Source organism: Nostoc sp. NMS7 (assembly GCF_017115085.1).
Classification (GTDB): Bacteria; Cyanobacteriota; Cyanobacteriia; order Cyanobacteriales; family Nostocaceae; genus Nostoc.
Window position 1 is genome coordinate 1 of record NZ_JABXKJ010000270.1, and the last position, 57671, is coordinate 57671.

Below are 57671 nucleotides of genomic sequence, written 5' to 3' on the forward strand. Positions count from 1 at the left end.
TACTTAAGGAACCCAACGTACAGGTGTTAGCCGAAACATTGAGAAATTGCTTAACGCAGGCGCAGTCTCCAAAAAATTAACGGTACGAGCGTCAGCCGAAGCTTATCAACTCAGCACTACTGGGTAGTTTTGCCATTTTTTAGCCTAACAGGACTTACGCAAATCAATAGCCGAAACCGTGATTTTCTTCTTAGGGGCAATAGCCTGCGGTCAGCTAAAGCCACATGAATTGCCCTTACAGCGTGTCATTTTGCGTAAGTCCTATCTAAAAACCAATTGGGAGAATAAGGGAAAAATGCTTGCTTGTGGTAACTAGGATGAGATAATTACTCTGTGGAACAGGAATACTGATGTAGCGATTCTCTCTTGAGTCAGGTACAAGAACCCCACCCCCAACCCCTCCCCGCTAGCGAGGAGGGGCTATGATCTAGATCATCTGATAGTTGAATAATCAAAAGACCTGACCGATTTAATAATGCGATGAATCTTGCTAGTGTTACAGATTGAACAGAGGTAATTAATGTGGTACTAGAAAGCTCGAATAACTGTCGTTTTTAGATTTTAAATTGGTAAGTAATCCCCAATCCACTGATGCTATATAGACGATTTGGACGCACAGAATTACAGATGCCAGTATTTTCCTGTGGTGGCATGAGATATCAGTTCAAATGGCAGGATGTTCCCAATCATGAAATTCCTGCTGATAACCAGGCGAATCTGGAAGCCACTATTAGAAGGGCTGTTGAGGTTGGAATTAATCATATTGAAACTGCTCGTGGTTATGGCACTTCCGAAATGCAATTAGGGAGAATATTGCCCAAGTTTGCCCGCGAAAAGTTGATTGTTCAGACCAAAATAAACCCAGAGGCAGATGCGAAAGAATTCCGGGAAAAATTTGAACAATCATTGAAAAATCTCCAACTAGATTATGTTGATCTTTTAGGGTTGCACGGTATCAATCATGATGAGTCATTAGATTACAGTATCCGTCCTGGGGGCTGTTTGGAAGTAGCCCAGCAGTTGCAAGCTGAGGGAAAAGTTAGATTTATTGGCTTTTCTACACACGGCTCAACAGATATGATTGTGCAGACAATTAATACCAATCAATTTGATTACGTGAACCTGCACTGGTACTACATTAATCAATGGAATTGGGCGGCAATTGAAGCAGCTAAACGCCACGATATGGGGGTGTTTATCATTAGCCCATCTAATAAAGGGGGTTTATTGTATGAACCTCCACAAAAATTAGTAAATCTTTGCGCTCCTTTGAGTCCAATGGTGTTTAATGATTTGTTTTGTTTGAGTCATCAAGAGGTGCATACCCTGAGTTTGGGAGCAGCAAAACCAGAAGATTTTGATGAACATTTGAAGACTTTAGAATTAGTAGATCAGGCATCGTCAATTTTGCCACCAATTTTAGCAAGGTTGGAATCAGAAGCGATCGCTACTTTGGGAGAAGATTGGGTAAAATCTTGGCAGACAAATCTACCAACCTTTGACCAAACCCCTGGTGAGGTAAATATTCGGGTGATTTTGTGGCTGCGGAATCTAGCGATCGCCTACGATCTGGTAGACTATGGCAAAATGCGCTACAACCTGCTTGGTAATGCTGACCACTGGTTCCCCGGTAACAAAGCTGATCGGTTAAATGAATTAAACTTGCGGCAATGTCTCGCCGGCAATCCCTACGCTGATAAAATCCCCCAACTTCTGGAACAAGCCCATCAGATGTTGGCGGGTGCAGAAGTGAAGCGATTGTCTCAGAGTTGAGGATTAGAAACTTAGTATATTTGATGATATACTAAGTGACTACATATCAATAGTTAGTTAATCAAGTTGGCTAACAAAAATGAAATCTCTATTTTCGCAACATTCAAAACAAATAGAATTACCTCTACAGTTAGTAACTTATCAAAATAAATTCGCTTTCATCGATCTATTTGCTGGTATTGGTGGATTTAGAATTGCTTTACAAAAACTAGGTGGTCAATGCTTAGGCTATTCTGAAATAGACAAACAAGCTATAAAAGTTTATCAACAAAATTTTATCAGCTACTTAAACAAAGATGAAATTGAATTAGGAGATATAACAAAAATTAGTGAACTTCCTAATCATGTTGATATAGTAGTTGGTGGTGTTCCGTGTCAACCTTGGTCAGTCGCAGGTCGTTTAAAGGGATTTGAAGATCCAAGAGGAAAGTTATGGTTTGATGTAATTAGACTAGTCAATAAAAATAAACCTAAAGGCTTTATATTTGAAAATGTCAGTGGATTGGCAAGCCCGAAAAATATAGATAACTTGGAACTGATTGTACATGAATTGGAAAGCATAGGATATTGTGTTAAATGGAAAGTCCTCAATGCTTATGATTTTGGTTTACCTCAAAATAGAGAGAGAGTTTTTATTGTTGGAATTAGAAATGATCTAGAAAAATGCCAAGAGTATAAATTTCCTATTCCTTTGAACATTCATCCAAAAGTTTTCGATATATTAGATGATATTAAATCTGCAAAACTTATTGAAAAAGTCAAGCTAGATCGACATACCTTATTTAAAGGTATGATTCCACCATCAAGAACTCGATTTCAAAAAGATGATGAATTAAATGATTTCTTCATTTTTTCTGATTTAAGAAATGGACACACAACAATTCATTCTTGGGATATTATAGAAACCAGTGATAGAGAAAAAATGATCTGCTTAAGTCTTCTAAAAAATAGAAGAAGTAAAAAATATGGAGATAAAGATGGTAATCCCTTATCTTTTGATAATTTTAAACAGATAATATCTGATCTAGAGATAAATGAATTAAATGAATTAGTCGAAAAAGGAATATTCCGATTAACTGCTGATCATAAGTATGAATTTGTTAATTCTAAGAATATGACAGGTATTAATGATATTTATAGAATTATTTTACCTACTGCTGATATTGTGCCAACTTTAACTGCTACTGGTGCTAAAGACTATATAGCTACAGTATCAATTCATGCTAGCGATCCACAGAAATATAAAAATATTTTCTTAGAAAAAATTTATAAACAGAAAAGATTTATACCAATTCTGGCAAAACACGCTTGTAAATTACAAGGTTTTCCTAGAAATTTTGAATATCACGAAAAAGATGATATTGCCAGAAAACAGTTTGGGAATGCTGTTCCTGTACCTGTTGTTGAGTATGTAGCTAAAGAATTGATAAGTATTCTTGATATTTAAACTAATTTTGGTAAAAAATATCACTAAATTCGGCAGCAAAGTTTTCTTGTCCTAACTCAACAAAAAGTGCTTTTAATTGCTCAAATGTATTTTCAGTTCCAGAACAAAAATCCCAAAATTCATTTTCAACCCATATATCTTGGGCAATATCTAGAGGGCAGCTAGATAATTTACTTTTTTGGTGTTCATACCAAGATTTTTTAAAAGGATTAAAAGGAATAACAATACGAGCTTGTAACTTAGCATTTGTATCTTTAGCAAGTCTATAGGCGTACCACTGTAGCATTTGTTTGTTAAATCTAGATTGAAAATCGCCTAGATTTGACTGTGCAGTTTTTATATCAAAAAGATATTCAATTCCATCTTTAGATAAATGAATATCAACTCCAGTTCCGGATGGAGGAGATTTATAGGTGTAGGCGGCAATGTCTTGGGGACTGATTTTTGCGGCAGCGTTTGTCAGCCTCTCTATACATTCTTTCGTTGAAATTTTCGTGTTTTTAGGCTTATTTTCACGTTCCTTAACCAATTTATCCAATTCATTCTGTAAAGCTTCAGGAAACTCAGTTGGAATTAATATCTGCTTTGTGATGATTTGAAATCCATTGCTCTGAGCTAATATTTTAGCTATAGGTTCCCAAAAAGTTGTTCCTAGACTTGTTTCTAATCCACCTATTAGAGAACGTATTCGTCTTTCCTTAGGAAAAATTTCATCTAATATTTGGTAATTTTTGACTGCTTTATTCTTAAAAAATTTTCTAATTGAAATCTTAATATTTTCCTTTATTTTTTCTTTAAGATAGTCATCCATAATTCAATTGTTTGGTCTTGATTAGGGCGGACAAGATAAGATGCGCAACCGACAAGCTGGTAGGGTAGATTACGGGTTTAAGCTAGCACACCATCTAACATTGGGCAAAGTTCATGGAAAATATTAACAATAATTATCAATTACCAATGCCCAATGCCCCATTCCCAATACTAGTCAGATTTTTTCGTATCTGCTGATTTACTTGCCTTGGGTATGACTAGCACTTTATCAACGCGATTACCATCCATATCCATAACCTCAATTCGCATACTTTGCCATTCAAAATAATCTGCTGCGGCGGGAATACGTCCTAAATTGGTGATCACAAAACCGCCTAAAGTTTGATAACTACCGCGTTCATCGGGTTGCCACTCTTCCATACCGAAAAGTTCCAAAAACTCCTCTACAGGCAACATCCCATCCAAAAGCCAGGAACCATCTTCGCGTTGCACAGCTTGTGGTTGATCTTGCCCATCTGTGGAAGGAACGTCACCCACGATTTCGCTCATGATGTCGTTGAGAGTGACTAATCCTTGAATCACGCCGTATTCATCGACTACTAGCGCCATGTGAGTGATGGTTTGCTTGAACAATTCCAAAACTTTTAAGCCACGGGTGCTTTCTGGCACAAATACGGGCTGTCGCAATCCGATCGTCAAGTCTAGCGGTTCTCCTCGGAAACTCCTAGCTAATAAGTCGGTGACAGGGATAACACCCAGCACATTGTCAAGTCCTCCCTGACAAATTGGGTACCGAGAATAGGCACTATCAACCATTTTTTGGCGATTTTCTTCGGCAGAGTCGTCTAAGTCTAGCCAGACAATATCCGGGCGGGGTGTCATTAAGTAGCTGACAGGGCGATCGCCCAAACGAAAGACTCGCTCTACCATATCCTGTTCGGCTTCCTCAAAGGTTCCCGCCTCAGTGCCTTGCTCAATTAAGATTTTAATTTCTTCTTCAGTGACTTGCGGCTCGGTAGAAGCTGTAATTCCTAGTAATCGCAGAATCAAATCTGTAGAAGCGCTTAAGAGAAAGACTACTGGAGAAGCGATCGCCGCCAAAGCTTGCATTGGAATAGCTACAATTGATGCAATCTTTTCTGGGTTGTTTAATGCCAGACGCTTCGGTACCAATTCGCCAACTATCAGTGAAAAATAGGTAATCAGCAAAACCACTATTCCGAAAGATAGCGGTTCACTATAAGGTGCTAACAAGGGGACACGTTTTACATCGATTGCCAGTCGGTTGGCAATTGTTGCTCCTCCAAAAGCACCAGTCAGGATACCGATCAGCGAAATACCCACTTGAACGGTTGACAGAAAATGATTTGGAGACTCAGCTAGTTTCAATGCTACCTTTGCCTTGGCATCTCCTTGATTGGCAAGCTGCTGTAGCCTAACTTTCCGTGCTGAGACGATCGCCATCTCAGACATAGAAAATACACCATTGGCAATAATTAGCACCAAAATGATTAAAATTTCAAAAGTGATGGAGGACATGTTTAAAATTGCGGCTTATCAGAGCGAACGTAGCTCAATTCCTAGTATCTAGTATTAAAGGTGTTTCGATAAATGCTTTAAGTGTACACAAAGTAATAGTTATAGTTCTTAAGTTTATTAATTGCTGTGCATTATTCTTTAACCAAAGGAGCAAGAAAGCTGTTAACACTTTTAAAATGGTTGACATAAACTGCCCCTAGATTTCCTCACCTACAAAGCTCCCATCCCTAGTAGTACTTATGTCATTTTCTTCTATTGTGCGTGCCTTAGGGCGATCGCCGCTAACCACTGAATTTATTTCTAAGCTAAACCGACAACAAGAATTGCGGTTAAATGGCATTCCCCGGCTGCCCAAGGCTCTGGTGGCTTCGGCATTAGCGCAGGCTATGGGCAAGGATTTGTTCGTGGTTTGCGCCACTCTGGAGGAAGCTGGACGCGTTTACGCACAACTGGAGGCAATGGGATGGCAAACAGTACATTTTTACCCCACATCCGAGGCTTCTCCCTACGAACCTTTTGACCCGGAAACTGAGATGAGTTGGGGGCAAATGCAGGTATTGGCGGATTTGAGCATGGGGCATGGGGAATGGGGCATGGGGCATGGGGAAGAAAACCAGATCCGAAATCCCAATTCTCAATTATCCACGATGGCAATTGTGGCTACTCAAGGGGCGCTGCAACCCCATTTGCCTCCACCAGCAGCTTTTGGGCAATTCTGTCTTACCCTGAAGCGGGGCATGGAATTAGACTTGAATGCCTTCAGTGAGAAAATAACTATTTTGGGGTACGAACGGGTACCTTTGGTGGAAACAGAAGGACAGTGGAGCCGGCGGGGCGATATTGTTGATGTGTTCCCGGTTTCATCTGAGTTCCCAGTCCGGTTGGAATGGTTTGGCGATGAAATCGAGCAAATGCGGGAATTTGATCCCGCAACCCAACGTTCCGCCCTCGACAAAGTTAACCAGTTAGTTCTTACCCCCACTAGCTTTGCTCCCGTAGTGATGGCGGCACTGAAGAATAGTTCTGAGTTAGGAGTTAGGAGCGATGCCCTGAGCTTGCCGTACCACTTCGTGGAAGCAGGCTACGCGCAGCGTCTCGTAGAGAAGGGTCTCGTAGAGAAGGGTTATGAGTTAAATTCTGACTTAGAACTCAAAACTCAGAACTCATCACTCTTGGAGGGTAGTCGTCGCTTTTTGGGGTTAGCGTTCGAGCAACCAGCATCTCTGCTAAACTACTTAGCAGAAAACACCCTAATTGCTATTGACGAGCCAGAACAGTGTCATGCTCATAGCGATCGCTGGGTAGAAAATGCCGAAGAACAATGGGGCATTGGGCATGGGGAAGAATCTAATCCCTTAACATTGCCGAAGATTCACCGGTCTTTTGATGAGTGTCTGGCTGACGTTGCCAAATTTAAAACATTATACTTATCAGAACTGTCAGAGGAAAATGCTGGGATCAATCTGGCCAGCCGACCTGTTCCAGTCATGCCACACCAGTTTGCTAAACTAGCTGAGACTATCCGCCAACAACGCGATCGCAATTTCTCGATCTGGCTGCTTTCTGCTCAACCTTCGCGTTCCGTCTCGCTTTTGCAAGAACATGATTGTCCGGCTCAGTTTATCCCGAATCCCCGCGACTACCAAGCGATCGATAAGCTGCAAATCAACCATACTCCCATAGCTCTAAAATATTCGGGTCTTGCGGAACTAGAAGGTTTTATCCTGCCTACCTACCGTTTGGTAATCGTTACAGATCGGGAATTTTTTGGGCAGCATTCCTTGGCGACTCCCGGCTATATCCGCAAGCGTCACAAAGCTACTTCTAAACAAGTTGACCCCAATAAACTGCGTCCAGGCGATTATGTAGTTCACAGAAATCATGGTGTTGGCAAATTTGTCAAGCTGGAAAGTTTGACGATTAATCACGAAACCCGTGATTATTTAGCGGTGCAGTATGCTGACGGGTTACTCAGAGTTGCAGCCGATCAAGTCGGGGCTTTATCGCGGTTTCGCGCCGCAGGTGATAAAGCACCGGAACTTAACAGAATGACCGGTAAAGCTTGGGAAAATACCAAGAATAAAGTCCGCAAAGCAATCAAAAAATTGGCGGTGGACTTGTTGAAACTGTATGCAGCGCGATCGCAACAACAAGGTTTTAGCTTTCCAAATGATATGCCTTGGCAGGAAGAATTGGAAGATTCTTTCCCCTACCAACCCACAACGGATCAACTCAAAGCTGTCCAAGATGTGAAACGAGACATGGAAAGCGATCGCCCAATGGATCGCTTAGTTTGTGGCGATGTCGGTTTCGGAAAAACGGAAGTGGCGATTCGTGCTATTTTCAAAGCAGTCACCGCCGGTAAACAAGTGGCACTCCTTGCGCCGACGACTATTTTAACACAGCAGCATTACCATACACTCAAAGAACGTTTTGCTCCTTACCCGCTAAATGTCGGTTTACTCAACCGTTTTCGTTCGGCTGAAGAACGCCGCGATATTCAAAAGCGATTGGCAACGGGTGAATTAGATGTAGTGATTGGTACACATCAACTTTTAGGTAAAGGCGTAACATTCCGGGATTTAGGACTGTTGGTGGTGGATGAAGAACAACGATTTGGGGTAAACCAAAAAGAGAAAATTAAAAGCCTGAAAACTCAGGTAGATGTGCTTACCCTCTCCGCCACTCCCATTCCCCGGACTTTGTATATGTCCTTGTCGGGAATTCGAGAAATGAGTTTGATTACCACGCCACCCCCAACCAGACGCCCAATTAAAACCCATCTTTCACCGATTAATTCCGAAAGTATCCGCACTGCAATTCGTCAAGAATTAGACAGAGGCGGACAGGTGTTTTATGTAGTTCCACGGGTGGACGGAATTGAAGAGACAACAGCGAATTTACGAGAAGTGATTCCGGGAGCGAGGTTTGCGATCGCTCACGGTCAAATGGATGAAAGCGAGTTAGAATCAACTATGCTCACCTTCAGTAATGGCGACGCAGACATCCTCGTTTGTACGACAATTATTGAATCTGGTTTAGATATTCCGCGAGTCAACACCATTTTGATTGAAGATGCTCATCGCTTTGGATTGGCACAGCTATATCAATTACGCGGTCGTGTGGGACGTGCAGGTATCCAAGCTCATGCTTGGTTATTTTATCCGAAGCAACGGGCATTATCTGATGCGGCACGGCAACGTTTACGAGCGATTCAGGAATTTACTCAGCTAGGTTCTGGGTATCAGCTAGCGATGCGCGATATGGAAATCAGAGGTGTGGGTAACTTGCTAGGTGCAGAACAATCCGGTCAAATGGATGCCATCGGTTTTGATTTATATATGGAAATGCTAGAAGAAGCAATTCGGGAAATCCGAGGACAAGAAATTCCGCAAGTGGAGGATACCCAGATTGACCTCAACCTGACGGCATTTATCCCAGCAGATTATATTACCGATTTAGATCAAAAGATGAGTGCTTATCGGGCGGTGGCCACAGCTAAATCTAAATCAGAATTAAAGCAGATTGCAGCCGAGTGGAGCGATCGCTATGGTAGTTTACCAGTGCCTGCAAATCAACTTTTGCGAGTCATGGAACTCAAGCAGCTAGCGAAAAAAATCGGATTTAGTCGGATTAAACCAGAACAAAAGCAGCACGTCGTTTTAGAAACACCGATGGAGGAACCAGCTTGGAATTTGTTGGCGGCGAATTTACCGGAAAATCTGAAGACGCGCTTTGTCTATTCTCCAGGTAAAGTGACGGTGCGCGGGTTAGGAGTTTTTAAGGCGGATCAACAATTGCAGAGTTTGATTGATGCTTTCGGGAGAATGCAGGGTGCGATTCCAGAGGCGGCTGTTGTTTGATCAGTAGAAAAAGATTAGTCATCAAGTGAAAACCTATGTCAGACTTACTTAGAAGAATTACAGTTAATCCCAAACAATGTGGCGGTCGCCCATGCATTCGGGGCATGAGAATTCGGGTGTCAGATGTACTGGACTTGTTTGCATCTGGACTTAGTGCTGAACAAATCTTGGAAGAAATGCCCGATCTTGAGGCCGATGATCTTAAAGCAGCACTTCTATACGCCTCGCGTAAGCTTAATCATCCAGTGTTAGTAGCATGACCATCTGAGTAGACGCCCATTTGTCACCTATGATTGCAACTTGGATTACTAGCACTTTTGGGATAACAGCATTATCTTTACGCGATGTTGGGCTGAGGGATGCTGATGACCTTGAGATTTTTGAAGTAGCCAAAGCTAGAGGAGTTATCTTTCTAACCAAGGATAGTGACTTTGTTGACTTGGTTGATCGTCTTGGATCACCACCACAAATTATCTGGTTGACGTGCGGGAATACATCCAATACTCGGTTGCAAGAAATTTTGAGTGCTACTTTGCTAGAAGCATTAGAGCTTTTGCGGACAGGTGAAGCGTTAGTCGAAATCAGCGGGAAGTAGGAATTGTAATGAGTTAATGTAGTTTTATTTCCCTACTCTTTTTCCTCAAGTTTCTATCAATTTAGAACCAAACCTACACAGGATAACCAGAGTGAGTATTAATCTTGATTTGCCGCCAGAGCTAGAAAATGAGCTTTTTACTGAAGCTTCTCGGCTAAATCTGCCTCTTTCTGAATACATTCTTCGGATTCTTTCTGTGAGGCAGGTTTTAGCAAATCCTCCCAAGACAGGAGCCGAACTGGTTGCTTATTGGCAGAGCGAAGGTGTGATCAACTCACGACCTGATATTACAAATAGTCAAGCATACTCTCGCAAGTTACGCCATGAGTCCCAAACTCGTGAGCGAGAATAGGTAAAGTAGATGTATTTGCTAGATACTGACGTTTCGATTGATATTCAATGAGCGCTTTTTTTCCACGTTAGGTGATCGCAGCTACACCGTTATTTCCGCAGATTAGATACCCGATTTGGATCAAAATTTTATTTTACCTACGTTAGATAGCTTGAGAATCTTGGGAATACTGATCAAAGAACTCAATTGTCTAAACCGCAGAAAGCTTGGAGGAGCTTATGAATCAATCATGGTATCCAGCTCATACATTCAATGGTGACTCTAGTTGGTTCGGTGGTGTGCGCTCCCTATCCATAAATCCAAGCCGCCAAATTATTGCTTGTGGCAGCGATGACAATACAATTAGATTATGGGATCTAAATAATGGTCAACTTTTGACCTATCCGTTTGAACATACAAAATCTGTTCGCTCCATTACCTTTACTCGCAAAGGAAATGGTTTGATTAGCGGTGGCGATGATGCCACCATTAGAGTTTGGGATTTAAGAACATCTCAGGAATTATTAACTTTTAATACTCATTCTCAACCAGTGACGGCAGTTGCTGTGGTTCCAATTTATGATTTTGTTGTAAGTGGAAGTGATGACTATACAGTTAAAATTTTTAGTTTGAAAGAAAGGAAGGAGATTCAAACCCTTCGAGGACATTCAAATTACGTGCAGTCTGTTTCTGTGAGTCCTGATGGTTCATTGATTGCGAGTGGTGGTTGCGATCAGAAAGTTAAGATTTGGAGAACCAACATACACGATGAGATTTTCTCATTTTCAACCCATTCAAAAGATGTACGTGTAGTTGTATTTAGCCCTGATGGAAAAATTCTTGCAAGCAGTGATGATAATGGGGACATCATTCTGTGGGATATGCAAACTGGATTATCTAAATGCACTATTCAGGGGCATTCAAGTAGTGTGCGTAGTCTAGGTTTCAGTTCTAATGGTGAGTTTCTCGTAAGCGGTGGTGATGACGGCTACGTCAAGATTTGGAATCTGACGACAGGTACTCTAGATTCCTCTTTCTGTGCTCACTCAGCAGGAGTTAGCTCAGTCGCTTTTTGTTTTAATAATCAGGTACTTGTAAGTAGTAGCTGGGATAAGACAGTCAAACTTTGGGTTCTCGAAACCGCAATTCCTAAACCTTCAAAAATCGGTTTTTTTAAAGGACTTTTTGGGAAAAAGCAGCCTGAACCTGAGCTTGTTTCATCTTTGCCAAATTTTATTCTTCAACAAGTTCAAGGAAATAGTGAAAAGCTAAACGAGTCTATGTTTAGTTCCGTTGGTGCTAACTTTGAAACTGAGGTTTATAGCTTTTGTTGGGAAACATCTCAGCCTCCAGTCAAGAATCCTCAGTTAGGTTTGGAGGATTGGGAGCGATTATTGAGAGACTGGAAACGCCAAGAAGAAGAGCGCAAGAAAGAACAACGTGCAAAAGAGAGACTTCGCTTGCGAGAGCAACGTTTGAGATTAGAGAAACAGAAAGAAGAACGTCTCAACACAGAGCAGCAACTACAGGCAGAGAAACTAAGACAAGAACAGCGGCAGCAAGAGAAAAAACTCAAACAAGTAAATCAACTTGGTGCAGTGATTGAATTACTTAATACATCGCTTACGCAGCAAGAGGAAAAACCCAAACAAGTAAATCAAGACCGAACTACTAATAATTATCGGGATAACAGTACATCTAACCAGCAACGGACTACGACTAACTTCTGGGGCAGTAATTCATCAAGTAACTCAAGTGGAAAAGTCTATGTTCAAGGTTATCGTCGTAAGGATGGAACCCATGTTGAAAGACATTGGCGCAAAAAATAAGCGCCAAACTAAAAAATTTGCCTGCCAATGAACAAGATGCGGCGGGCTAGTTCCTGTGTACAAGCGTAAAAATCAGTTTCGTAGAGGCTTGGTGAAGGGATTGATATCTTTGGATTTGTTTCAGGTACACCCATTAGGTTAGTTCAACCTCAACATCTTTGCTTTTATTGTAGAACTGTCTCAAATCGAGGTGATCAATTAAGACGACAAAGGTGTTTGCACAACCGGGGTCTAAGATTTCGGTTGGTGCGATCGCAATTATGTGAGTATTATCTATAGGCGATCGCTATATTCATCTGAAGTTAGGCGAGCGCTACAGACTTGTGTTCTGAACCAAGAGGCTCGTCTTCTGAACCAAGAGGCTCGTCTTCTGAACCAAGAGGCTCGTCTTCTGAACCAACGGACTTGTGTTGTCTACCAATCATTACGCACATAATAGCCAATTTATGAAGTGCGTAAGTCCTAAATTTAATCATTTGATCTGAGCAAAATAGGTAATGGCTCTTTATAAAAACTTTCCCAACTTGCCCACACTATCTTCGATCAAACAATTCGCTGGTTTCTAGGAGTGCGATCGCAATTATGTAAGTATTATTTATAGCGATCGCTTGTATTTTGAAAGAGTGGCAGACTGCCGCAAAGTTTTTGAGCAGGCGGGAATTCCAGACCCAGCCTTTTGAGTCTAGTTGGTAAAATTAACTGTAAGGACACTCTACCGGAAAAGTCCGCTTGGGCAAATCTGTTTCTCCAACAGCTAATTCGACACCTTTAAGATAGGCTTTGCGAAGTGCTTCTTCAAGGTAGGGTTTTAAGCTAGGATTGTCTTCGAGTAGTTTAGCATTGCAGAATGCAGCATAAGAAGGGAATGGTTGACCGTTTTCATCTATCAACTGACGATATCCAGCGTGTTCCTCTATGCCCTTGAGCCAAGTTCGTAGATGTTTGACACTGCTTGTTCATTACCAGAGTTACCTGATTGATTCCTGAGCTTTTCTTGTTGTTCCCTTAAAAAAGGTTCTTGTTCCACTTGAATGCTAGCAATACAATCTTGAAACAATTGATCATCTGGAGCGTAAATGTATCCCAGTTGGTGTTCATAAATTAGAGCGCCTGAACCACGATCAACACGCGCAGCCCGCGTTACCATTTGCTCAATCCAAGGAGTACTTCTAATATGGGTCAAACAAGCAATATGGGTTACAGCAGGTATATCTAAACCCTCGTATGCCATTGCCACTGTTACTAAAATATCTACAGAATTTTTACCGTGAGTTTTGAAACGTTCAATTGCTTTCTTTGCTTCTTTGGTATCATAACTCGTAGCGATAGCAGCCATAACATTCATGTTTTTAAGCCACTCAAGGAAACGCTTTGCATTAGAAATGTTGGCGGCTACTACCAGCATCCTGGCTCGTCCATTTGACTGTTTATGAGCTTCTGCTATCGAGAGCGATCGCGCTTTGCTCTTACCCTAAGCGATCGCAACCTAACAACCCCAACAGAGTGTAAGCAGAGATAATTTATAGTATGAGTTTCCTAACGATTCACAGCTATGACAGAGCTACTTGAACAAGCGATCGCTAAACTAAAAAACTTGCCTGCTAATGAACAAGATGCGTAGGCGTAGCCCGCTACAGGCATCGCGGGGATGATTTTGGAAGAACTAGAAGATGAACGCCGTTGGGATGAAGCTTTCGCCCGTTCCCGTGACGTACTCGCTTTCCTGGCAACTGAGGCAATGGCTGAATACCGTGCAGGAAAAACCCAATAGTTAGATCCAGATGCCTTGTAAAGTCACGTATAACAAGTTGCTCTCTCGGTTGTAGCTACACAGTGCGATCGCATTCCCGATTTTGATTAAAAGATGAGTGCTTATCGTGCGGGAACGGTGGCGAAATCTAAAGCAGTATCAACGTAGATTGAAGTTGATTGGAGCGATGTCTTTTTCCAGATGATTTATAAATAATCAAAAAATACTTCAGGTACTAATCGGAATTCCCCAGATTTCAAGCGAGAAATATCTATCCATAAGGCTCTATGTTTATGATTTGGTGATTCTGAAAAAACTAAACTTTCCAGTTGATAAAATTTGGAATCAGCAAAGTCACATTGATAAAGCTGAATAATTTCATGACCTTGCCTACCATTAAATGTAAACAGGTTCTCTATACAACCCAAATAGCGAATATTCATTAAGTCTGCCTGAATTTCCTCTTGAAACTCCCGTTGTAAGGCGACGCGGCTGGTTTCGCCAAATTCAACACCACCCCCCAAAGCCCGATAAAATCTTTCTTGCTTTACGGGATCGTAGCCTTCAGAAAGAAATATGCGTCCGCCATGCCGAATTAGCCCCAAGACTATTACCCGAATTTCGCCTGCTTTATTCATTGTTGTAACTAATTATCGTAAATAGACTGAGGACGACTTTCGCTATTCTCGACAGGCCAATCGGAATTTTCGCCACCCATATATAACTCTTCAATGGTGACATATTCCTCACTTAGCTGGGTGAGGGCGTTGATTAAAATATCCAGAGCGATCGCATCACTGGTTCCTAAGTCAAACCAACAACGCCCCCACTGACCCTCATATTCAAACTCACCGATGTTGTGCATCAGTGCTAACAGGCTTTTGTCATACCCTTGTGCATCATAATTCATGTAGCTGATATCGAGTCCAGTATCCTGCACCTGAAGATTCTCAGCATTAAATGCACCCAATTTACCCAGATAAAACCAGGAATTGAAAACTTCTTCTACAAACTGCTTTTCACGCGCCGAAGGATTTGTGCTGAATTTTAGCCAAATCCACATATCAAAAGGATTAATTTCGCGGAACTGAATCTCCATTTTGGTCTAATATCTCAATTACTGTTCTGAAAATAAGCATATCAAAATGGGGAGTAGGAAGTGGGGAGTGGGGAGTTAGGAATTAGGAGTTAGGAGTTATTATTTACCGCCTGCCCTATGCCCAATTATCTAGGATTGTTCAGGCTAACAGCAGTGCTGCGTTCATGCTCAATTTGTTTGACTAAATCGCCTGGGAGTTGGGATTTTTTAGTCAATGCTTTGTCAAAATTAGCGATCGCTTCTTGGAACATCTGCTGGCTTTTTTGTTTTTGCCCCAATTCTTTCAGGATCTGGGCTTTGAGATAATAAATTTCTGGATTATCGGATGTGCTTTTGATCGCCCGGTTGACATACTCTAGTGCCTGTGAATACCGTTTTAAATCTCGGTAAGCAAGAGCAATACCCCGATCTACTAAATACCGAGGAGCCGCATTTTGTTCTAACCGTCCAATTGCCTGATCTGGGCTAGCAAAAGGCAAATTAACCGCCAACAATAAATCCATATAACCTTTGATTAAATTTAGTTCTGGATCGTTGGCGGAAACTGCTTCGGCTTTGTCTAAATATTCATAAACTTGCCGCAACTGACTAAAGACTTGCGGCACACCCTTGACTGTACCCTCACGGCTGATAACTACTGCACCCTCTAAAAAATGACCAACAGCAGTGTATAAATTACCACGCAATGGATCGGTAGAAATCAATTTTTGTCCGGTTTCTAGAGTTTTTTGGCTGTAGGTGTCCAGTTTAGCCCAATCCTTATTTCCGTATGCTAAAGATGCCTTGATAGCATAAGCTAGAGGTTCATTTGGCTCTTTGGATAGTGCTTGATCCAGATAACGCTCTGCGGCTGGATAGTTGCCCTGTTGGAAAATCGCTTTAAAAGCTGCTTCTGTTTGGTCGCCAATTTGATGAGGTTCACGATTGCGAAACGGATCGCCAGCCAGGGAGGGATTTACACACAAATTAAGTGCGAACGCAGTGGCAAAAGCAGTCTGAGCAAGGGTAGTCAGTCTAGCTGACACTACTAATCGAGCCGAAGATAATTTTTTAGTCATTTTAACCCTCAGAATAATTGCGGTTGAAATAGTCGTATGTGTTACTTAGAATCCAAAAAACGCTTAATTTTTACACTGAGCGACTTGCCTTGAGCGCAGTCGAAAGGAGTCGAAGTGTTAACTTGCCTCTGCTTCCAGGAAAATTTTCTTATATAAAGGTTGACTTTGGTAATTTTTCCATGTTCCCAGGCTTGTTATAGAGAATGTTTAAGGGTGAAAATGCCACAATGGAGAAAAACTGGATGATTCTTGCTGCTAAATTAAAGTGTTAATCCAGATAATGCGCGAGAAAATTTTCCAGAATTTTCTAGATGCTCTCAGTGTAGCTAATCACTAATTTGCTGACTTTTTGGTAATCTTAACAAATGCTCTATCTCCGAAATCTAATTTATCATCCTACAGCTTGCCCGACAGCGATTCTCAAATCGCTCAACATGGAATTAGCACCGCAGCAGCTAGGTCTGATTATTGGCCCGAGTGGTTCTGGTAAAAGTACCTTATTAGAAATTTTGTCAGGACTAGCCGAACCCACTAGTGGCGGACTCTTCTGGCGGGAACAAGAACTTATAGCCGAACAGCTACAACAATTGGCTGGGTTAGTATTTCAGTTTCCAGAGCGACACTTTTGCGGTGGTTCGATTTTAGAAGAATTGCGTTTAGGACATCCTGAGTTAGGGTCAGAACGAGTCACACAGGCACTAACTGAGGTGGGATTAGAGCATTTATCGCTTTCGGCTGCTCCCCATGCTTTGAGTGGTGGTCAGCAACGACGTTTAGCTTTGGCAGTGCAATTGATTCGCCAGCCAAATTTACTGTTATTGGATGAACCCACAGCTGGGTTAGATTGGTCAATGCGTCGGCAACTGGTAAATTTATTAGCGAAACTGAAACAACATTGGACACTGTTGATAGTGACACACGATGCTGGGGATCTGCTAGCGATCGCAGACCGTTGCTGGACACTCAACCACGGTGAACTAGAATCAGTAGATCCAAGGACACTAGAGGCCAAAGTTAAAGAACCTCTACCAGCTGTATGAAAAAGGGAGTGGGGAGTGGGGAGTGGGGGAGATGAGGGAGACAAGGGGGACAAGGAGAAAATAACTAATGCCCAATGCCCAATGCCCAATACTTCGACTTCGCTCAGTACAAGTGCCCAATGACTAATGACTAACTTATTGCCTGAGATGGCAGAAATTTGGCAGCAAACTCTCAATTGGGAACCAACAGCCCAACAGCAAGCGCAATTCCAGAGACTTTATGAGTTAATCCTAGAAGGTAATCGCCAACTAAATTTAACTCGGATCACTGACTCCCACGAGTTTTGGGAAAAACATCTCTGGGATTCTCTGCGAGGAATTGCGCCACAGGGGGAATTTATCCCGTCTTTTCAAGAAGCTGCATCTGTGATTGATATTGGCACGGGTGCAGGTTTTCCGGGTGTTCCAGTGACAATTATTGCACCTAATTGCAAAATTACTCTGATGGATTCAACCCGGAAAAAAATTACTTTTATCGACAATATATTAACTGAACTTGCCCTGACTAATGCCAAAACTCTTGTTGGTAGGGCTGAAGAAATCGGTCAGCAACCCCAGCACCGACAAGCTTATGATATTGCCTTGATCCGCGCTGTTGGGACAGCTTCTGTTTGTGCAGAATATGCCTTACCATTACTCAAACGAAGTGGTTTAGCGATAATTTATCGTGGGAATTGGACAGAGGAAGAAACCACAGTTTTGCAAAATACTGTTAACCAGCTAGGTGGTGTGATTGAATTAATTGAAAAATTTACCACACCTATAAGTGATAGCATCCGTCATTGCCTTTATGTGCGTAAGGTAGCAAACACACCAGCTAATTTTCCCCGTGCTACAGGTGTACCTTCTCAAAACCCGCTTTGAGGAGGGAGTGCGAGAATATAATAAAAGAACCCCACCCCCAACCCCTCCCCGCCGGCGGGGAGGGGAGCTAAGGCGCGGCTTTTGCGGGGTCGGGTTCCGGGTATTATGCTTAATTGCCCGGAATCATATTAGCCACTTCTGAGTTCAGAAGGGGAATCGTGAGGGTTTTAAGTGGAGCGATCGCTCCGACGAGCTACACCTACGCCCTTTTTACTCAACAATTGGTGTTAAAAGGTGCAACTTCTGAGTTGAGATGGGGAATGGTGAGGCTTTGAAGTCAAGCGATCGCTCCGACGGGCTACACCTACGCCCTTTTTACTCGACAATTGGTGTTAAAAAGTGCAACTTCCGAGTTCAGAACCTCAATGGTAAAGCTTTGGGGTCGAGCGTAGACGCGCAACGGGTTGTCATTACCAACATTTTTCTAAATTTTGCGCTTCGTTGTCATCCCGCCTTGGAATAAATTCCCAGGCTAATAGCTAAAGTCCTCTCAAGAGGACTAAATATCAGATTTTAAGCGATGTAGATAGTTATAACTCTGTGAAAGTGAAAATTTCAGTCCACTTGAGTGGACTTGAGCTATTAGCCCCGAACTTCAGTTCTGGGCGGGATTGCCTGTCAGCGCGACATTCTGACTATTACAAAAATGTGGGTAATCACAAGACTTGAGATCACGAGTAGACACGTAGCAGCTTTGATCGCACATTGCCTCAATTGCAATCCAGGCTAAATTATTATTAGCTCAATTTCTCTGCTGCGCGTCCAAGCAGCAACTCCTCGTCAGGCATCGCCTCTATAAAACCCGAAATGACTAACGAAGAACTGCTGCAAATTATTGAACAAGCTGCCAGAGACAAGGTGACAGAATTAGACCTTTCTGGGGAAGGTTTAACAACGCTGCCACGGGAAATTGTCCAACTCACCAACCTGCAATCCCTCGACCTCAGCATTAATCGACTGAGCAGTCTGCCACCGGAAATTGTCCAACTCACCAACCTGCAATCCCTCTACCTCACCGACAATCAACTGAGCAGTCTGCCACCGGAAATTGTCCAACTCACCAACCTACAATCCCTCAACCTCAGCATTAATCGACTGAGCAGTCTGCCACCGGAAATTGTCCAACTCACCAACCTGCGAACCCTCTACCTCTTCAGTAATCAACTGAGCAGTCTGCCACCGGAAATTGTCCAACTCACCAACCTGCAATCCCTCGATCTCAGCATTAATCGACTGAGCAGTCTGCCACCGGAAATTGTCCAACTCACCAACCTGCAATCCCTCGACCTCAGCGACAATCAACTGAGCAGTCTGCCACCGGAAATTGGCCAACTCACCAACCTGCAATCCCTTGCTCTCCGCAGTAATCAACTGAGCAGTCTGCCACCGGAAATTGTCCAACTCACCAACCTGCAATCCCTCGCTCTCCGCAGTAATCAACTGAGCAGTCTGCCAAGAGAAATCAGGCAACTATCAAAGCTGAAAAAGCTGGATATTTGTAGAAATCCAGTCCCTATTCCACCTGAGATTTTGGGGTCGAAGAAGTTATATGAAGATCCGGGTGATGTGAATGAAATTCTCGATTTCTATTTTCGGGTGCAAGACCCAGCCGAAACAGAACCCTTCTACGAAGCAAAATTCTTAATTATTGGCGAAGGAGGGGCCGGTAAAACCTCTTTAGCCAAGAAAATTGCAGATGAAACCTACAAACTCCAGCCAGAAGAGAAATCAACCCAAGGCATTGAAGTGATCCAGTGGCACTTTACACAGCCAAATGGCAAAGATTTTCGCGTCAACATCTGGGATTTTGGCGGTCAGGAAATCTACCACCAAACCCATCAGTTTTTCCTCAGCAAGCGATCGCTCTATGCTTTAGTTGCCGACACTCGCAAAGAAAACACCGATTTTTACTGGTGGCTGAAGGTTGTCGAACTCTTGAGTGACAAAAGTCCAGTTATCATCATCAAAAACGAAAAACAAGACCGTGATTGCCCAGTTAATGAGCGCCAGTTACGAGGAGAATTTAGCAACCTGAAGGAAACACTGGCAACCAATTTAGATACTAATCGCGGTTTAACAGAGATTAAAGACGCGATTCAGCTATACATCAGCAGACTTGACCACGTTGGTACACCTTTACCAAAACTCTGGATAAGAGTCAGAGCCGCATTAGAGAACGATTCTCGAAATTACATTAGCTTTGAAGAATACTCTACCATTTGCCGAGGTAATAAATTAACAGACCGTAAAGATATGCAGCGCTTGAGCAACTATCTTCATGACCTCGGCGTTTGCCTGCATTTTCAAGACGATTCTACACTGAAACACTACGTCATCCTCAAACCCGAATGGGGAACTACTGCCGTCTACAAAGTTTTGGACAATGACAATGTTAAGAAAAAGTTGGGTTGTTTTACCAAAGACGCCCTCAAAGATATTTGGAAAAGCGGCGAATATGCAGATATGCGAGATGAACTACTGCAATTAATGATGCAGTTCAAGCTTTGCTACGAAATTCCCGGTCGTCCTGCTACTTATATTGCGCCTCAATTGCTCTCTATTGAAAAAGCTGATTATACCTGGGGCGATCGCAATAATCTCATCCTGCGCTACACCTATGACTTTATGCCCAAAGGTATCCTCACCCGCTTTATTGTCGAGACGCACCCTTGGATTGAACAGCAAAAACTCGTTTGGAAAACAGGTGTTGTTCTCAACAAAGACCAAACTCGTGCAGAAGTCATTGAAAACTACAATCAACGGGAAATTAAAATCCGTGTGACCGGAAAGCGCAAAAAAGAATTGATGGCTGTTGTCACCCATGAACTGGAAAAAATCCACAACTCTTACGAACGTTTGGAATATCAAACCCTAGTTCCGTGTAACTGTGAGACTTGCAAAAACCTGCCGACACCTCATTCCTATTCTCTGGACTCACTCAAAAAACGCTTGGATGCTAGCCGCTACAAGATTGAGTGCGAGAACAGCTATGAAATGGTAGATATCCGCAGGTTAATTGATGATGTCATGTTCCAACCCGCTAGAGAAGATGGGGAAATCAACCCCCAAGTTGCACAGTTGCAAAGCGAACTGGAGCAAAAGCGAGATGAATCATTGACGCATCGGTTACGAGATAGCAAAATCAATAGTCAATCTGTAATGAAGTTCGAGAAGGAAATCTTCATCTCCTATGCTTGGGGTAGAGAAAGTGAGCAATTTGTCAACCAACTAGATCAGACTTTGCAGGCTAAAGGGATCACAATCATTCGGGACAAACGCGATTTGGGCTACAAAGGACTAATTAAACCCTTCATGGAACGGATTGGACGCGGTAAATGTGCGATCGCGGTTATTAGTGACAAGTATTTAAAGTCTGAGAATTGTATGTTTGAGCTAGTGCAAATTGCTAAAAACGGGGAATTTTATGATCGTATTTTCCCGATTGTGTTACCGGATGCCCAAATTTATAAGCCTGTTGCAAGACTTAAATATATTAAGCATTGGGAAGAAGAAATTAAAGATTTAGACGAAGAGATGAAAGGGGTTTCCGCAGCTAATTTACAGGGATTTCGTGAAAAAATTGACCAGTACACCGAGATTCGCAAAATGATCGCCGAACTCACCAACCTGCTAACAGATATGAACACGTTGACTTCTGATATTCACAGCGAATCAGACTTTGAGGACTTGATTAATGCGATCGCAGTCCGTCTAGATGAGTAAAACTAGACTATTGCTGAGGTTGATAGGTGGAGCGATCGCCCTTTTTACTCGACAATTTGTGTTATGAGGTGCAAGCTTCAAGTTCAAAACTCAAATGATTAGGGTCAAAGCTGCAAGTCCGAGGGTTAAAGGTGCAACTTCGAGGATCAAAGGTGCAACTTCCGAGTTCAGAGGTCGAGCGATCGCTCTTTTAGCTTGACAACTCATGTTCAAAGGTGCAACTTCCGAGTTCAGAGGTTGAGCGATCGCTCTTTTAGCTTGACAACTCATGTTCAAAGATGCAACCTCCGAGTCCAGAGGTCGAGCGATCGCTCTTTTCACTCGACAACTCATGTTCAAAGATGCAACCTCCGAGTCCAGAGGTCGAGCGATGCCTGCGGCGGGCTGCGCCAACGCTCTTTTCACTCGACAACTCGTGTTCCAATTACGAATTAGTCTTACTGCCAAAATTTTATCGTTTATGTTTTCTGCTGAGATAAATCCATCAAGTTTGCCAGCTTGTAAACTACCCGCGCTCCAACATTACCATCCCACTCCCCATCACCGACTTCGCAGATATCAAAGCCAATAATTTTTTTCCCACTATTCACCAATTCTCGGAACAGACAAAAAGTTTGCTCTAATTCCAACCCACCGGGAACAGGAGTACCTGTACTCGGACAGAGTTTTGGATCTAGACCATCTGCATCAAAGCTAATGTAAACATACTCAGGTAAATGACTGATAATTTCTCGGCACAAATCAATCCAAGTTGTTCCAGAGTAAAGCTTTTGTTTAATCGCTGGGTCATAATAAGGAATAATGCGATCGCTAGATTGGTCAATCATTTCCACTTCATCATGACTAATATCACGCAAACCCACTTGCACTAACTTAGAAATTTGCGGTATTTTCATCGCATTAAACATAATAGACGCATGGGAAAACTCAAATCCCTCATAGGCATCGCGTAAATCTGCGTGGGCATCAATGTGCAAAATGCCATAGTTTTGGTAGTTAGCCGCTAATGCTTGGAAATAACCTAAAGGCGAACTATGATCTCCACCAATGACTGCAACTCGCTTACCATGATTAATTGCTTGTTGACAATTTTCAAATAGCCATTTATTCACCTGTTCACCAGCCTGATTAATTTCTGTCAGCACAGGTGTTAAATCTGGTGTATCTGAGAGTTGTTTACCTTGGGCTAATCGCTCAATAATTTTTGCTGCTAAGACGCGATAGTATGTATTCTTCTCTACAATATCCTGGGGAATTTCCACCATAAAAATTCCCTGCTTCCAACCATCAGGATTATCAAAATCGAACAAATCTAGTTGAGTCGAAGCATCGAGAATTCGCTGTGGGGCATTAGCAGTGCCTGCACCATAGGAAACAGTAACTTCCCACGGCACACCAAAGACAACCAACTTTGCAGACTCGTAATCGCCAGGCAAACCTAAGAGGTTGCCATTTACTTCACCTACGCCGCTAGGATTGTAGTCTTTTAATTGATTACTCATTGAGTATCTTCTGGATTTATGTGGATAGACAGCACGCCGCCTAGTGGACATCTGCATTGTAATCAAAATTTTTCACAGGCGGTAAATTACTATTTTCCAAATACACAACTCCAAACTCCTGTACAGACGCGATTAATCGCGTCTCTCCAAACAGACACGATTAATCGCGTCTCTTCTGCTCAATTAATTGATCGAAATTGGGACAATACACCTGTTCTCCATATTCTTGCCACTCTTTGTCTGACGAGTAGGGTGAAGATTTTAATGTTGCCTCTTGGACGTATGCCATCAATGGGCGACGAAGACACTCATATTTCTCGAAAGCTGTGGCTATAGCTTGCGTATTATCCCAGTTATTCTCCTCGGCAATTTTAGCGATTAGTGTTGCAATCAAGAGTGCATCTTCAAATCCTTGATTAGCTCCTTGAGCCATGAAGGGAGGCATTCCATGTGCGGCATCGCCAACTAATACGATTCGCCCTAAACTCCAGGCTGGTGGAATTTTGACAGCATCAGCTTCTGTATTGGCGTCAATTGTGCTAGGAACTTGTACAGAATCTGAAATAGTAGCGCGGTGAATATAGTATGGGCGTTGCTGCATCTTCGCAGGAGGAGATATACGTACTAATTGCTTAAGTGCATCAGGAAAGCCTGCCTTCTCCAACTCCTGGATAGCTAAGTCAATTAAAGAGTTTTCAGACTTTTCTTGCAACAAGTCCAAAGGTAAAGCAAGATGTATCACGTACCTTAGTTCACCAATTGATCTGCGAAATAAAATCATCCTGATGTTATTTATACAAACAGAATTTCCAGATATTTCATCATTAGTGATTGTTACAATTGGTGAGTCTTGAAAGAAATATTCTTCTAATTTCGTCCACAGTTCAGTTGTTATGTCGCCTATTTCTCTACAAAATATAGCTGCAAACCCGGAGTATTCAGGTCGAGCAAAATCATGGTATTGACTATCTGTGTAAAGCAGTCTACGAACTGTAGAATTAATCCCGTCTGCTGCAACAATTAGTTTAGCTCGAATCGATTTTGTTGCTAATTCTTGGGGGGCAGCATCCGATTTCTGGGGCTGTGTATCATTCTGTTTCTGCGCATCTGTCCAATAAGCATAGGGGTTGGCTTCAGTGTCAGATAAGCAATCTATGCGCACAGAATCGTTTTCCGGCTCATTGACAATATTAATACAACGGTGATTAGCTTTAACTTGGTCTTCGGGAAGTAGCTGTCTGAGGGTTGTCTGCAAATTGTACCAAGAAATTGACACTCGACCCTCGCCATAATCTTTAAACCAGTCATCAAAACTAAGCGAGATTGACCGAATTATCTGTCCCTGCAAATTTTTGTAAGTCCATTGGGGTGAAGTCTTTGAAGGTTGTTGCTTTTGAGTAGGTTCGACAGTTTTCTGGTCATTAGACTGCTGGGGATTCAATAAACCAAGTCCAGTTTTTTTGACTTCTTCGTAGGCGTTAGGATCTAAATATTTGAGAGCCTTTAATCCATTTGGGAGAAGATCCAACCCCTGGCCAACTTCACGAAAGGCGCGAGTTTGATCGATGACAAGCACATTTTCAATACCACGTTTACGTAAGCCGATAGCAGTTGCTAACCCAATAGGCCCAGCGCCAACCACTACAACATCATAGATTTCTTGCGGAGCAGAAAATGAGACAACAGAGCCAGTTAAGGTATCAGCTTTGGTTGATCTGTCTGTATATGTATGAGGACTTGATTTAGTTTCTAGCATATTTATACACAGTAATCTGAGATAGAAGCTGGGCAATGTGGAAAGCTATTAGCTATCAACTAAGATACCATAGCGATAACGAGCTACTCCCCAATTAACATAAGCCTGGGCATTACTGGGGTTAAGTCTGATGACTTGGGAAAAATCACGCACTGCACCAAAGTCATCTCCATTTTGTCCACAAACACAACCCCGGTTAAAGTACGCTCTATTATCGTTAGCATTGAGACGAATTGCGAGATTAAAGTCAAGCATAGCTGCTTGGGTATCTTGCAAGACAAAATGCGCCAAACCTCGGTCATTGTAGATATCTGCAAGCAGTAAGCTGCTTATTTGGGGGATTTGAGTTAGAGCTAAATTAAAGTCAACAATTGCCTCAAAGTCTTTCCCATCCCCAGCATGGGCTAGCCCTCGGTTGTAGTAAGCTCAAAAATCATCGGGTTTAAGTGCGATGTCTACGACGGGCTACGCCTACGCTCGATTATGATCAACAATGGCAGTTGGATATCCCCTTGTCTGTAGAGTGCGACTCCCCGGTTCAGATAAGCCTCAAAATTATCAGGTGCAAAATTTATTGCTTGAGTACAATCTGCGTAGACGCGAAGCGGCTTGTCGTCAGACATCGCTTGATGGTAATCTTCTAATTGGAGATCAGCAAGAGCGCGATCGCTATAAGCTACAGCAAAATCTTTCTTAAGTTCAATCGCCTGGTTGAAATTTTCTATTGCTTGCTGGTAATTACCACCCCGCATCTTATCTACACCCAATTCCAATAAATCACCAGCTGTAATTTGCGTAATTAAAATCGGTGATGAATGTGCGGATGGAGTCAAACAAATGAAAGATAAAGCAATAATTACACTGAGAAATAATCGCCAGAAACTAGTCATAAACATCCTATTTGACAATTTCGGCAACCCGAAAATTAGCGGGACAAAAAGCCCCGCAAATTGTTAATTTTTGAAGTTAGATTTTAGTCTACTTCCAGTCCTTATCTGCTTGTGAAAGCACATAAGCCGCTACATCTTCAATTTGGTTAGGTTTCAAGCGTTTGCCGAAGGCGGGCATGGCATTTTTACCTTTTGTAACTTGGGCAATAATCGCCTCTGCTGAGTACAAACCATACTTTTCCAAAGCATCTTTCTTCAGGTTTTTGTTAGCTTGAACCAGATTCTTCCCTCCGGCGTGACAAGAGGCACAATTGGCACTAAATACTTTAGCTCCACTAACAGCATCTGCTGCCAATGCTGGACTACTGAAGACAAAGGTGAAGATTGCTATGCCTAACAGCATCACTGTAATAATTTTTTTCATTTCGTGTTCCCTCTGCAATAACGGCTTATTCGGTGCAATATCCTCCATAATTGTCAGTTGAGACGTTGCCTTAGTCAAATGACAAACTGTCAAACTTCAGTTTATTAAAGTTTCGGGATTTTGAATCTTCGGGTTTTTATAGGAGTTTTAATTTATTTGAAGCACATTTGTTGTCGGGGCACAGCATGGTTTATTTACGTGAAAATAGCTATAAATTTAGGGTTGTTAGTACAGAGCGATGTTTGGCGACAAGCTGCTTCTCTACCAGACGCATTGCGAAAGCATCTACGTCGATGATCACAATGCAAATTTATTTGAACAATGAAATATAAAAGATGAAAATTATGCTGTTTGATCTTTTACATTTCATCCTTTGTTATTTAGTTGACAGCCCCTAACTGAATAAGCGTATCTTCTGTAACACGACAAATTCGCCAATCATCTAATATAGATGCTCCCATACTACGGTAGAATGCTTGGGCTGATTCGTTCCAATCCAACACACTCCACTCTAACCGCCCACAATCACGTTCTATCGCTATTTGGGCTACTTTAGTAAGGAGAGCCTTACCAATACCGAGCCGACGATATTCTGGTAAAACAAATAAATCTTCCAGATAAATTCCTGGCTTCGTCAGAAATGTTGAATAATTATGAAAAAATAGGGCAAAACCAACAGCTTGACCCGCAGATTCTGCTAAAATTGCCTCTACATACCTCCGTGAACCAAATAAATGTTCCTTGAGTGCCAGAGGATTGCCAGTAATCGCGTGTGATAATTTTTCATACTCTGCAAGTCCCTGAATTAATTTAAACAGTACGCTATAATCGGCTGGTTCAGCAAAACGCACAATCAAATTGCTACGCGAAGTCATTAATCTATAGTCCATAGTTGATAGTCCATAGTCTATAGGCAACTGGGCAATTTTTTTGAGTAATGACTAAAAAAAAGCCGAAAAAAGGTACAAAACGCCCGGTTTTTGCAACTTGCAGTAGCTGAAGCTCAAGAAATATACAGATACAATTTGCTACAACGGATAGCGACTCATTGAGCGTCGGGAACCTCCGCAAGGCACTGGCTGCCCTACGAAATTTCAAGTTTTGCACTTTATTTGATCGATATTCGTTAGTGAAGCTAATTAGATCATTCTACGTTGATCAATGTAATTAAATCAACCAACCTTTTAAACGTTTGGCTATGTGGGGACGCCGCAATTTACGCATGGCTTTGCTTTGAATTTGTCGCACTCGCTCACGAGAAAGATTGAACATATTGCCAACTTCTTCTAAAGTACAGGGTTCGCTGGTTGTCAAACCATAACGCAGAGAAATCACATCTTTCTCTCGTGGAGTTAATACGTCACCTAAGACTTCCCAAATCTCCTGACGCATCATGTTTTCATTCATTTTTGCTTCTGGAGACAGGTTATCTTCATCTTCTAGCAAGTCCATCAATTCCGTGTCTTCTTCTTTACCAACGCGGTGGTTGAGAGAAAGTGCTTGACGCCGTAGTTGTTGTAGCTGGCGTAATTGTTGCACACTAATTTCCAAAGCTTCTGCCATTTCCCCTTCGGTGGGATTACGACAGAGTTTTTGTTTGAGTTCGCGTTGGGCTTTTTTCAGCTTGTTAAGCTTTTCAACAATATGAATAGGTAGCCGAATTGTTCGCGCATCATTAGCTATAGCCCTGGTAATCGCTTGTCTAATCCACCAATAGGCGTAAGTAGAAAACTTATATCCTTTATCGGGATCGAACTTTTCTGTAGCGCGATTTAAACCCATTGCTCCTTCCTGAATTAAATCCAGAAAAGGCACTCCCCGATTTAGATATCGCTTGGCAATAGAAACTACCAATCTGAGGTTCGAGCGAATCATTTTGCGTTTCGCTACTCTACCTTGATACAAGCGACTTTCTAATTGCTTTTCGGTCATTTCTAGCTCGGAAGCTACTTCTAGCTTGCTAGGTTCTTGTCCCAGTTTTAATTGTAAAGCAGCTTGTAATTCCCTAACTTCTTCTAAAAACCTGACTCGCCGCGCTAACTCTACTTCTTCATCAGGTTTTAGAAGCGGATAACGCGCCATTTCCTTAAAAAACGCGCCTACAGCATCATCATGTTCGGTTTTATTGTATCCCGAAGGACGAGCCGCCGCCATGTCATCCCCATCCCGTTCGTCTGATTCGGGATTTTCTACTACAATTGGAGATTCTTGATCTGCTACAGCATCTAAACTTTCGAGTGATGGTTCTTCGCTATCAGCAGTGTTCTCCAGTATTTCCATTTTTCCCAATTCAACAATATTCATAGTTTCCTTTAGGGATTGTTGTTTTGTTTGGTACCTAATTTACTTACAGCTACTCGTTTGAGGCTTGGTAGTTTTCCCTAAGGGACGAATGCACCCGTTTATATAGCGAAATTCAAGCTTCTGCTAATTTATCTTCAGAAATAAAAATCCGTATCTACCTACCAACTATAGGTTACGGTTAGATACAACCTATAACTAAACTCGCCTTGACACCCAAGAAAACTTTCTTCTCAGACTGACAACATATATATTCTTCATTTTTTTCGGAATTATCAAATATGTCAAATCCTCCTCAAACTTTCTCAACCTTAACAAATATAAAAATCTCAGCTAATCATCCCAATTTCTTAAACTTTCATATATTTTTCTAAATAATTTTAATGTTTAGGGGTTGAAAATCACTGGATAAATCGAAAATCTGCTGCTGGGGTTATGCATTGGCGATTAAAAGTTACCTAGATGATACAAATTACAACAACGCCAGCTTAATTTGGGGATGATCTTATTTGTATAAAATAATCTCATATACAGAAAGGGTTGAATATCTATCGATAGGCGGAAAAAGACTACTCCCTATTTAGTAGTTAGAGCAACTGTTGCAGCAAGATCGGACATACTTTTATTTGTATAATGGGCATCAAATATTTATTGCACGTATAGAAGAGGCGAGATTGTCTAGTAGATTACATAAGAGGAAACTTATCAAGTATTATGAAGGATAACAGTATTGAGAAATACCATTTAAGTCTAAGAAAAGAAAAAGTTAGAGTTTAATTGGCTAGGTTAATTTTGACCAGCTATGTGAGTAAAGTGTTAAACTATAAAGTCAGCAATTATGTATATTAATCAAGTAAATTTCTCTCCTTTAGTGGTAGCCGAGCCTAGTGAATCGTACCAGTCGGGTGCAACTCTTAATAGGTGGGTTGAAGTACTGGTAGACTGTCCAGGAAGTACAGGACTATTTACTTATCGATTGCCAGCCCAGTTAGAAATCAAACCAGGGGATATTTTGAGCGTGCCATTTGGGGCACAACAATTGGGAGCGATCGCTATTCGGTTACTGTCACAACCAAATATCGATTTACCACCAGAAAAAATCCGGGAAGTAGAAGATATAGTCAGCGTTGGATTTTTCCCAAGTGCTTATTGGGAATTACTCAATCGAGTCGCTGCATATTACTATACGCCCTTGATTCAAGTGATCCGGGTTGCTTTACCACCAGGGTTGCTGGGGCGATCGCAGCGTCGTATCCGCATCATTAGAGGCACAGCAGAAGACGAAAGTAATTATTTACTTACATCTGGCAATCCTTCAGCTTTTCTGACTCCAACTGCGCGGCAAATTTGGGAACTTTTACAAGGGCAGCCGGCGGGAAACTACAGTTTCGCCTACCTCCAACAAAAAGTCAAATTTGCTTATCGGGGAATTCGGGAGTTGTTGCGATTTGGTTTAGTAGAAAGCTATTTAGAACCACCACGGCTAACTCGACCAAAACTGCAAAAAGCAGTCACGCTGATAGCTACAATCGATGACGAGTTAACTACTCGCCAACGAGAAATTTTGGAAGTACTACGACGGCGGGGTGGTGAATTGTGGCAAAATGAATTACTGGTAATTTGCAATGCTAGTTCCTCTATCCTGAAGACGTTGGCACAAAAGGGTTACATTGTCATCGAAGAACGGGAAGTATTGCGAACAGAACAGGGTCCACAATTAGTCGGTGATGATGCTAAATCCTTAACTGCTGCCCAAGCTAGCGCCCTAGAAACAATCCAGGCACTAGATGGATTTGCTGAAGTTTTGTTGCATGGAGTCACAGGTTCGGGAAAAACCGAAGTATATTTGCAAGCGATCGCACCTCTCCTGAATCAAGGCAAATCCGCCCTTGTCTTAGTTCCAGAAATTGGACTCACACCCCAGCTAACTGATCGTTTTCGCGCCCGGTTTGGGAATAAAGTCAGCGTCTATCACAGCGCCCTCTCCGATGGTGAACGTTACGACACTTGGCGGCAAATGCTCATCGGAGAACCCCAAGTTGTCATTGGTACCCGCAGCGCCGTTTTCGCTCCTTTACCTAAATTGAGTTTAATCATTTTAGATGAAGAACACGACAGCAGCTTTAAACAAGACTCCCCCATTCCCACCTATCACGCCCGCAGCGTTGCCCAATGGCGAGCAGAATTAGAAAATTGTCCCTTGGTGTTGGGTTCCGCTACGCCTTCCTTGGAGAGTTGGATAAGCGTCAGAACCTCACCCCCTAGCCCCCTCTCCGCAAGCAGAGAGGGGGGACAGGAAATAAATTTTAACTCGGCAGGCAGGAGTTATTACTTAAGTTTACCGGAACGGATCAATTCCCGCCCTTTACCACCGGTGGAAATAGTCGATATGCGGCAAGAGTTGCAGCAGGGAAATCGCTCTATATTTAGTAGATCGCTGCAAGCAGCTTTGCAAGAGTTGCAAGAGAGAAAACAACAGGGAATTTTATTTATTCATCGTCGGGGACACAGTACTTTTGTATCTTGCCGCAGTTGTGGATATGTGTTGGAATGTCCCCACTGTGATGTGTCGTTAGCCTATCACCACACTGAAGAAAAAGCACCGGAATTATTGCGTTGTCATTATTGTAACTATGCGCGATCGCATCCCAAATTCTGCCCTGATTGTAGTTCCCCTTACCTAAAATTTTTCGGTAGCGGCACTCAACGAGTCACGCAGGAACTAGCGCGACAGTTCCCAAATTTGCGCTTGATTCGTTTTGATAGCGATACCACCCGCAACAAAGGTTCACACCGGACTCTACTCACCCAATTTGCCAACGGCGAAGCAGATTTATTAGTCGGAACGCAAATGCTTACCAAAGGTTTAGATTTACCACAGGTAACACTTGTGGGTGTCGTTGCTGCCGATGGATTGCTAAATTTATCAGACTATCGCGCCAGTGAACGGGCATTTCAAACCTTGACTCAAGTAGCTGGACGTGCTGGGAGAGGCGACGATCCGGGTAGAGTAATTGTGCAGACTTATACTACAGAGCATCAGGTAATTGCAGCAGTGCGATCGCACGATTATCTGTCTTTCTCTGAAGCTGAGTTAGAACAACGCCAAGCACTCAATTATCCTCCTTATGGACGCTTAATTTTATTGCGTTTAAGTAGTCTCGACGCGATTCAAGTGCAGAATACGGCGCAAATTATTGCTACAGCCTTGAGTACAGAAGAAGAATTTGAGATATTAGGCCCAGCACCAGCGAGTATTTTACGAGTAGCTAATCGTTATCGCTGGCAGATATTGATTAAATTTGCCCCGGATGCATTGCCAAAATTGCCAGATTGGGAAGAAGTGCGATCGCTTTGTCCGCCATCTGTTAGTTTGACAATTGATGTAGATCCATTAAATATTATGTAGTCAATTGCGGTTAAACCATCTTGTAGTTCACATACTTCTACATCAACTGCATCTCCCGCAACCCCTGGCGTAGTCTTTTGGCCTCTTCGGGATTATAGCTTTCATGAAGGGCGATCGCTTTTCTAAAAGCTGTTAAACTATCTTGATGATTGCCAACTTTCAGCAACACTACCCCTAAATTTTGATAGGCTTCGGCATAGTTGGGATTTAAGCTGATTGCATTTTGATAATATGCGATCGCGTCTGTAAATAAACCCAAAGCTTTAAATATCATCGCTAAATTATAATGTCCAACAACAAAAGTCGGGTCAATTTTCAAAGTTGTGGCGTAAGCAGTTTTTGCACCGTTGAAATCTCCTGCTGCTTTGAGTAAGTTACCCAAGTTGTTGTATGCTCCTAATTTGAGCATCGGGTAAATTGGCAATTTGATCGCAGCTTGATAGTGCGAAATAGCCTGTGGGGATTTTTGCAATCGACTGTAGGCAATGCCTAAATGATAGTGGAGTTCATATAAAATATCGTAGTTTTCTTCAGCCGCAGTGATTCCTCGTCTCAGCAACTCCATACCTTGGGAAATTTTACCAGTTTCCACATACAATGCCCCTAATTTACTGCAAACATAGGGATCATCAGGATGAGTGGCGAGAAACCCTGACATCGCCGTAGCTGCTTTAGCATATTTGTTATTTTGAGCGATCGCACTTTTTTGATATCCTGTGTGTAAAAGTGCTACCCCTGGTAAATAACCTACTTGCCAATGGGGTTCTTTGGTTAAAATTGCTGACACACTATCATCTACCAAGGCATGGTAAGGACGGTCAAAATGAATATCTGGATGATTACGGAACAGCCTGGAAACCAGAGAATAAGGAGATTGTTCTGCACCAACTTCCTGGCGAACGAGGTTGATCAGCAGGTATTCATCTCTAGCGATCGCCTCTCGCAACTGCGATACAATTGCTGATGTCAGAGTTTCATCAGCATCTAATACCAAAATCCAATCACCAGTGACATATTTTAGAGCGGCATTGCGGGCAGCACTGAAGTCATTACACCATTTAAAATGATGGACTTTTGCACCGAGTTGTTGGGCAATATTGGGAGTGCGATCGATTGAGCCTGTATCCAAGACTACCATTTCATCCACTACTTTTCTGACACTGTTCAGGCATTTGGGTAGTGTTGCTGCTTCGTTTTTCACAATCATGCACAGACTGAGTTTCATATTGCCAATAAATTCTGGGTTGCGATTTTTTGCTTGCTGTTGTTACCAACTGTTATTTGTGCCGATATAGGATTCAGATGATATCTGGCGATTTTTATAACAAGGTACATCATAGTCCCCTCTCGAAGAGCGGGGAGGGGGTTGGCGGTGGGGTTCTTGTACCTCACAACGGACGAGAAGCGCTATATTTGCCATCAAAAATCCTTAAGTTCTACTTGTTAGAGAAGCTTACTGAAACTAAGTCAAGATATATCTATTTTACTTCCTTGACAATTTTTCTAAATAAGGCTAAAAAATCTTAACAGGGTGAGGTGTCATAAAGCCTCCTATATCAAGCTGTAAAGTGTAATTTTGAAGCGTGTTACATTATTTACACATCATCTACATAGTAGTGAAAACAAGTAATTTCTCATAGTTAATTTTCTGTGACAAAAATCGGATACACGACTTTTTTCCGGTTTTTATAATTATAATACACATTATATAAAGAGTCATATATGTATGAGAGATTCATTCGCCAAAACAGCAAATTTAGTTCGCCGAAATATCAAAGAATATTTGCGATCGCTTAACAATTGGTTTTTAGATACACCAGAAAGGGCACTCTTAGAAGCTCAACAAGCAGCTCAAAGAATTAAAAATATTGAGAGAGAACATTTTGATAACAAAAAAATATCTTCAGAATCAGTAAAATATACTGAAACCGTGATGTCTTACTGGCAAGTATACCTTGATAAAAACTTAACTATTATCAAGCTCAGACTTGCAGAATTCCGGCTTAGTCGGGGAATTGTCAATATATCTAATTCTGTTTTATTAGAAAAGCTGAAGATTATTGATGAAGTTGTCGAGAAGTACGCTATCAAAGATAAACTAATTGCTCCTAGCGAATTAGTATCAACTTCTCAAGCCAGACAAATTAACCGAATCAAAATCAATAAACAGCCAGACTTAGCTAATATTAATGATATTGAATCAACATCTCCATCTCAAACAACTGGAGCCGTTCCGAGGTCTATAGGCCAAACAGTTAATAGAATTAAAGCAGATTTTGCCCCGCAGACAGAAGAAGAATTTATCAGAAATTACCGAAATTCTCGAAATCGGACAAAAATTGCTCTGAGATTTCTCATAACTCTAATTATTGTACCCCTTTTAGCTCAGAACTTATCTAAATATTTTTTAGTAATTCCCATACTAGAAAGGATTAGAGGAGATAATCAAATTCAAATTTTCATCAATTCTGATCTGGAAAAAGAAGCTCTCCTGGAATTACATAATTTTGAGCAAGGATTGAGATTTGAATATTTACTCAAGCAAGCACCTCCACTTGATTCAGAGGTAATCAAAGAAAAGATTAAAGACAAAGCAATGGAAATAGCTGAGGGATCTCACATTAAGAGTAATAGCGCTCTTAGCAATGTTTTTGCAGATTTAATCTCACTATTTTCTTTTGGTATAATCATCGCTCTGAACAAAAGAGAAATTGTGATTCTCAAGTCTTTTATGGATACCATTGTCTATGGTCTAAGTGATAGTGCAAAAGCTTTTTTAATTATTCTGTTTACAGATATATTTGTCGGATTTCACTCACCAGATGGGTGGGAGGTCATTCTTGAGGGGTTTGCAGAACATTTAGGTCTGCCAGCCACTAGAAATGCAATCTTTTTCTTTATTGCGACATTTCCGGTGATTTTAAACACTATCTTTAAATACTGGATATTCCGCTATCTAAGTCGTTTATCCCCATCGGCATTAGCGACATTAAAAGAGATGGACGAGTAATTGATAGTTCATAATACCCTAGCCGATTTAGTCATTGGTACGTTCTCGTAGCCGTAAGATGAGTTAAAATTCTTTAATTAATAAATCATAACTTTTAGAAATTAGCACTTTAAAATGTGCTTGGGTATAAACAGCCGTTAGGAAATTTTATACATGAATCACGATGCTTTCATTGTTACACCAGGTTCAAAGATTTCTCTGAAAAAAAACTATGACCCAGCCTATAAGACCGATTTTCATCAAAAAACTGATGCTGCAAGCAAATTACAGGCAGATATTGAACGAATAGCAAATTACCAAAATATTCTTTATGCTCAAAATACTTATGCCTTACTGATTATTTTTCAGGCAATGGATGCTGCTGGCAAAGATAGCACAATTAAACATGTGACCTCTGGTGTGAACCCGCAAGGATTTCAGGTGTTTAGTTTTAAAAGTCCCAGTGCAGAAGAATTAGACCATGACTACCTGTGGCGAACAACGAAGGCTTTGCCAGAAAGAGGTCGAATTGGGATATTCAACCGTTCATATTATGAAGAAGTGCTTGTGGTTCGTGTCCATCCAGAAATGCTTAATAAACAAGAACTTCCCCACTTACCTGAAGGAAAGAAGATATGGAAACAGCGCTTTGAAGAAATCAATAATTTTGAAAAGCATTTGGTAAACAATGGTGTAATCATCCTGAAGTTTTTTCTAAATGTCTCGAAATCAGAGCAGAAAAAACGCTTTTTAGAACGGATTGAATATCCTGAAAAAAATTGGAAGTTTTCAGATAGCGATGTTCGAGAACGAGCTTTTTGGGATGATTATATGAATGCTTATGAAGAAGTTTTTAACTATACTAGTACTAAATGGGCACCGTGGTATATTATTCCTGCCGATCGCAAATGGTTTACACGTCTGGCAGTGGCGAATATTATCTGCACAAAATTACAAGAACTAAATCTGCAATACCCGACAGTTAGTGAGGAACATAGGCAACAACTTTTACAGGCGAAACGCATTCTAGAGGAGGAAGATTAAGACATAAATTTGATAGTTAAGGCAAAAAATCCTGAATTACAATATCCTGTATAATTAATTTAAACAACGATAAAAAATTGTAACTTTATTAATTGCTGTTTGTAACTAAAGAAGTTACCTAGATAGTTATAGCTGCAAAATCATGATTCAGATGGCAGAAGATGGCAACAATCATCTACCTCACTTTACTAATGCTGCCTTTGATATTGTGGCGATCGCAGCCTCAGCAGGCGGTCTAACTGCTTTAATTAAGGTGCTATCGACTCTACCCAAAGAATTTACAGCCGCGATCGCCATTGTCCAACACCTCGGTCCCCAACACCGCTCGTTCATGGCAGAAATTCTCAGTCGGCGCACGGATATTAGTGTGAAACAGGCAGAAGAAGGAGATTGCCTTACCCCAGGAAAGGCTTACATTGCTCCACCTAATCATCATCTGTTAGTTAACAGTGACGGCACACTTTCCTTATCACAGTCAGAATTAGTACATTTTTTACGTCCTGCGGCAGACCTGTTATTTGAATCAGTTGCAGCCACTTACAAAGACAGAGCGATCGCTATTGTGCTAACTGGAACGGGTAGCGACGGCGCGATGGGAGTAGAAGCAATTAAAAAAATGGGCGGTACTATCATTGTCCAAGATGTAGAAACCGCCGAATTTTCCGGGATGCCCTCCGCCGCAATTCAAACTGGCAACATAGATTTTATTCTTCCCCTTGATCAAATCTCCAGCGCCCTGATGACTTTGGTCATGGGAGAATGTTGAAATATAATTGAGATATTATATAGGACTAGTATTTGATTTTTGAAATGCACGTAGTAGACCCTCTAGGCTAAAATAGTGCATTAGACGTAGGTTGGGTGGAACGGAGCGCAACCCAACTGATTATCAGGATGTTGGCTTTGGCAAAGCCTCCAACGCCACTTGCTACAACGCTCTTAACCCGCGCAACGCAGTGGCTCCCCAACCGACAATTTTTTTGCAACATTCTAGCCAAGAGGGTCTACTACAAGACTACCGAGATTTTTTCAGAAATCAAATATGATTCCTATACCAGTCCTAACAACTGCCTCAGAATGAATTCTAAGGCTAATAGCTAAAGTCGTCTAAAGACGACTGAATAAAAAGACTTTTAATCTAAAATCGCAAATCTAAAATCCAAAATTGGTATGACTTCCGCAGAAATAAATCCCGAATTTGAAAATCTCCTGATTTATCTCAGACAAAACCGGGGATTTGATTTTACAGGCTATAAGCGCTCGACTTTGATGCGTCGGGTACAGAAGCGGATGCAGTCATTTAACATAGAGAAGTTTGAAGAATATTTAGATTTTTTAGAAGTTCATCCAGAAGAATTCAATTATCTTTTCAACACTATCCTAATTAACGTTACCGCTTTTTTTCGAGATTCATCAGCTTGGGAATACATAGCAGAGCAAATACTGCCTAATCTGATTAGGAATAAAAAAACTTCTGACCAAATCCGCATCTGGAGCGCTGGCTGTGCTTCTGGGGAAGAAGCTTATACCCTGGCAATGTTGATGGCTGAAATGTTGGGAGCAGACGAATTTCGCCAACGAGTTAAAATCTACGCCACAGATGTAGATGAAGATGCTCTCAACCAGGCACGTCTTGCTGTGTATTCAGCAAAAGATATCCAGACAGTGCCAGATGAACTGCGGCAGAAATACTTTGAGGTTGCCGGCAAGTGCTATGTCTTCCGCCCAGACTTGCGCCGCTCAGTAATTTTTGGTCGCCACGATCTGCTTCAGGATGCGCCGATTTCGCGCTTAGATTTGCTGGTTAACCGCAATACATTAATGTATTTTAATTCTGAGACTCAAGGGCGAATTTTAGCCCGGTTTCATTTTGGATTAAATGATAATGGCTATCTGTTTTTGGGGAAAGCAGAGATGCTACTGATGCATTCTAATTTGTTTACGCCACTGGATTTAAAAAACCGGATATTTACTAAGATATCGTCGGTGAATATCCGCGATCGCCTCTTAATTATGGCAAATTCAGTAGATGAAGAATCTAGCAGCCGTTTGTCTCGACACCTCCGGCTGCGAGATATGGGTTTTGACACAGCACCAATCGCCCAATTAGTCATTGATATCAATGGCACTCTGATCATGATGAACGAGCAAGCGCGGAGTTTGTTCGCCCTTTCCACCAAAGATTTAGCCCGTCCCTTCCAGGATTTAGAACTTTCCTATCGACCAGTTGAGTTGCGATCGCTAATTGAACAGGCTTATACTGAACGCCGCCCGATCACTCTGACAAATGTAGAGCGCCATTTGTCAAACACAGAAACCCAATATCTGGATGTGCAAATTACGCCTTTGCAAGAAACAGACACCAGTTTCTTAGGTGTCAGCATCGCCTTTGGTGATGTCACCCGTTACATTAAACTCCAAGAGGCGCTGCAACGCTCCCAACAGGAATTAGAAACTACCAACGAAGAACTACAATCTACTAATGAAGAATTAGAAACCACCAACGAAGAACTACAATCTACTAATGAAGAATTAGAAACCACCAATGAAGAACTACAATCTACTAATGAAGAATTGGAGACGATGAATGAAGAGTTACAATCTACTAATGAAGAATTACAAACAATTAATTACGAACTGAGCGATCGCACCACAGAACTTAATCGCACTAACATTTTCCTGATCTCTATTCTCAGAAGTCTCCAAACTGGAATAGTGGTAATTGACAGCAGCTTTAAGATTTTAATTTGGAATTACATGGTAGAAGATTTATGGGGCTTACGAACTGATGAAGTTCTAGGACAGTCTATCTTCAGCCTAGACATTGGGCTACCCGTCGAGCAGTTGCGATCGCCCATCCGCGAATCCCTATCGGGGAAAAAGCTTTTTCAAGAAATGATCCTCAATGCTACCAATCGTCGGGGTAGACAAATAAAATGTTATCTGGCAATTACTCCTCTGCTTGGGATTGAAATGCAGGGAGCAGTTTTGATGATGGCAGATGTAGAGAGAGTCAATAGTATGATTTCTACTCAAGATATGGAGTCACGGCGGCACCAGGATTAACTAGCGATCGCACTAGAATCATCTTTAACATTTAATAGAAATGTATTTATTATTTAGCCGATTGTTTCTTTTCTAATTTCTTCAATATCTTGCCAAAATTCTGCTCTTCTTACATTTTTTAGAGACTCTTGGCGTTCTTTTGTATAATTACCAGAACCCCAACCCATTTCTTGTAAAAAGCGAATTGTGTCAAGTTGTCCCAACTCTTTAACTAAGGCTTGATAACCTTTTGTGCGTAATTCAATGAGTGTCATTTTCATCATCTCCATTTAATAGAAAAGTATTCATTAACCAAGTAACAGGGTTTTCTAATTTAACTTGTAATATATTACTATATTTAATTGCTTTTTTGAGTAATCTATCATCAGTTGTTAATAATATATCTATTTTAGCAGATTCAGCACAAGCGACATGAAAAGAATCATAAAGACTAAACCCTAACTTCTCTAATTCTTGGGAACGTTTATCTATTTGTTCATTTAAAATTATTTGAGAATTAACTAACTTTAATAGTTCTCTAATTTCTTTGAATTTATCAAGATTAGTCATTTTTCTTAACTCTGCTTCAATAGCTTCGCTACTGACTAATTTATATTTTCCTGATTTAACCTGCTTTAAAATTTTAAGAACTGCTTCACCTTCTAAACGATTTCTATCATAACTCCAATCATCAAAAGGGCGATTTAAACAACAAACATCAAGATAAATAAAATAAGATTTGCTCACTCTATATCTTCTCCTTCCAACCGCAGGAAATGAACACGCCCTGATGTGTCTCCTGCTATAATCATGAATCCATCTGGGGAAATAGCACAACAATTTATAGGACTGTCACCAGTAAAAGTAGAGATTGCCTTTCCTGTTTCCAAATCCCACAGCCTCCCTATGGCAGGGGTTTAAAAACTCAAGTACGCCCCAAAGAACCTGAACAATTTCTGGATTCCTTACTAGTCACTGGTTTAATTGAAGCTCGCTCTCATGAACGCCTGGGACTATTAGCTGCTCACTGCCCAGAGGCAGAGTTAGCAAAATTTTATTGTGAGTTAGGACTTACGCAAAATGACACGCGCTCTGGGACAATTCATGTAGACGAAGGCTGACCGCAGGGTATCGCCCCTAAAAAGAAAATCACGGTTTCGGCTATTGTTTGCGTAAGTCCTGTGAGTTAATGGCATCCGAAGCGCGTCACTACGGTATATATTGGGTTTTAGCTGCTACTTACTTCGACAAAGAAATTGTCATGCAACAGCTTGATCAATTAGCAATTGTCGAAAGTGAGTTGCTGGCGACTTTGCACCCAGAACCTAGAATTCACAGTTAGTAGACTAACCCAACAGATATGAAGCTTCAGTTAACACACCTGAGACTACTTGTCTCCAACTACAAAGATTCTTTTCTGTTCTACCGGGATTTGCTGAAATTTGATGTCGATTGGGGCGATGAAGATAGCGGATATGCTGAGTTTAATACCGGATATCTCAAGCTGGGTTTGTTCAAAAAGGAATTAATGGCTGAAGTAGTCCCAAGAATCGAACAGCCTTCATACGTTGCCAATCGAGATAAAATTGTCTTGATTTTCGCAGTCGATAACGTGGATGAGGTCTATGAGCAACTAAAAGATCACAATGCGATCGTTGTGACTCAACCACAAGATCGCCCAGCCTGGGGAATCCGCACAGCTCATTTTCGCGATCCTGATGGCAATCTCATCGAAATCTACAACAATCTCGGAATTATCAGTTAAAGATGACTTTTTTCAGTACTGGCAGAATTCACGCCTTGAGAGTACCGCCTGAAATCGACTCTGCCAGAAAAGCTATTTGCTGGGTAAATTGGAATATAGATATAGATGCGGAAAAATTTTCTGTGTAAACTTGACCAGCAAATGGTGATGAAAAACTATTATCAAGATTTTATAATTCGTGATTGGGTGGAAAGCGATCGCACTAGAGCCGCCGAAGTCATCAGTTATGTATTATCAGAATACGGTCTAGGTTGGGAACCAAAGGGCGCTGACCGAGATGTGTTGCAAGTAGAGGAATATTATTTAGCCACTGGGGGAGAGTTTTGGGTAATTGAACACCAAAGCCAGTTAGTAGGTACTGGAGCATACTATCCTATACAGCGTGGCGAAAAAGCTGTAGAAATCCGCAAAATGTATCTTTTGCCCAGCATTAGGGGTTTGGGACTGGGGAAATATTTGTTACAACAGCTAGAAGTAGCGATCGCAGCGCGTGGTTTTGGGCAAATTTGGATTGAAACCGCCAGCGTTTTGGTGGAAGCAGTCAAGCTATATGAAAGCAACGGCTACACTCCAGCAACAAAAGTAGAAACGCCAAGGTGCGACCGCGTGTATGTTAAGTCACTGCACAAGAGTTATGAAGTTTGAACTCCTAACTCCTGTACAGACGCGATTAATCGCGTCTCTGCTGCTAACTTCTAACTCCTAACTCCTAAAATGCACACTTGGATTAAAAATCTCACAGGCTTACTCAATCTTTTTCTCCAATCCCATTGCCCCCTATGTCAACGCGCAACTTCCCAAGAATTCTGTCAGAACTGCACCAGACAACTGCAAAAATGTCAACGGAAAGACCCGATTTCTCTATGGCAAGAGCCAATACCAGTGTTTGGCTGGGGGGAGTATATTGGCCCGGTGAAACGGGCGATCGCGGCGATGAAATACGAAAATCAACCCCAAATAGCTCGTCCTTTAGGTCAATGGTTAGGAGAAGCATGGTTGTTAAATTCACCGAGGCGAGATAGCCGGGCTGTGGTAGTTCCCATCCCACTTCACCCTAGCAAACAAAAGCAACGTAAATACAATCAAGCCGCACTGATAGCACAAAGCTTCTGCGAAATAACTGGATTAAAATTGAAACTAAACGGTTTAGCAAGAGTGCGAGAAACTGAAGCGCAGTTTGGTTTGTCGGTATCTAAACGAGAAAAAAACTTGGATAAAGCTTTTGCTGTTGGGCAAGAATTTCGCGATCGTCCTCCAAATGTCCCAGTGCTGTTAGTTGACGACATTTATACTACTGGTGCTACTGCCAGGTCTGCTGTGCAAACACTTCGTCAGCATGGAATTGCAGTTTTAGGATTAGTAGCAGTAGCCACTACGGTTAAAGACGGATAAATCAAGAATTAATGGGCAAGCTTTGGCAGAGAATCATATAAATTGACCGAATTACTCTATTTTTGGGGAAAAATTGCTTGAAATGTATGAATAAAGTTTTTGAGGCAGGTTTAAAACAACTGATTATCATTCCTGCCACATTGCTGGCAATAGGCATAAGTACAAGCGCAGCTTTTGCTCAAAATAAGTTGTATAGTCCAATCCCTTTATCTAGCAGTAGTGAAATTACTGATAGCCTCTCAGACAAAGACATTCCTACAGGTCAAGGTGGGTTTGCCCGTGATTACACAGTGAAGTTAGAGAAGGGCGATAATTTAGCAGTTGACCTGTCATCAGAAAACTTTGACACCATGATCATACTGCTGGCACCTGATGGTTCGACTTTGGCAGAAAATGATGATGGCCCTGATGGTACTAGTAATTCCCTACTATTTACTCGCATCGTCGAGACAGGGAATTATGTTATTCGTGTCCGGTCTTTTGGGGAAACTGGGGTTGGGGCTTTTAAACTCAAGGTGACAAAGTTGCAACCGATTAAATGAAATGAGCATGGGGCATGGGGCATGGGGCATTGGGCATGGATTATTTTCCTCATCCCCCTTATCCCCCTCATCCCCACATCTTAAAAAACGGTTAGCAGGCAGAGAAATAAGGCTTCAGTCCACTCAACGACTGCGCCGTAGGTATCTCCAGTGTGTCCGCCTAATTTGTGGTTGAACCATACACCAGTTAAAGTGGCGATCGCACTTCCAGCGACTATCATTGTCAGTGCGAGAAATAACTGCTGTTTATCTATCAGCCAAAGTAAACCACTCAAACCAAACAACAAAAATAATCCCGGTAACAAATCTTTGTAAGAACGAATCGCTTGTTTGTGAAATGCACCTTTACCAGTTGGTTTCAGATAAGGATATCGTGCGATCGCTAGCTGTTGTCCCCAGCGTCCCCAGCCACAAGCAGCCATCAGCAATAACCAACGGTTTTCTGGCATATCTGTCAAAGCTGTTATTTTCAGTGTCACCAAGGCGATCGCTGTCATTGCCCCAAATGCACCTGTAGCACTATCTGCCATCACCTCCAGTCGCCGATCTGGGTCGCCCACTGCCAAACCATCGGCAGTATCCATTGCCCCATCTAAGTGTAGTCCTCCAGTTATGGCAATCCAAACACTTACTACCAAAGCACTACGAGTTAACACTGCCATACCAATGTAACCCATCCCGGTATCTAGTAATCCTAAAATTCCCCCAATTATCAACCCTACAAGCGAAGCAAGACGCGCCACTCCCCGAAAGTCCAATCCGTTCAAATACGGCATTGGAATAGTAGTGTAAAATATAATACTAGCTGCCAACTTTAACAGCAGCTTTTTCCACCACTGTTGCTGTTTCGTCATCTGAATTACATTAATATTTGGTTAATTGCTGGATAATAGTTTAATTTCGGTACAAGCGACATAAGCGGACTTTAAAGCTTTAGATAAGATTTACTTCATATTAGAAATTCTCACTGAAAATTTTGTTATCCTGATCTAAGTGGTAACTAAATACAGCTTAGTTATTTTTTATACAAAAGAATGTGATTTAGGAAATTACAATTCCATCAGCGATCAAAATTTGAGTTTTGTATTTGTTAATTAAAAACTTACTCCAAATTAATTAGACGATTGCCCCACAAAATTGATATTTTTTTAAATGTGGGAGTAAGCAAGCTATTCAATTATGACAGTTTAGCTATGTTGTCACTCTCCTTAGCTCAATCGCTATTTTCCTATGAGTCACCATCTACCCGACATCAGGATACCAGCCCCGTGCATTATTAACACGGGCATCATTGTAAATAAGCTCGACATCCGGCGATTGCTGACAGATTTAGGTCGAGTCCACTACATCTACACCCAAGAAGATAAGGTACTGAGCGAGGGTGAAGGGGATGTGATGGAAGTTTTTGCTAATCCGCAAAGGTCTACTTTAGTGGCTAACCATGCGCTATATTTGAATGTTTGTAGTTTTGATTACTTGGAATTAAAACAGTCGTCGCAACAAGAAACCTATTTTGATTTGATGCAGGATGGGGTTTGTCTGCGGTTGATTCCCCGCTCAACCCCTTTACAAGAGCGACGAGAGCGAAACTTCAATGTCAGCGCCATAGAAGCGATGATGGAGCAAGTACTCTCAGCTAGGTGGGATGCAGAAATTGACGATGACTGTTCTGATTCTTTCTAAATAACAATTATTCCAGTATATACTCGTAAAGTTGGTAACTAAGTTAGTCGTGAGTGCTTAAGTGTTCATTAAACCTCAATTACCAGTTTTTATGTTTGTCCATAATTTAGCCAAATAATCTTAATTTTGCCCTAATACCATTTGGTTTTATGGCTGCTAGTTATGGATTTCTGAAACTCTTTACCGATTAGCGTCTCACAATCCAAAATCTAAAATCGTTCGGCTGAGGCTCACGACAAGTCTAAAATCCCAAATGGCATGAGTGCGAATTTTTCCTTTGAATGTCTTGCTTGCTGTAGTCAGACAAAAGCTAGAGCCGGAGTGTTTTTTACTCCTCATGGTGTTGTAGAAACCCCCAGATTTATGCCAGTGGGAACGCTGGCAAATGTCAAAACTATTACCCCAGCCCAGCTACGAGATACTGGGGCGCAAATGATCTTAGCCAATACTTATCATCTTCACCTACAACCAGGAGAAGCGATCGTGGCTGGGGGTGGTGGGTTGCACAAATTTATGGGTTGGAACGGGCCGATGCTCACGGATTCGGGTGGGTTTCAGGTGTTCAGCTTAAGTGAGATGCGGAAAATTACTGAAGAAGGCGTAACTTTTCGCTCGCCCCATGATGGACAAATTATTAACTTAACACCTGAGCTATCCATTCAGATTCAAAATACTTTAGGGGCAGATGTAATCATGGCATTTGATGAGTGTCCGCCCTATCCAGCGACTCGCCAAGAGGTAGAAACGGCAACTGAGCGCACTTATCGCTGGTTAGAACGCTGCATAACGGCTCATCAACGCAGTGAGCAGGCTTTGTTTGGGATTGTGCAGGGGGGCGTGTATTTGGATTTGCGTTGCCGTGCAGCCCAAGCTTTGGCTAAGTTGGATTTGCCCGGTTATGCCATTGGTGGCGTGAGTGTGGGAGAACCGCCGGAAATGATGGCTGAAATTGTAAAAGTGACAGCACCGCTTTTACCACCGGAAAAGCCGCGTTACTTGATGGGTGTGGGTACTTATCGGGAAATGGCGATCGCGATCGCATCTGGGGTAGATTTATTTGATTGCGTAATTCCCACACGCTGGGCCAGACATGGGACGGCAATAGTCCAGGGCGGACGCTGGAATTTAAAAAATGCTAAGTTTCGTGAAGATTTTGCGCCCTTGGATGAAACTTGTTCCTGCTACACTTGTCAAAATTTTAGCCGTGCTTATGTATCTCATTTAGTGCGATCGCAGGAAATTTTAGCTTATACCTTGTTGAGCATTCACAACATTACCGAACTAATTCGCTTTACACAAAAGATTCGAGAAGCAATATTGAGCGATCGGTTTGTCACAGAATTTGGTCACTGGCTTAACTCATCTGAATCAGCACCAGATGAGGGGGAAATTACAAATGACTGTTGACCAATGACTAAGACCCAAACCATGTTAAAATATATCTCAATTATGAAAGCTGTGTTGGATAGGTGGATTTAAACAAACATGGAAGCAGCACTTTTATTAGCAAAACTGCCTGAAGCTTACCAAATCTTCGATCCTTTGGTAGACGTTCTCCCAGTCATCCCTGTATTCTTCTTGTTGCTTGCTTTCGTTTGGCAAGCAGCCGTGGGATTTAGGTAAGTTAATCATTTTTGAATTTATAGGACAGGTAGTTTACCTGTCTTATTTTTTTGTGACACCATATTTGATAAAATTAATATTTATTAATATTTTGTAATGAATTAAGATAATAAATAAGATATGAATCAAGCTATGTCAATATGAAGCCTTGAAAGCCAAGCTTAGAGTCAAGGAGGAAACAGTTATGGGTAATATCAAATTCGTTAAAGAAAATAAAGAAGTAGTGGCGGCGGATGGTGCAAATCTCCGGCTCCAAGCGATGCAAAATAACATTGATATATATACATTAATTGGCAAGATGACGAATTGCGGTGGTAATGGTCAGTGTGGCACTTGCGTTGTCGAGATAGTCGAAGGACTAGAAAATCTTTCCCCTCGCACAGACGTAGAAAACCGGAAATTCAAGAAAAAGCCGGAAAATTACCGCCTTGCCTGTCAAACTTTAGTGAATGGCTCTGTAACTGTAGTCACCAAGCCTTAAATTCTCAAATCTGCCATTGCTTCCACTTCTATCCAGTCAGTAGTCAAAATACTTACCAAAATTGAGTTTCCTCTCTACGAGACGCTACGCGAAAATTTTGAATTGGTATTGGTAAACTTCTCTGATTTTATAGACAGACTTTGCCATTCATGGTAAATTATCTATAAAATAAAACTATATTCTCAAGAGTCGAAGACATCTGAATGTTGGGTGAGAATCCTTTTGGGGTGCGAAGTCGGTAAACAATCCGAATCTATAGGAACTAAAAAGTAAATCACATCAGATCGAGATAATCAATCAGAGAATAAAAGGCAAGAAAGAATAAAAGCAATCCCTAATGCTTTGGTTGATGGGATAAAGGGGATTGTAGTTTCCCCAGTAAGGGTAAAAACTTACAAACTAATTAAATAGATATTTGTCTATATAATTAGAAACTATAATTCTGTCATTGATGATGCTATCCTAATGTTGTTGACTGGAAATTTAAGAGAGGTTTTCTTGCCATGCAAGTTAATGACCTGGGGTTCATAGCGAGCATTTTGTTCGTACTGGTTCCCGCCGTGTTTTTACTAATTCTGTACATCCAAACTGCTAGCCGCGAAGGTGGAAAAGATAGTTAAGAGTTCCTGTATAAAATAAATAACCCCTGCACTATTAGTGTAGGGGTTTTTATTTTTTAACTGCTAACTCTATTTTGACTTTAAGCGATTGTCCGCGCCAACAATACCGGACAAGTCGCATTGACTCGAACATAGTCAGATAAGGAAGAACCGATGAGTCTATCTATATCAACAAAACTCTTAGCGATGGATGGACGACGATCTGGAGAACCGAGCAATAATAAGTCTATATTCAACTGTTCTGCCAACCGACAAATTTCTTCACCGGGTTTGCCACTGCTGATATAAGAACGAGATTGAATGCCCTGTTTTTGCGCTTCTGCAACTGCGGCTGCCAAAACTGGATTTTTGTCTGAGTTAACCTCGGTTATTTCCGATTTTTTACCGCCTAAATCTGTATTAATATTTGCCAAAATTAACTGGCCGCCCTGAATATCTCGCAACAAGAATAGAGCCAATTTCAAGCAATTTTTTGCTGAATCTGAGTTATCTATTGCCACCATAATGCGCGTAATTTTTTTCACATAAATGTCATCTTTTACCAGCAACATGGGGCGAGAAGATAGTTGGAAAACATACTGACTAACTGAGTTCGATAAAATCGATTGCAACCGCTTCAGCCCGCGTGAACCCATAATAATCAAGTCAGCGTCGATTTCATCAGCTACTTGGCAAACCACATCTTTGGGGTCGCCTTCACGCAAAATTGAAGAAACCTGGCTAGGATCTAAGTTCAAAGTTTGAATGGCATTCGCCAGAATTTTACCACCATTTTCCCATTTAGCTGTCATGTTAGCAGCAGCATTTTGTGCAGAAACAACATGCAAAATTGTAACTTTTGCAGATTGAATTGAAGGGATTTCTTTTAGGGTTTTGAGCATTTCTTCTGCGTGTCCCAATCCCGATACAGCCAGCAAAATTCTTCTGATCATCTTACGTAATTTTTGTTAAGTTTACTGCCTTGCTCGACAACGTAGTTAGTAGTTGGCACAAATAAACTTTGTTTTTTAGTATTTAACACTCAAACGAATGGTAAAGTATAAAAAACTAAACAAATATTTAAGTTTATTTGCACTTAGTTACTTAAATTATCAACTAGATTTCACTTATTAAGCATACTCTCAATTTAGCGTGAAGAACTTAATAAATTATGATGTTAGTTATCATTTTTAATCTATGTTTACTTTTGTTAATTAATTTTTTTGAGAGTTAGTTAAACGAAGATTCGATTAATTAAGCAGGAGTAAATAAAATGAAAAATGGAATGCGGAAAATATTCTGAGTCCAAAAGGAAGAGTAGCAATTGTTACAGGTTCGAGTAGTGGCATCGGTTATGAAACGGTGCGGGTTTTAGCCCTGAGAGTGTCAATATCCCTTTCCCCCCTAAGAACTGTGCTTGGCAAATACGCTAAGTCAATAGTTTTGACGTATTATATATTAGATACACAAATATTAGGTCAGATAAAAAACTATATGTGAGGTAGCAAATGGTTCAATCACAAGCAAGCTCTTTTGATGCAATTAGTCCAACAGCTTTGATGGTAGCTTATACTAGGCAGTTTACTGATATACCTTATGGCAAGGAATTAGCTCAATTAGTTAATGCCGAAAGCTTCATAGAACAACTACAACAAAAAAAATTAACTCAGCCTGCGGAAGTGTCTGTTCTTGTTGAGGCCCGTTACAAAGCTGTTAATCAAGTAATATCTCAACACTTGCAATTTGAGACTACCCAAATTATCGAGTTAGCATCTGGATTATTACCTCGTGGTATGGCAATGTCTCAAAATAAAAATATCACTTTTGTTGAAAGTGATTTACCTGCAATGATTAGTCAGAAGCAGCAAGTAGTAAAACGATTGATTGGAGAACAGCAGAATTTGTATTTTGAAGCAATTGATGCTACTAACCAACCTAGTCAGTTTCCTTTGAACGTAAATTATTTACATCAAAACCAACCTGTAGTTGTTTTATGCGAAGGATTGTTAACATACCTAACCTTAGCAGAAAAGCAAAAGGTGTTTGCTAATGTTCGTGAGATACTGCGAGTTTACAGCGGTGCATGGATTACACCTGACCTAACCACTTTTGATGGCTTGAATCAACTACGGCAAATTAGTCCTGGGTTGCAAAGACTCAATCAAACTGCAAGTAATGTCTCAGGTCGAGCTATTAATAATTATCACTTTGAAAACATCGACCATGTGAAACAGTTCGCTTATGAACAAGGGTTTGATATTAAAGAATATAGTATGCTCGAAGTGATGAATCAAATTACTTGTTTAAAGCCTTTAGGGATTGAGCTGGAGGTTGTTAAATCAATGTTGGCTATTGGCTCTACTTTTGTTTTAACCATTATTTAAAACCTGCCATTTCCCTGAACAATGTGCTTAACGGTGGTCAAAGTTTCCAGGCTGATAAATCCCCGGCGATGACCTTTTTGGTTAGACATGCCGAGAAACACTGAATCTCCCCGCGAAGGATTGCGGGAAAAACGCGGGGAAGTGTTGATGTAGGTAGAGGCACTGTTAACTCCCAAGGCAAACTGCCGACTTTCCTGGTAAGATTCAGTCACGATAGAGTCGGCATGACCACTGCTGTATTCATTAATCCAGGCGATCGCAGTCTCTAAGCTATCCACTAGTTTAAAAGCTACTGTCCTAGTTAAATAAGCGTTTCCCCATTCGCCTTCTTTCACTAGCTGCAACTGCGGAAAGGCTTTTACCAGTTCTGCATCCCCTTTAATTTCAAAGCCTTTTTCCATCAAGCTATTCCACAGAACGGCTAAAGATGATGGCAAGGCTTGGCGATGAATCAGTACCTTTTCAATGCCATTAACTTGGTCTGGTTCGCTCTGATGGCTATCAAGAATCATCAAGCGCACCATTTCCAAGCTGCTATTGGGCGACCAGTAGAGATAACAGTTACCCATCGCCGACTTTAAAACTGGGCAAGTTGACTGTCGTACTACCTGCTGCACTAAGCTAGAACGTCCGTAGGGAATCACTAAATTCACGTACTGGTCTTGGGTGACTAAATCCCGAATTGAAGCACCATGTTCGGCTGTGATCAGTTCTAGACAGCCCGGAGGTAGTCCAACTTCTGCGATCGCATTTTGCAGTACTTCAGCGATCGCCGCGTTAGAATGGCTAGCTTCAGTACTGCCTTTGAGAATTAGACAATTGCCAGTTTTGATACAAAAACCCGCTGCGATCGCCCCTAAATCGGGAAACGCTTCATAAATAAATCCAATCACTCCCAAGGGCATTAACTGGGTGTAACTCTGGGAATCTGCCAGTTGATAATCAGCAGTTCTGACGCGCCGCAGCGGATCTGATAATTCCCCCAACCGTTGTAAAATGTCTACTGTCATCTCTAGCCTTTTGGGAGTCAGCTTCAGCCAGTCTAATATCAACTCTGGCACTGCCATTTCCCGACTGGCTTCTAAATCCAAGGTATTGGCTTCTAGAATGTCGTCAAATGAGCGCTCAAGGGCTTGTGCCATCGCCAATACTGCACGACTCCGGTCTGCTCCCTTTGTGATCCCCAACTTTCGGGAAGCTTGATAGGCTCGTTGGGCGCTAGTAATCGGTTCGGGGTAATCATCCAAAACTTCAACAGTCATTGAGTTAACGTCTGTAGGTAAGCCAGACCATTAGTGCTGGTAAGATAGCCAACAGCACCGCCACCATTGCCCAAGCAATAATGCTGGAACCATTTGCTAATCGCAGTGCTAATGGTAGCCATATAATCACTAGCACGAAAATAATCCCCAGCGCTATAGGTAGATAGCTTTCTCCCAAGCGGGGATGGACAACATGCCAACTATTTCCCATCCAACGCCAAGCCCGCTTGTAGGGATAGGTGGTAGAAAGCTGTTCTAGGACATGACCATTATCTTCTACGACAAAGATTTGCTGACAGCGATCGCAACCAAATGCATCTGTCAGCGTAATCGGAATTAACTGACCCCGGCGACGACAGGGACAGGGGTATTCAGCATTGAAGTCGATTTTTTCGGGTTTTTGAGATTGCACAAGCGTTCTAATAACTTGAGCGTGTTTTACATGAACTGCGAGAATATAATCCTTTGGTAAATGCCTTGAAGGCTTCTCTATTTATATCAATAGCCAGGCTAGGCAAACATCGCCATGATTGCAAACCATAGATAGAATCATCTTTGAGTGTTGTAATTGCCGTATCCACATGGGGATATCTGTTTGTAGTTTTTCCCTGTAGCTGGCAATCTTGTTTAAAAATTTCCTTCTCTCCATCTGTCGCTTCAAAGGTAATGTGGTTGCGTTTTTGGGCATTCATTGTACTGATATACCTGTTAAAATTCTAAGCCTACGTGGCGATAAGCACTCCTAAAACAAATCCTTTGGGAAGGCTACGCTTATAAACAACAGATACAAGCAAACCCTAGATTTTACTTTCGCTCACTATATATTACTATCCACTTATCAAGGTTAGATCGGGATTATTTCCAATCTGTATTCCTTGTAGTTAACAAGCGTTGCGAGAGCGGGAATTCTCAAAACATCTAGAGCGTGTGTGTTGCTCTTTTCCCAAATAGATTGTGGAGCTTCACTGCTAAAAGACGCTTTGCACCTGACAATACTACTATTTAACTAGCCACCTTTAGTCTAGTGTAATACATACACTTACATAAAACGAATTGATTACACCTATAAAGATTGTAGTCAAACTAATGGATATCTAGACTAGTCTAGAGCTGGGTTTTATATTTCTTAGCAAGTAGGTAACGTGATTTGAATCCACAATATTCAAATTTAGACAGTAGATGATTTTTTTGTTTAAACTGTCCACATTGGGAGTGGTTCACAGGAGGGTAGCGCAAATCGACGAAAAACTTAAATGCACCTTAAAAATACTAAACCTCTTAGAATTTTTAACTCTAAGAGGTTTTAGTTGGAAGCGGGCAACGCGATTCGAACGCGCGACATTCACCTTGGCAAGGTGACGCTCTACCACTGAGCCATGCCCGCATTTATCATCTGAATATCAATATCCCAGATTTATCTCTAATTGTCAACCCATTAATTTGGTCATTAGTGAATAAGAAAGGACAAATGACAAATGACGCACTATGTAACAGGACTTACGCAAACAATAGCCGAAAAGAATGATTTTCTTCTTAGGGGCAATTGATGAATTGCCCCAGAGTGCGTCTAGTTTTGTGTAAGTCCTATGTAAATACAGCACGGCGGAAATAAACCACCTATTCCAAATCAATACAACTCTTGGAGAAGCTACGCCAACCGCAAGCTCAGTAACCATAAAACGCTTACGCTGTATACCTGTTTGAATTTTGTTAGCGAGTCCGCGTATTCCTGCAAAGAAACAAGCTACGCGCAGCCTCTTGTAGATAAGGGTCTCGTAAAGAGCGTCATTTTGAATTCCGCCTTGCGGTACTAGCCTAGTTCTTCTGACTCCGCAGTTAAATTGCCGAGGCTGGCACTTTGAAAAGAGGCCGGCAAAGAGTGGCTATTACCAGAATATGGTTCTGCCAGATTAGAACGCAGTTGCCGCATGAGGCTGGCCATTTCTAGGGCATTCATAGCATAATCCCAGCCATGATTACCTTTGATGCCTGCCCGTTCTAAGGCTTGCTGCATAGTATCTACTGTCAAAATGCCAAAAATTACTGGCACCCCAGTTTGAAAGCTAGCGGCGGCAATGCCTTTAGAAACTTCTGAAGATACGTAATCAAAATGGGGTGTTTGCCCTCGAATGACTGCACCTAGACAAATTACCGCATCATAACGATGGGAAAGAGCTAGTTGACGAGCTACTAGAGGTACCTCAAAACTTCCCGGAACCCAAACATAGTCCACCTGATTACCGTGGGGGTTAGGGTCTACACCGTGGCGTTTCAAGCAATCTTGACATCCCTCTAGCAGCTTTCCGGTAACAAGGTCATTGAATCGACCAATCACCACTGCAAACCGCAAAGGCTCCGTTTGGGTAAAAGTTCCCTCGAAAACTGCCATGATTGCCTCTTAATGAACTATACTTCTGGCCAATATACATTTCTTCTTTAAATGTAGAGGAGCAGGAAAGCACTGTCAGAAAAAAGGAAATCCGAAAAAATTTCTCCTTTTTTCCTTTGGTCTTTGACTTTGGCTTTTCTGCTCCTCTAGTTCTTATATTATGTGGCTGCGCCAGAGCGAAGCCGTCGCCTACACGACAAAAAAGTTTAAGAAACCAACTAAAAATACCAAACCAATCCAGACGCCGGAACCAACCCAGAGTAGTTTTTTAGATTCAACCCAATTTTGGGGAGTCGCGTAAGCAACGGGAACCCCAACAACCAGGACAAAAGACAATAGGACTAGACCTATCAAGGCAAATTGGAATATTATAGTCATTTTTGCTTCTCCCAATACAGCTAAACAGTGATATATCCTACACTAACAGTAAGCTGTACAGTGTAGGCAACGAGCTTGACTCTTGCTATTGCATAGGAGACTTCCAGAAGCTCTGGTTTTATGTCCCCGTGATGCCCTACAGCCGACAGTTTGATTTTTTCTTCCTTTTAGTACCGCTTCTAAAAATCTCTGCACCCATTTTAGCTAAAGATCGACACTGACACTTTTTTCTTGTTTTTAAATTACCAGAAATTACTACATTTGAGTCCTTTGTCTAAGTACTAATGACCAATGACTAATGACTATGGATTTAATTCTTTGCCACACAACAGCAGATTTTGACGCACTAGGAGCAGCAGTAGGGCTAACACGCCTACTACCGGGAAGTAAGATTGTGCTGACTGGCGGTTCTCACCCTGCTGTACGGGATTTTTTGGCATTGCATCGGGATGAATATCCGTTGATTGAACGCCGTTCGGTGAATCCAGAAAAAATTCGTTCTCTGACTGTGGTGGATACGCAACAGCGCGATCGCTTGGGTAAAGCTGCCGAGTGGTTAGATTTGCCCGATTTAAAAGAGATTATAGTTTATGACCATCACTTAGGACAAGAATCAGATATTCCCGCCACGCGATCGCATATTTCCTCAGTGGGAGCGACTACAACTTTAATTGTTGAGCAATTGCAACAACAGCAAATTTCCCTGACTCCTGCCGAAGCAACTGTGATGGCTTTAGGTATCCACGTTGACACTGGCTCTTTGACCTTTGACCAGTCTACACCACGGGATGCTTTAGCTTTGGCTTGGTTGATGCAACAAGGTGCCAGTTTATCAGTAATTTCTACCTACCGTGACCCTGGCTTGTCTTTACAATTGCAGCAGCTATTAACTGAAGCGCTGGAAAATTTAGAATATCTCTATCTACATGGATATACGGTTGCTTGGGTAACTCTGAAAACAGATAGTTTTGTGCCGGGGTTATCGAGTCTAGCTTCGGAACTCGTGGAATTAACCGAGATTGATGCCATACTATTAGCGAATGAGTATCCTTTGGGTGAAAGTGATTCACGCTTAACAGTAATTGGGCGATCGCAAATTCCCAAAACAAATCTCAACCTATTATTCCAACTCTTGGGCGGCGGTGGTCATTCCCAAGCCGCATCATTGAACTTACGTAAAGTAGATTCGCAGGCAATATTAAAACAACTCCTGGACGGAGTAAAAGCACAAATTCCCCATCCCCCCACTGCTAGGGATTTGATGTCTTCTCCTGTCCGCACTATTCTGCCTGAAACCACAATTGCCGAAGCCCAGCGCATTTTATTACGCTATGGACACTCTGGTTTATCTGTAGTTGATGCTCAAAAGCAACTGGTAGGTATTATTTCGCGACGGGATATTGATATCGCCTTGCACCACGGATTTAGTCATGCGCCAGTTAAGGGTTACATGACAAGAAATCTGAAAACAATTATGCCAGATACAACACTGCCAGAAATTGAGTCGGTGATGGTGACTTATGATATCGGACGCTTACCAGTACTGGAGAATGAGCAGTTAGTTGGTATTGTCACTCGTACTGATGTATTGAGAGAATTACATCAGGAAAGAGAAGAGGAGAGGGGAAGAGAGGAACAGACAAAGACGGGAAGAAGGGGGGAAAGTAATCTTAATCTCCCTGAATTGCAGAATAAACTTGCTCCTCGATTGTGGCAACTACTTACGACAGCATCGCAAGAGGCAGAAAAAAGGGGTTGGCATCTTTATCTAGTGGGGGGTGCAGTGCGCGATTTGCTATTAGCCCAAGCATCGGGCACTTTGATGATTAAAGATATTGACCTTGTGGTTGATGGTTTTCACAAATCAGCAGATGTCGGTGCTGGTGTGGAATTAGCAAAGGCACTACAACAACTTTACCCTGCGGCTCGCTTAGAAATTCACGGGGCTTTTCAAACTGCCGCTTTGTTGTGGCACAAAGACCCGGAATTAGATTCTCTATGGGTAGATATTGCCACCGCTAGAACAGAATTCTATCCTTATCCAGCCGCAAATCCAGAAGTTGAGGCGAGTTCCATTCGCCAAGATTTGTATCGCCGAGATTTTACCATCAACGCCCTCGCCTTGCGCCTGACTACTCCCCGTGCTGGTGTAGGGGCGCAGGCTGCTGCACCCCTACTTGACTTCTTTGGGGGCTTAATCGATTTACAAGCTAAACAAATTCGGGTTTTACACGCCAATAGCTTTATCGAAGACCCCACCCGGATTTATCGTGGTGTGCGCTTTGCTGTGCGCTTCGGATTTCAGATTGAACCGCAAACTGAAGAGTTTATCCGCTATGCCATCAACAGTGGCGTTTACGATCGCACTGCTCAAGAGAATAGCAGAACTCCAGCCTTGCAAACTCGACTGAAAACAGAATTAAAGCACATCCTAGAAGCCCGCTACTGGAAATCGGCTTTGCAGTTACTCGATAATTTAGGGGCGTTGCAATGTATCCATCCTAGCCTGAAGCTAGATATGGAAGTCATACGACAATTACGTTTGCTAGAACGCTGTTTGCGGCGATTTGACCCGCAACCAACCCTTATCCATTGGGAAATGCGCTTAGAAACGTTAATCGCCCACCTAGCACCAGAATATCGGCCGAAAGTAGCAAAAAATCTGCAATTACCAGAGGATAGCATTGCTAGGCTGAAGAACTTAGCTCAAGTGCAAACTGAGGTGATGACATTATTACCCACTTTGCAACGCCCCAGTCAAGTAGTGCAGTTGTTGCGACAGTGCGATTTATCAATACTAATTTTAATCGCAGTGCAAAGTCCGCGAGAGATTAGACATCAGATTTGGGAATATTTGACTGTTTGGGCGAATGTGCAGCCACTATTGAATGGCAATGATTTAAAGAAACTTGGTTACAAACCAGGGCCGCAGTATCGGCAAATCTTAGATGATCTACTTGCTGCTACCTTAAATGGAGTAATTAAAGATAGATTTGAGGCTGAGGAGTTTTTAGCACAACACTATCTTAAATGAATTAGTGAAGCGATCGCACATGTATTTGGGGAGTGTTGAGCAACTATCTGACTGAGGAGAATTAAATCTTAACATTATTTTTAAAATAGAAATCGCACTATAATTAACGCTTTGTAAAGACAGGCGATCGCCTATGACATTATATGCGATCGCAATAGTCTAAATTGTAGGGCTATTTTATTCTATTTTTTCTTAGCCTAATTTGATTTGGATAGATAGGATTGACATTTTCATCAATCAGATATTTCAGCGTCATGCTTGCTGTTTAGCTTGTCTTTCAATTCGGAGTTGGCGCAGTTTTTCTGACACTGGTGGGGGATTAAGCCTCTGTTCTTCCCATGGAAAATGCAGGTAAACTGGTTCCGGTTAGTGCTAACAAAATAAATGGATTGAGAAAGCTTGCTATTATCCCAGTTCCTACGCTAGCTCCAAATCCTAATGTTAGTAGTATTAGTACAGTTGTAAATGAGTCTTCAGCCAAATTTATAACCCAATCCACAGCCATAAACACAGCCATAAACACAGCTAAACCCACAGCCGTACCCACAGCCGCATCCACAGCCGTAACCACACCCATAGACAGATACAGCATTAAAGCCAAACCCACAGCCGTACCCACAGCCGCACTCACAGCTACAGCCACAGAGTCTCCTCGCTTTAGTGCGGAATAACCCATCCAAGACCCCGGCATAAGTGAGACAACAGACAACACCCAAAAATAGATGTAATAACCAATTTATTACCATCTGTTCCCCTGTATCAACTTTTGCTGCTAGCCAAGTAATCCTTCCTCCTTCCCGATTACGTCCCAATTCTCGTAAAACTTGATAGCCGTATTCGCTGAAATCTCGATAGCTCATAGTTCAAGGGCAACAAATATGGTATGTTCACATCTTGCAGCAGACGATTAAAATCGCGGCTAGCCGTAGCTTCCTTCCCGGAGGGTACAAAGCCTACCGACCCAAGCTAGAATATTTAGTCCGCGCAGGCGGACTTGGTTTGTGTAGCCGCGACTTCCAGTCGTTCGGCCTTGTTTTTGTAATACGCAAATACACTTAAGCTATCAGAGACACATCAATTAATCAATATATTTTTAA

The 57671-nt window shown here is 41.8% G+C and carries 54 protein-coding genes, 1 tRNA gene and 3 pseudogenes; 30 read left to right on the forward strand and 28 right to left on the reverse strand.

Annotated features, from left to right (window positions below; translation table 11 throughout):
- Window positions 1–591 precede the first annotated feature (591 nt).
- A complete protein-coding gene (locus tag HWQ38_RS39690; protein WP_292805906.1) occupies window positions 592–1773 on the forward strand; it encodes an aldo/keto reductase in 1182 nt (393 codons plus the stop codon).
- A gap of 79 nt (window positions 1774–1852) precedes the next feature.
- Window positions 1853–3220, forward strand: a complete 1368-nt coding sequence (locus HWQ38_RS39695) for a DNA cytosine methyltransferase (protein WP_292805909.1) — start codon at window positions 1853–1855, stop codon at window positions 3218–3220.
- A 1-nt stretch (window position 3221) separates the two neighbouring features.
- Here HWQ38_RS39695 and HWQ38_RS39700 read toward each other — a convergent pair whose 3' ends face one another.
- The gene (locus tag HWQ38_RS39700; RefSeq protein WP_292805912.1) at window positions 3222–4031 is read right to left on the reverse strand and encodes a TdeIII family type II restriction endonuclease; all 810 of its coding nucleotides are present in this window, start codon (window positions 4029–4031) and stop codon (window positions 3222–3224) included.
- Window positions 4032–4201: 170 nt separating this feature from the next.
- Window positions 4202–5530, reverse strand: a complete 1329-nt coding sequence (locus tag HWQ38_RS39705; RefSeq protein ID WP_292805915.1) for a hemolysin family protein — start codon at window positions 5528–5530, stop codon at window positions 4202–4204.
- Between the two features lie 239 nt (window positions 5531–5769).
- Between HWQ38_RS39705 and mfd the strand changes: the two genes are divergently transcribed.
- The 5 genes from mfd (at window position 5770) to HWQ38_RS39730 (ending at window position 12148) form a co-directional block, all read left to right on the forward strand.
- Entirely contained in the window at window positions 5770–9393 is a 3624-nt protein-coding gene (mfd, locus tag HWQ38_RS39710; RefSeq protein ID WP_292805918.1) for a transcription-repair coupling factor, read from the forward strand.
- A 35-nt stretch (window positions 9394–9428) separates the two neighbouring features.
- A complete protein-coding gene (locus HWQ38_RS39715) occupies window positions 9429–9653 on the forward strand; it encodes a DUF433 domain-containing protein (protein ID WP_292805920.1) in 225 nt (74 codons plus the stop codon).
- Between the two features lie 20 nt (window positions 9654–9673).
- Entirely contained in the window at window positions 9674–9988 is a 315-nt protein-coding gene (locus HWQ38_RS39720) for a DUF5615 family PIN-like protein (RefSeq protein ID WP_292805923.1), read from the forward strand.
- A 91-nt stretch (window positions 9989–10079) separates the two neighbouring features.
- Window positions 10080–10340, forward strand: a complete 261-nt coding sequence (locus tag HWQ38_RS39725; RefSeq protein ID WP_292805926.1) for a hypothetical protein — start codon at window positions 10080–10082, stop codon at window positions 10338–10340.
- A 218-nt stretch (window positions 10341–10558) separates the two neighbouring features.
- Complete coding sequence (locus tag HWQ38_RS39730) at window positions 10559–12148, forward strand: hypothetical protein (protein ID WP_292805929.1); 1590 nt, start codon at window positions 10559–10561, stop codon at window positions 12146–12148.
- Window positions 12149–12450: 302 nt separating this feature from the next.
- On the opposite strand, the gene HWQ38_RS39735 is transcribed toward HWQ38_RS39730, so the two are convergent.
- The 3 genes from HWQ38_RS39735 to HWQ38_RS39745 all read right to left on the reverse strand — a co-directional run bounded on the left by HWQ38_RS39735 (window position 12451) and on the right by HWQ38_RS39745 (window position 13592).
- Complete coding sequence (locus HWQ38_RS39735) at window positions 12451–12573, reverse strand: hypothetical protein (protein WP_292805932.1); 123 nt, start codon at window positions 12571–12573, stop codon at window positions 12451–12453.
- Window positions 12574–12843: 270 nt separating this feature from the next.
- Entirely contained in the window at window positions 12844–13038 is a 195-nt protein-coding gene (locus HWQ38_RS39740; RefSeq protein ID WP_292805935.1) for a DUF29 family protein, read from the reverse strand.
- Window positions 13039–13061: 23 nt separating this feature from the next.
- Window positions 13062–13592 carry a helicase-related protein gene (locus HWQ38_RS39745; protein WP_334790209.1) on the reverse strand — a complete coding sequence of 177 codons (531 nt, stop codon included), beginning with the start codon at window positions 13590–13592 and terminating at the stop codon, window positions 13062–13064.
- Between the two features lie 108 nt (window positions 13593–13700).
- Between HWQ38_RS39745 and HWQ38_RS39750 the strand changes: the two are divergent.
- A pseudogene (locus tag HWQ38_RS39750) lies at window positions 13701–13919 on the forward strand (hypothetical protein).
- A 185-nt stretch (window positions 13920–14104) separates the two neighbouring features.
- On the opposite strand, the gene HWQ38_RS39755 reads toward HWQ38_RS39750, so the two are convergent.
- The 3 genes from HWQ38_RS39755 to HWQ38_RS39765 form a co-directional block, all read right to left on the reverse strand.
- Entirely contained in the window at window positions 14105–14536 is a 432-nt protein-coding gene (locus HWQ38_RS39755; protein WP_292805941.1) for an NUDIX domain-containing protein, read from the reverse strand.
- An 8-nt stretch (window positions 14537–14544) separates the two neighbouring features.
- On the reverse strand, window positions 14545–14997 hold the full coding sequence (locus tag HWQ38_RS39760; protein WP_292805944.1) for a DUF3531 family protein: 453 nt from the start codon (window positions 14995–14997) through the stop codon (window positions 14545–14547).
- A 125-nt stretch (window positions 14998–15122) separates the two neighbouring features.
- Window positions 15123–16055 carry a Sll0314/Alr1548 family TPR repeat-containing protein gene (locus tag HWQ38_RS39765; RefSeq protein ID WP_292805947.1) on the reverse strand — a complete coding sequence of 311 codons (933 nt, stop codon included), beginning with the start codon at window positions 16053–16055 and terminating at the stop codon, window positions 15123–15125.
- A 365-nt stretch (window positions 16056–16420) separates the two neighbouring features.
- Between HWQ38_RS39765 and HWQ38_RS39770 the strand changes: the two genes are divergently transcribed.
- The 4 genes from HWQ38_RS39770 to HWQ38_RS39785 all read left to right on the forward strand — a co-directional run bounded on the left by HWQ38_RS39770 (window position 16421) and on the right by HWQ38_RS39785 (window position 21682).
- Window positions 16421–17095: an ABC transporter ATP-binding protein gene (locus HWQ38_RS39770; protein WP_292805949.1), complete on the forward strand. Its 675-nt coding sequence runs from the start codon at window positions 16421–16423 to the stop codon at window positions 17093–17095.
- Window positions 17096–17221: 126 nt separating this feature from the next.
- A complete protein-coding gene (rsmG, locus tag HWQ38_RS39775; protein WP_292805952.1) occupies window positions 17222–17959 on the forward strand; it encodes a 16S rRNA (guanine(527)-N(7))-methyltransferase RsmG in 738 nt (245 codons plus the stop codon).
- Window positions 17960–18212: 253 nt separating this feature from the next.
- Window positions 18213–18422, forward strand: a complete 210-nt coding sequence (locus HWQ38_RS39780; RefSeq protein WP_292805955.1) for a hypothetical protein — start codon at window positions 18213–18215, stop codon at window positions 18420–18422.
- Between the two features lie 344 nt (window positions 18423–18766).
- Entirely contained in the window at window positions 18767–21682 is a 2916-nt protein-coding gene (locus HWQ38_RS39785; RefSeq protein WP_292805958.1) for a COR domain-containing protein, read from the forward strand.
- Window positions 21683–21772: 90 nt separating this feature from the next.
- Here the strand turns inward: HWQ38_RS39785 and HWQ38_RS39790 are convergent, their stop codons facing one another.
- From HWQ38_RS39790 to HWQ38_RS39825, 8 genes are all read right to left on the reverse strand, one after another.
- Window positions 21773–22129 (reverse strand): hypothetical protein, encoded by a 357-nt coding sequence (locus HWQ38_RS39790; RefSeq protein ID WP_292805961.1) that lies wholly within the window; start codon window positions 22127–22129, stop codon window positions 21773–21775.
- 11 nt (window positions 22130–22140) lie between these two features.
- A complete protein-coding gene (gene speB / locus HWQ38_RS39795) occupies window positions 22141–23184 on the reverse strand; it encodes an agmatinase SpeB (protein WP_292805964.1) in 1044 nt (347 codons plus the stop codon).
- Window positions 23185–23344: 160 nt separating this feature from the next.
- Window positions 23345–24940, reverse strand: coding sequence for an FAD-dependent monooxygenase (locus HWQ38_RS39800; protein WP_292805967.1), 1596 nt, complete (start codon window positions 24938–24940; stop codon window positions 23345–23347).
- Between the two features lie 48 nt (window positions 24941–24988).
- Window positions 24989–25195, reverse strand: a complete 207-nt coding sequence (locus HWQ38_RS39805) for a hypothetical protein (protein WP_292805970.1) — start codon at window positions 25193–25195, stop codon at window positions 24989–24991.
- Window positions 25196–25395: 200 nt separating this feature from the next.
- On the reverse strand, window positions 25396–25830 hold the full coding sequence (locus HWQ38_RS39810) for a tetratricopeptide repeat protein (RefSeq protein ID WP_292805972.1): 435 nt from the start codon (window positions 25828–25830) through the stop codon (window positions 25396–25398).
- Window positions 25831–25918: 88 nt separating this feature from the next.
- On the reverse strand, window positions 25919–26254 hold the full coding sequence (petJ, locus tag HWQ38_RS39815; protein WP_292805975.1) for a cytochrome c6 PetJ: 336 nt from the start codon (window positions 26252–26254) through the stop codon (window positions 25919–25921).
- Between the two features lie 380 nt (window positions 26255–26634).
- The gene (locus HWQ38_RS39820; RefSeq protein ID WP_292805978.1) at window positions 26635–27129 is read right to left on the reverse strand and encodes a GNAT family N-acetyltransferase; all 495 of its coding nucleotides are present in this window, start codon (window positions 27127–27129) and stop codon (window positions 26635–26637) included.
- Between the two features lie 292 nt (window positions 27130–27421).
- Complete coding sequence (locus tag HWQ38_RS39825; RefSeq protein WP_292805980.1) at window positions 27422–28558, reverse strand: RpoD/SigA family RNA polymerase sigma factor; 1137 nt, start codon at window positions 28556–28558, stop codon at window positions 27422–27424.
- Window positions 28559–29393: 835 nt separating this feature from the next.
- Here HWQ38_RS39825 and priA point away from each other — a divergent pair.
- Complete coding sequence (gene priA, locus HWQ38_RS39830) at window positions 29394–31964, forward strand: primosomal protein N' (RefSeq protein ID WP_292805983.1); 2571 nt, start codon at window positions 29394–29396, stop codon at window positions 31962–31964.
- Between the two features lie 37 nt (window positions 31965–32001).
- Here priA and HWQ38_RS39835 read toward each other — a convergent pair whose 3' ends face one another.
- Window positions 32002–33189, reverse strand: a complete 1188-nt coding sequence (locus HWQ38_RS39835; RefSeq protein ID WP_292805986.1) for a tetratricopeptide repeat protein — start codon at window positions 33187–33189, stop codon at window positions 32002–32004.
- Between the two features lie 501 nt (window positions 33190–33690).
- Between HWQ38_RS39835 and HWQ38_RS39840 the strand changes: the two genes are divergently transcribed.
- The 4 genes from HWQ38_RS39840 to HWQ38_RS39855 all read left to right on the forward strand — a co-directional run bounded on the left by HWQ38_RS39840 (window position 33691) and on the right by HWQ38_RS39855 (window position 39063).
- Window positions 33691–34974 (forward strand): proton extrusion protein PcxA, encoded by a 1284-nt coding sequence (locus tag HWQ38_RS39840; protein WP_292805989.1) that lies wholly within the window; start codon window positions 33691–33693, stop codon window positions 34972–34974.
- A 153-nt stretch (window positions 34975–35127) separates the two neighbouring features.
- The gene (locus HWQ38_RS39845; protein ID WP_292805992.1) at window positions 35128–35997 is read left to right on the forward strand and encodes a polyphosphate kinase 2 family protein; all 870 of its coding nucleotides are present in this window, start codon (window positions 35128–35130) and stop codon (window positions 35995–35997) included.
- Window positions 35998–36139: 142 nt separating this feature from the next.
- A complete protein-coding gene (locus HWQ38_RS39850) occupies window positions 36140–36763 on the forward strand; it encodes a chemotaxis protein CheB (protein ID WP_292805994.1) in 624 nt (207 codons plus the stop codon).
- 404 nt (window positions 36764–37167) lie between these two features.
- Window positions 37168–39063, forward strand: a complete 1896-nt coding sequence (locus HWQ38_RS39855) for a CheR family methyltransferase (RefSeq protein ID WP_292805997.1) — start codon at window positions 37168–37170, stop codon at window positions 39061–39063.
- 53 nt (window positions 39064–39116) lie between these two features.
- Here the strand turns inward: HWQ38_RS39855 and HWQ38_RS39860 are convergent, their stop codons facing one another.
- Together HWQ38_RS39860 and HWQ38_RS39865 are read right to left on the reverse strand one after the other, a co-directional pair.
- Entirely contained in the window at window positions 39117–39317 is a 201-nt protein-coding gene (locus tag HWQ38_RS39860) for a hypothetical protein (protein ID WP_292806000.1), read from the reverse strand.
- Window positions 39304–39789 carry a PIN domain-containing protein gene (locus HWQ38_RS39865; protein ID WP_292806003.1) on the reverse strand — a complete coding sequence of 162 codons (486 nt, stop codon included), beginning with the start codon at window positions 39787–39789 and terminating at the stop codon, window positions 39304–39306. The genes HWQ38_RS39860 and HWQ38_RS39865 overlap by 14 nt, the downstream gene beginning before the upstream one ends.
- Before the next feature lie 152 nt (window positions 39790–39941).
- Between HWQ38_RS39865 and miaE (HWQ38_RS39870) the strand changes: the two are divergent.
- The 6 genes and pseudogenes from miaE (HWQ38_RS39870) to HWQ38_RS39895 all read left to right on the forward strand — a co-directional run.
- A pseudogene (gene miaE / locus HWQ38_RS39870) lies at window positions 39942–40100 on the forward strand (tRNA isopentenyl-2-thiomethyl-A-37 hydroxylase MiaE); the annotation flags it as partial.
- Window positions 40101–40228: 128 nt separating this feature from the next.
- A pseudogene (gene miaE, locus HWQ38_RS39875) lies at window positions 40229–40384 on the forward strand (tRNA isopentenyl-2-thiomethyl-A-37 hydroxylase MiaE); the annotation flags it as partial.
- An 18-nt stretch (window positions 40385–40402) separates the two neighbouring features.
- Window positions 40403–40807, forward strand: coding sequence for a VOC family protein (locus HWQ38_RS39880; RefSeq protein ID WP_292806006.1), 405 nt, complete (start codon window positions 40403–40405; stop codon window positions 40805–40807).
- 147 nt (window positions 40808–40954) lie between these two features.
- Window positions 40955–41452 (forward strand): GNAT family N-acetyltransferase, encoded by a 498-nt coding sequence (locus HWQ38_RS39885; RefSeq protein WP_292806179.1) that lies wholly within the window; start codon window positions 40955–40957, stop codon window positions 41450–41452.
- A 69-nt stretch (window positions 41453–41521) separates the two neighbouring features.
- Window positions 41522–42199, forward strand: a complete 678-nt coding sequence (locus tag HWQ38_RS39890; RefSeq protein ID WP_292806009.1) for a ComF family protein — start codon at window positions 41522–41524, stop codon at window positions 42197–42199.
- A gap of 86 nt (window positions 42200–42285) precedes the next feature.
- Entirely contained in the window at window positions 42286–42741 is a 456-nt protein-coding gene (locus HWQ38_RS39895) for a PPC domain-containing protein (RefSeq protein WP_292806012.1), read from the forward strand.
- 80 nt (window positions 42742–42821) lie between these two features.
- Here HWQ38_RS39895 and cobS read toward each other — a convergent pair whose 3' ends face one another.
- On the reverse strand, window positions 42822–43595 hold the full coding sequence (gene cobS, locus HWQ38_RS39900; RefSeq protein ID WP_292806015.1) for an adenosylcobinamide-GDP ribazoletransferase: 774 nt from the start codon (window positions 43593–43595) through the stop codon (window positions 42822–42824).
- A gap of 376 nt (window positions 43596–43971) precedes the next feature.
- Here cobS and HWQ38_RS39905 point away from each other — a divergent pair, with 376 nt between their 5' ends.
- The 5 genes from HWQ38_RS39905 to psbM all read left to right on the forward strand — a co-directional run bounded on the left by HWQ38_RS39905 (window position 43972) and on the right by psbM (window position 47148).
- The gene (locus HWQ38_RS39905) at window positions 43972–44424 is read left to right on the forward strand and encodes a hypothetical protein (protein WP_292806018.1); all 453 of its coding nucleotides are present in this window, start codon (window positions 43972–43974) and stop codon (window positions 44422–44424) included.
- Window positions 44425–44682: 258 nt separating this feature from the next.
- Window positions 44683–45831: a tRNA guanosine(34) transglycosylase Tgt gene (gene tgt, locus HWQ38_RS39910; RefSeq protein ID WP_292806021.1), complete on the forward strand. Its 1149-nt coding sequence runs from the start codon at window positions 44683–44685 to the stop codon at window positions 45829–45831.
- A gap of 78 nt (window positions 45832–45909) precedes the next feature.
- Window positions 45910–46047 (forward strand): photosystem II reaction center protein K, encoded by a 138-nt coding sequence (locus HWQ38_RS39915; RefSeq protein ID WP_006195022.1) that lies wholly within the window; start codon window positions 45910–45912, stop codon window positions 46045–46047.
- A gap of 184 nt (window positions 46048–46231) precedes the next feature.
- Window positions 46232–46528 carry a 2Fe-2S iron-sulfur cluster-binding protein gene (locus HWQ38_RS39920; protein ID WP_292806024.1) on the forward strand — a complete coding sequence of 99 codons (297 nt, stop codon included), beginning with the start codon at window positions 46232–46234 and terminating at the stop codon, window positions 46526–46528.
- Window positions 46529–47031: 503 nt separating this feature from the next.
- A complete protein-coding gene (gene psbM, locus HWQ38_RS39925; RefSeq protein WP_084227279.1) occupies window positions 47032–47148 on the forward strand; it encodes a photosystem II reaction center protein PsbM in 117 nt (38 codons plus the stop codon).
- Between the two features lie 80 nt (window positions 47149–47228).
- Here the strand turns inward: psbM and HWQ38_RS39930 are convergent, their stop codons facing one another.
- Window positions 47229–48080, reverse strand: coding sequence for a universal stress protein (locus tag HWQ38_RS39930; protein WP_292806027.1), 852 nt, complete (start codon window positions 48078–48080; stop codon window positions 47229–47231).
- Window positions 48081–48635: 555 nt separating this feature from the next.
- Here HWQ38_RS39930 and HWQ38_RS39935 point away from each other — a divergent pair.
- Window positions 48636–49511, forward strand: a complete 876-nt coding sequence (locus HWQ38_RS39935) for a class I SAM-dependent methyltransferase (protein ID WP_292806030.1) — start codon at window positions 48636–48638, stop codon at window positions 49509–49511.
- Here HWQ38_RS39935 and HWQ38_RS39940 read toward each other — a convergent pair.
- The 6 genes from HWQ38_RS39940 to psbZ form a co-directional block, all read right to left on the reverse strand.
- Window positions 49508–50773 carry a glutamate-5-semialdehyde dehydrogenase gene (locus tag HWQ38_RS39940; RefSeq protein ID WP_292806032.1) on the reverse strand — a complete coding sequence of 422 codons (1266 nt, stop codon included), beginning with the start codon at window positions 50771–50773 and terminating at the stop codon, window positions 49508–49510. The genes HWQ38_RS39935 and HWQ38_RS39940 overlap by 4 nt on opposite strands.
- A 4-nt stretch (window positions 50774–50777) precedes the next feature.
- On the reverse strand, window positions 50778–51185 hold the full coding sequence (locus HWQ38_RS39945) for a hypothetical protein (RefSeq protein WP_292806035.1): 408 nt from the start codon (window positions 51183–51185) through the stop codon (window positions 50778–50780).
- A gap of 7 nt (window positions 51186–51192) precedes the next feature.
- Entirely contained in the window at window positions 51193–51465 is a 273-nt protein-coding gene (locus HWQ38_RS39950) for a hypothetical protein (RefSeq protein ID WP_292806038.1), read from the reverse strand.
- 620 nt (window positions 51466–52085) lie between these two features.
- Window positions 52086–52157, reverse strand: a tRNA-Gly gene (locus tag HWQ38_RS39955).
- A 426-nt stretch (window positions 52158–52583) separates the two neighbouring features.
- A complete protein-coding gene (gene ribH / locus HWQ38_RS39960) occupies window positions 52584–53162 on the reverse strand; it encodes a 6,7-dimethyl-8-ribityllumazine synthase (RefSeq protein ID WP_292806041.1) in 579 nt (192 codons plus the stop codon).
- A gap of 189 nt (window positions 53163–53351) precedes the next feature.
- Window positions 53352–53540, reverse strand: a complete 189-nt coding sequence (gene psbZ / locus HWQ38_RS39965) for a photosystem II reaction center protein PsbZ (RefSeq protein ID WP_292806044.1) — start codon at window positions 53538–53540, stop codon at window positions 53352–53354.
- 304 nt (window positions 53541–53844) lie between these two features.
- Between psbZ and HWQ38_RS39970 the strand changes: the two genes are divergently transcribed.
- The gene (locus HWQ38_RS39970) at window positions 53845–56574 is read left to right on the forward strand and encodes a CBS domain-containing protein (protein WP_292806182.1); all 2730 of its coding nucleotides are present in this window, start codon (window positions 53845–53847) and stop codon (window positions 56572–56574) included.
- 319 nt (window positions 56575–56893) lie between these two features.
- Here HWQ38_RS39970 and HWQ38_RS39975 read toward each other — a convergent pair whose 3' ends face one another.
- Complete coding sequence (locus tag HWQ38_RS39975; RefSeq protein WP_292806047.1) at window positions 56894–57265, reverse strand: hypothetical protein; 372 nt, start codon at window positions 57263–57265, stop codon at window positions 56894–56896.
- Between the last annotated feature and the right edge of the window lie 406 nt (window positions 57266–57671).

Excerpts from the sequence above, each read along its gene's own strand:
- HWQ38_RS39690 (WP_292805906.1), top strand. The coding sequence starts at position 592 with ATGCTATATAGACGATTTGGACGCACAGAATTACAGATGCCAGTATTT.
- HWQ38_RS39695 (WP_292805909.1), top strand. The coding sequence starts at position 1,853 with ATGAAATCTCTATTTTCGCAACATTCAAAACAAATAGAATTACCTCTA.
- HWQ38_RS39700 (WP_292805912.1), bottom strand. The coding sequence starts at position 4,031 with ATGGATGACTATCTTAAAGAAAAAATAAAGGAAAATATTAAGATTTCA.
- HWQ38_RS39705 (WP_292805915.1), bottom strand. The coding sequence starts at position 5,530 with ATGTCCTCCATCACTTTTGAAATTTTAATCATTTTGGTGCTAATTATT.
- mfd (WP_292805918.1), top strand. The coding sequence starts at position 5,770 with ATGTCATTTTCTTCTATTGTGCGTGCCTTAGGGCGATCGCCGCTAACC.
- HWQ38_RS39715 (WP_292805920.1), top strand. The coding sequence starts at position 9,429 with ATGTCAGACTTACTTAGAAGAATTACAGTTAATCCCAAACAATGTGGC.
- HWQ38_RS39730 (WP_292805929.1), top strand. The coding sequence starts at position 10,559 with ATGAATCAATCATGGTATCCAGCTCATACATTCAATGGTGACTCTAGT.
- HWQ38_RS39735 (WP_292805932.1), bottom strand. The coding sequence starts at position 12,573 with ATGATTGGTAGACAACACAAGTCCGTTGGTTCAGAAGACGAGCCTCTT.
- HWQ38_RS39755 (WP_292805941.1), bottom strand. The coding sequence starts at position 14,536 with ATGAATAAAGCAGGCGAAATTCGGGTAATAGTCTTGGGGCTAATTCGG.
- HWQ38_RS39760 (WP_292805944.1), bottom strand. The coding sequence starts at position 14,997 with ATGGAGATTCAGTTCCGCGAAATTAATCCTTTTGATATGTGGATTTGG.
- HWQ38_RS39765 (WP_292805947.1), bottom strand. The coding sequence starts at position 16,055 with ATGACTAAAAAATTATCTTCGGCTCGATTAGTAGTGTCAGCTAGACTG.
- HWQ38_RS39770 (WP_292805949.1), top strand. The coding sequence starts at position 16,421 with ATGCTCTATCTCCGAAATCTAATTTATCATCCTACAGCTTGCCCGACA.
- rsmG (WP_292805952.1), top strand. The coding sequence starts at position 17,222 with ATGACTAACTTATTGCCTGAGATGGCAGAAATTTGGCAGCAAACTCTC.
- HWQ38_RS39780 (WP_292805955.1), top strand. The coding sequence starts at position 18,213 with ATGGGGAATGGTGAGGCTTTGAAGTCAAGCGATCGCTCCGACGGGCTA.
- HWQ38_RS39785 (WP_292805958.1), top strand. The coding sequence starts at position 18,767 with ATGACTAACGAAGAACTGCTGCAAATTATTGAACAAGCTGCCAGAGAC.
- speB (WP_292805964.1), bottom strand. The coding sequence starts at position 23,184 with ATGAGTAATCAATTAAAAGACTACAATCCTAGCGGCGTAGGTGAAGTA.
- HWQ38_RS39800 (WP_292805967.1), bottom strand. The coding sequence starts at position 24,940 with ATGCTAGAAACTAAATCAAGTCCTCATACATATACAGACAGATCAACC.
- HWQ38_RS39805 (WP_292805970.1), bottom strand. The coding sequence starts at position 25,195 with ATGCTTGACTTTAATCTCGCAATTCGTCTCAATGCTAACGATAATAGA.
- HWQ38_RS39810 (WP_292805972.1), bottom strand. The coding sequence starts at position 25,830 with ATGACTAGTTTCTGGCGATTATTTCTCAGTGTAATTATTGCTTTATCT.
- petJ (WP_292805975.1), bottom strand. The coding sequence starts at position 26,254 with ATGAAAAAAATTATTACAGTGATGCTGTTAGGCATAGCAATCTTCACC.
- HWQ38_RS39820 (WP_292805978.1), bottom strand. The coding sequence starts at position 27,129 with ATGACTTCGCGTAGCAATTTGATTGTGCGTTTTGCTGAACCAGCCGAT.
- HWQ38_RS39825 (WP_292805980.1), bottom strand. The coding sequence starts at position 28,558 with ATGAATATTGTTGAATTGGGAAAAATGGAAATACTGGAGAACACTGCT.
- priA (WP_292805983.1), top strand. The coding sequence starts at position 29,394 with ATGTATATTAATCAAGTAAATTTCTCTCCTTTAGTGGTAGCCGAGCCT.
- HWQ38_RS39835 (WP_292805986.1), bottom strand. The coding sequence starts at position 33,189 with ATGAAACTCAGTCTGTGCATGATTGTGAAAAACGAAGCAGCAACACTA.
- HWQ38_RS39840 (WP_292805989.1), top strand. The coding sequence starts at position 33,691 with ATGAGAGATTCATTCGCCAAAACAGCAAATTTAGTTCGCCGAAATATC.
- HWQ38_RS39845 (WP_292805992.1), top strand. The coding sequence starts at position 35,128 with ATGAATCACGATGCTTTCATTGTTACACCAGGTTCAAAGATTTCTCTG.
- HWQ38_RS39850 (WP_292805994.1), top strand. The coding sequence starts at position 36,140 with ATGATTCAGATGGCAGAAGATGGCAACAATCATCTACCTCACTTTACT.
- HWQ38_RS39855 (WP_292805997.1), top strand. The coding sequence starts at position 37,168 with ATGACTTCCGCAGAAATAAATCCCGAATTTGAAAATCTCCTGATTTAT.
- HWQ38_RS39860 (WP_292806000.1), bottom strand. The coding sequence starts at position 39,317 with ATGACACTCATTGAATTACGCACAAAAGGTTATCAAGCCTTAGTTAAA.
- HWQ38_RS39880 (WP_292806006.1), top strand. The coding sequence starts at position 40,403 with ATGAAGCTTCAGTTAACACACCTGAGACTACTTGTCTCCAACTACAAA.
- HWQ38_RS39885 (WP_292806179.1), top strand. The coding sequence starts at position 40,955 with ATGAAAAACTATTATCAAGATTTTATAATTCGTGATTGGGTGGAAAGC.
- HWQ38_RS39890 (WP_292806009.1), top strand. The coding sequence starts at position 41,522 with ATGCACACTTGGATTAAAAATCTCACAGGCTTACTCAATCTTTTTCTC.
- HWQ38_RS39895 (WP_292806012.1), top strand. The coding sequence starts at position 42,286 with ATGAATAAAGTTTTTGAGGCAGGTTTAAAACAACTGATTATCATTCCT.
- cobS (WP_292806015.1), bottom strand. The coding sequence starts at position 43,595 with ATGACGAAACAGCAACAGTGGTGGAAAAAGCTGCTGTTAAAGTTGGCA.
- HWQ38_RS39905 (WP_292806018.1), top strand. The coding sequence starts at position 43,972 with ATGAGTCACCATCTACCCGACATCAGGATACCAGCCCCGTGCATTATT.
- tgt (WP_292806021.1), top strand. The coding sequence starts at position 44,683 with ATGAGTGCGAATTTTTCCTTTGAATGTCTTGCTTGCTGTAGTCAGACA.
- HWQ38_RS39915 (WP_006195022.1), top strand. The coding sequence starts at position 45,910 with ATGGAAGCAGCACTTTTATTAGCAAAACTGCCTGAAGCTTACCAAATC.
- HWQ38_RS39920 (WP_292806024.1), top strand. The coding sequence starts at position 46,232 with ATGGGTAATATCAAATTCGTTAAAGAAAATAAAGAAGTAGTGGCGGCG.
- psbM (WP_084227279.1), top strand. The coding sequence starts at position 47,032 with ATGCAAGTTAATGACCTGGGGTTCATAGCGAGCATTTTGTTCGTACTG.
- HWQ38_RS39930 (WP_292806027.1), bottom strand. The coding sequence starts at position 48,080 with ATGATCAGAAGAATTTTGCTGGCTGTATCGGGATTGGGACACGCAGAA.
- HWQ38_RS39935 (WP_292806030.1), top strand. The coding sequence starts at position 48,636 with ATGGTTCAATCACAAGCAAGCTCTTTTGATGCAATTAGTCCAACAGCT.
- HWQ38_RS39940 (WP_292806032.1), bottom strand. The coding sequence starts at position 50,773 with ATGACTGTTGAAGTTTTGGATGATTACCCCGAACCGATTACTAGCGCC.
- HWQ38_RS39950 (WP_292806038.1), bottom strand. The coding sequence starts at position 51,465 with ATGAATGCCCAAAAACGCAACCACATTACCTTTGAAGCGACAGATGGA.
- ribH (WP_292806041.1), bottom strand. The coding sequence starts at position 53,162 with ATGGCAGTTTTCGAGGGAACTTTTACCCAAACGGAGCCTTTGCGGTTT.
- psbZ (WP_292806044.1), bottom strand. The coding sequence starts at position 53,540 with ATGACTATAATATTCCAATTTGCCTTGATAGGTCTAGTCCTATTGTCT.
- HWQ38_RS39970 (WP_292806182.1), top strand. The coding sequence starts at position 53,845 with ATGGATTTAATTCTTTGCCACACAACAGCAGATTTTGACGCACTAGGA.
- HWQ38_RS39975 (WP_292806047.1), bottom strand. The coding sequence starts at position 57,265 with ATGCCGGGGTCTTGGATGGGTTATTCCGCACTAAAGCGAGGAGACTCT.